This is a genomic window from Bradyrhizobium hereditatis (assembly GCF_020329435.1).
GTDB lineage: Bacteria > Pseudomonadota > Alphaproteobacteria > Rhizobiales > Xanthobacteraceae > Bradyrhizobium > Bradyrhizobium hereditatis.
Map to the genome: position 1 here is coordinate 55,270 of NZ_JAGKJK010000014.1, position 55,612 is coordinate 110,881.

At 63.3% G+C, this 55,612-nt stretch carries 57 protein-coding genes and 1 pseudogene (2 of these 58 running past the window's edge); 24 read left to right on the top strand and 34 right to left on the bottom strand.

What is annotated here, in order from left to right; all coding sequences use genetic code 11:
* Positions 1-867: the 5' portion of an SEL1-like repeat protein gene (locus tag J6524_RS28275; RefSeq protein WP_225676737.1), read on the bottom strand. It extends 243 nt beyond the left edge of the window; only the first 867 of its 1,110 coding nucleotides appear in the window; it begins with the start codon at positions 865-867; the stop codon falls past the left edge of the window.
* 535 nt (positions 868-1,402) lie between these two features.
* Here J6524_RS28275 and J6524_RS28280 point away from each other — a divergent pair.
* Positions 1,403-1,837: a hypothetical protein gene (locus tag J6524_RS28280; protein ID WP_225676739.1), complete on the top strand. Its 435-nt coding sequence runs from the start codon at positions 1,403-1,405 to the stop codon at positions 1,835-1,837.
* A 155-nt stretch (positions 1,838-1,992) separates the two neighbouring features.
* On the opposite strand, the gene J6524_RS28285 is transcribed toward J6524_RS28280, so the two are convergent.
* Positions 1,993-2,967, bottom strand: coding sequence for an NADPH:quinone oxidoreductase family protein (locus tag J6524_RS28285; RefSeq protein ID WP_225676741.1), 975 nt, complete (start codon positions 2,965-2,967; stop codon positions 1,993-1,995).
* Here J6524_RS28285 and J6524_RS37465 point away from each other — a divergent pair.
* The 8 genes from J6524_RS37465 (at position 2,966) to J6524_RS28320 (ending at position 11,008) form a co-directional block, all read left to right on the top strand.
* A complete protein-coding gene (locus tag J6524_RS37465) occupies positions 2,966-3,091 on the top strand; it encodes a hypothetical protein (RefSeq protein WP_283843357.1) in 126 nt (41 codons plus the stop codon). The two genes, J6524_RS28285 and J6524_RS37465, sit on opposite strands and share 2 nt — an antisense overlap.
* Entirely contained in the window at positions 3,084-3,923 is an 840-nt protein-coding gene (locus tag J6524_RS28290; protein ID WP_225676742.1) for an SDR family oxidoreductase, read from the top strand. The genes J6524_RS37465 and J6524_RS28290 overlap by 8 nt, the downstream gene beginning before the upstream one ends.
* Positions 3,924-4,088: 165 nt before the next feature.
* On the top strand, positions 4,089-4,715 hold the full coding sequence (locus J6524_RS28295; protein ID WP_225676744.1) for an invasion associated locus B family protein: 627 nt from the start codon (positions 4,089-4,091) through the stop codon (positions 4,713-4,715).
* Positions 4,716-4,921: 206 nt separating this feature from the next.
* A complete protein-coding gene (gene rlmN / locus J6524_RS28300) occupies positions 4,922-6,121 on the top strand; it encodes a dual-specificity RNA methyltransferase RlmN (protein ID WP_225676746.1) in 1,200 nt (399 codons plus the stop codon).
* 118 nt (positions 6,122-6,239) lie between these two features.
* Positions 6,240-6,731 (top strand): hypothetical protein, encoded by a 492-nt coding sequence (locus tag J6524_RS28305; RefSeq protein WP_225676749.1) that lies wholly within the window; start codon positions 6,240-6,242, stop codon positions 6,729-6,731.
* Between the two features lie 90 nt (positions 6,732-6,821).
* Entirely contained in the window at positions 6,822-7,583 is a 762-nt protein-coding gene (locus J6524_RS28310) for a phosphatase PAP2 family protein (protein WP_225676751.1), read from the top strand.
* Positions 7,584-7,695: 112 nt separating this feature from the next.
* Entirely contained in the window at positions 7,696-9,033 is a 1,338-nt protein-coding gene (gene argG, locus J6524_RS28315) for an argininosuccinate synthase (protein WP_225676753.1), read from the top strand.
* A 220-nt stretch (positions 9,034-9,253) separates the two neighbouring features.
* Positions 9,254-11,008, top strand: a complete 1,755-nt coding sequence (locus tag J6524_RS28320; protein WP_225676754.1) for an alkaline phosphatase — start codon at positions 9,254-9,256, stop codon at positions 11,006-11,008.
* Positions 11,009-11,086: 78 nt separating this feature from the next.
* Here the strand turns inward: J6524_RS28320 and J6524_RS28325 are convergent, their stop codons facing one another.
* The gene (locus tag J6524_RS28325) at positions 11,087-11,695 is read right to left on the bottom strand and encodes a TetR/AcrR family transcriptional regulator (RefSeq protein ID WP_225676995.1); all 609 of its coding nucleotides are present in this window, start codon (positions 11,693-11,695) and stop codon (positions 11,087-11,089) included.
* Positions 11,696-11,919: 224 nt separating this feature from the next.
* Here J6524_RS28325 and J6524_RS28330 point away from each other — a divergent pair, with 224 nt between their 5' ends.
* On the top strand, positions 11,920-12,876 hold the full coding sequence (locus J6524_RS28330; RefSeq protein ID WP_225676756.1) for a homocysteine S-methyltransferase family protein: 957 nt from the start codon (positions 11,920-11,922) through the stop codon (positions 12,874-12,876).
* 147 nt (positions 12,877-13,023) lie between these two features.
* Here J6524_RS28330 and J6524_RS28335 read toward each other — a convergent pair whose 3' ends face one another.
* The 11 genes from J6524_RS28335 to J6524_RS28385 form a co-directional block, all read right to left on the bottom strand.
* Positions 13,024-14,895, bottom strand: a complete 1,872-nt coding sequence (locus tag J6524_RS28335; protein ID WP_225676758.1) for an OmpA family protein — start codon at positions 14,893-14,895, stop codon at positions 13,024-13,026.
* Between the two features lie 175 nt (positions 14,896-15,070).
* A complete protein-coding gene (locus J6524_RS28340) occupies positions 15,071-15,301 on the bottom strand; it encodes a hypothetical protein (protein WP_225676760.1) in 231 nt (76 codons plus the stop codon).
* A gap of 85 nt (positions 15,302-15,386) precedes the next feature.
* On the bottom strand, positions 15,387-15,773 hold the full coding sequence (locus J6524_RS28345; protein ID WP_225676762.1) for a VOC family protein: 387 nt from the start codon (positions 15,771-15,773) through the stop codon (positions 15,387-15,389).
* Positions 15,774-15,813: 40 nt separating this feature from the next.
* Positions 15,814-16,641, bottom strand: coding sequence for an FkbM family methyltransferase (locus tag J6524_RS28350; RefSeq protein ID WP_225676764.1), 828 nt, complete (start codon positions 16,639-16,641; stop codon positions 15,814-15,816).
* 274 nt (positions 16,642-16,915) lie between these two features.
* The gene (locus tag J6524_RS28355; protein ID WP_225676765.1) at positions 16,916-18,916 is read right to left on the bottom strand and encodes an ABC transporter ATP-binding protein/permease; all 2,001 of its coding nucleotides are present in this window, start codon (positions 18,914-18,916) and stop codon (positions 16,916-16,918) included.
* A 67-nt stretch (positions 18,917-18,983) separates the two neighbouring features.
* Complete coding sequence (locus J6524_RS28360; RefSeq protein WP_225676767.1) at positions 18,984-21,116, bottom strand: hybrid sensor histidine kinase/response regulator family protein; 2,133 nt, start codon at positions 21,114-21,116, stop codon at positions 18,984-18,986.
* 220 nt (positions 21,117-21,336) lie between these two features.
* Complete coding sequence (locus J6524_RS28365; RefSeq protein ID WP_225676770.1) at positions 21,337-22,122, bottom strand: succinate dehydrogenase iron-sulfur subunit; 786 nt, start codon at positions 22,120-22,122, stop codon at positions 21,337-21,339.
* Between the two features lie 24 nt (positions 22,123-22,146).
* Positions 22,147-23,988, bottom strand: coding sequence for a succinate dehydrogenase flavoprotein subunit (gene sdhA / locus J6524_RS28370; protein WP_225676771.1), 1,842 nt, complete (start codon positions 23,986-23,988; stop codon positions 22,147-22,149).
* Between the two features lie 3 nt (positions 23,989-23,991).
* A complete protein-coding gene (gene sdhD, locus J6524_RS28375) occupies positions 23,992-24,366 on the bottom strand; it encodes a succinate dehydrogenase, hydrophobic membrane anchor protein (protein WP_225676997.1) in 375 nt (124 codons plus the stop codon).
* Positions 24,367-24,380: 14 nt separating this feature from the next.
* The gene (sdhC, locus tag J6524_RS28380; protein ID WP_213289841.1) at positions 24,381-24,779 is read right to left on the bottom strand and encodes a succinate dehydrogenase, cytochrome b556 subunit; all 399 of its coding nucleotides are present in this window, start codon (positions 24,777-24,779) and stop codon (positions 24,381-24,383) included.
* 208 nt (positions 24,780-24,987) lie between these two features.
* A complete protein-coding gene (locus J6524_RS28385) occupies positions 24,988-25,914 on the bottom strand; it encodes a LysR family transcriptional regulator (RefSeq protein ID WP_225676774.1) in 927 nt (308 codons plus the stop codon).
* Positions 25,915-26,059: 145 nt separating this feature from the next.
* On the opposite strand from J6524_RS28385, the gene J6524_RS28390 reads away from it, so the two are divergent.
* A complete protein-coding gene (locus J6524_RS28390) occupies positions 26,060-26,920 on the top strand; it encodes a sulfite exporter TauE/SafE family protein (protein ID WP_225676999.1) in 861 nt (286 codons plus the stop codon).
* A 10-nt stretch (positions 26,921-26,930) separates the two neighbouring features.
* Here the strand turns inward: J6524_RS28390 and J6524_RS28395 are convergent, their stop codons facing one another.
* Positions 26,931-27,443, bottom strand: a complete 513-nt coding sequence (locus J6524_RS28395) for a DUF3658 domain-containing protein (protein ID WP_225676776.1) — start codon at positions 27,441-27,443, stop codon at positions 26,931-26,933.
* Positions 27,444-27,470: 27 nt separating this feature from the next.
* Positions 27,471-29,000 carry a malonate--CoA ligase gene (locus J6524_RS28400; RefSeq protein WP_225676778.1) on the bottom strand — a complete coding sequence of 510 codons (1,530 nt, stop codon included), beginning with the start codon at positions 28,998-29,000 and terminating at the stop codon, positions 27,471-27,473.
* 89 nt (positions 29,001-29,089) lie between these two features.
* Here J6524_RS28400 and J6524_RS28405 point away from each other — a divergent pair, with 89 nt between their 5' ends.
* The 4 genes from J6524_RS28405 to J6524_RS28420 all read left to right on the top strand — a co-directional run bounded on the left by J6524_RS28405 (position 29,090) and on the right by J6524_RS28420 (position 32,362).
* Positions 29,090-29,851, top strand: a complete 762-nt coding sequence (locus J6524_RS28405) for an SDR family oxidoreductase (RefSeq protein WP_225676780.1) — start codon at positions 29,090-29,092, stop codon at positions 29,849-29,851.
* Between the two features lie 343 nt (positions 29,852-30,194).
* The gene (locus tag J6524_RS28410; protein WP_225676783.1) at positions 30,195-30,749 is read left to right on the top strand and encodes a fasciclin domain-containing protein; all 555 of its coding nucleotides are present in this window, start codon (positions 30,195-30,197) and stop codon (positions 30,747-30,749) included.
* A gap of 182 nt (positions 30,750-30,931) precedes the next feature.
* Positions 30,932-31,561 carry a cytochrome b/b6 domain-containing protein gene (locus J6524_RS28415; RefSeq protein ID WP_225676785.1) on the top strand — a complete coding sequence of 210 codons (630 nt, stop codon included), beginning with the start codon at positions 30,932-30,934 and terminating at the stop codon, positions 31,559-31,561.
* A gap of 15 nt (positions 31,562-31,576) precedes the next feature.
* A complete protein-coding gene (locus tag J6524_RS28420) occupies positions 31,577-32,362 on the top strand; it encodes a molybdopterin-dependent oxidoreductase (protein ID WP_225676787.1) in 786 nt (261 codons plus the stop codon).
* Positions 32,363-32,528: 166 nt separating this feature from the next.
* Here J6524_RS28420 and J6524_RS28425 read toward each other — a convergent pair whose 3' ends face one another.
* From J6524_RS28425 to J6524_RS28435, 3 genes are all read right to left on the bottom strand, one after another.
* Positions 32,529-34,187, bottom strand: coding sequence for a tetratricopeptide repeat protein (locus tag J6524_RS28425; protein WP_225676789.1), 1,659 nt, complete (start codon positions 34,185-34,187; stop codon positions 32,529-32,531).
* Between the two features lie 131 nt (positions 34,188-34,318).
* Positions 34,319-35,509, bottom strand: a complete 1,191-nt coding sequence (locus J6524_RS28430; RefSeq protein ID WP_225676791.1) for a YbfB/YjiJ family MFS transporter — start codon at positions 35,507-35,509, stop codon at positions 34,319-34,321.
* An 87-nt stretch (positions 35,510-35,596) separates the two neighbouring features.
* Positions 35,597-36,460, bottom strand: coding sequence for an EamA family transporter (locus tag J6524_RS28435; RefSeq protein WP_225676793.1), 864 nt, complete (start codon positions 36,458-36,460; stop codon positions 35,597-35,599).
* 241 nt (positions 36,461-36,701) lie between these two features.
* Between J6524_RS28435 and leuB the strand changes: the two genes are divergently transcribed.
* Both leuB and J6524_RS28445 read left to right on the top strand, forming a co-directional pair.
* Positions 36,702-37,814: a 3-isopropylmalate dehydrogenase gene (leuB, locus tag J6524_RS28440; RefSeq protein WP_225676795.1), complete on the top strand. Its 1,113-nt coding sequence runs from the start codon at positions 36,702-36,704 to the stop codon at positions 37,812-37,814.
* Between the two features lie 49 nt (positions 37,815-37,863).
* On the top strand, positions 37,864-38,502 hold the full coding sequence (locus J6524_RS28445; protein ID WP_225676798.1) for a DapH/DapD/GlmU-related protein: 639 nt from the start codon (positions 37,864-37,866) through the stop codon (positions 38,500-38,502).
* A gap of 55 nt (positions 38,503-38,557) precedes the next feature.
* On the opposite strand, the gene J6524_RS28450 is transcribed toward J6524_RS28445, so the two are convergent.
* Together J6524_RS28450 and J6524_RS28455 are read right to left on the bottom strand one after the other, a co-directional pair.
* Complete coding sequence (locus J6524_RS28450; protein WP_225676800.1) at positions 38,558-38,932, bottom strand: hypothetical protein; 375 nt, start codon at positions 38,930-38,932, stop codon at positions 38,558-38,560.
* 223 nt (positions 38,933-39,155) lie between these two features.
* On the bottom strand, positions 39,156-39,956 hold the full coding sequence (locus J6524_RS28455; RefSeq protein ID WP_225676802.1) for a hypothetical protein: 801 nt from the start codon (positions 39,954-39,956) through the stop codon (positions 39,156-39,158).
* A gap of 117 nt (positions 39,957-40,073) precedes the next feature.
* Here J6524_RS28455 and J6524_RS28460 point away from each other — a divergent pair, with 117 nt between their 5' ends.
* Both J6524_RS28460 and J6524_RS28465 read left to right on the top strand, forming a co-directional pair.
* Entirely contained in the window at positions 40,074-41,108 is a 1,035-nt protein-coding gene (locus J6524_RS28460; RefSeq protein ID WP_225676805.1) for an aspartate-semialdehyde dehydrogenase, read from the top strand.
* Between the two features lie 130 nt (positions 41,109-41,238).
* Positions 41,239-41,780, top strand: a pseudogene (locus J6524_RS28465) (TIGR00645 family protein).
* Positions 41,781-41,790: 10 nt separating this feature from the next.
* Here the strand turns inward: J6524_RS28465 and J6524_RS28470 are convergent.
* Positions 41,791-42,447, bottom strand: a complete 657-nt coding sequence (locus tag J6524_RS28470; RefSeq protein ID WP_225676807.1) for a carbonic anhydrase — start codon at positions 42,445-42,447, stop codon at positions 41,791-41,793.
* A gap of 119 nt (positions 42,448-42,566) precedes the next feature.
* On the opposite strand from J6524_RS28470, the gene J6524_RS28475 reads away from it, so the two are divergent.
* A complete protein-coding gene (locus J6524_RS28475) occupies positions 42,567-43,445 on the top strand; it encodes an HpcH/HpaI aldolase/citrate lyase family protein (RefSeq protein WP_225676808.1) in 879 nt (292 codons plus the stop codon).
* 30 nt (positions 43,446-43,475) lie between these two features.
* On the opposite strand, the gene J6524_RS28480 is transcribed toward J6524_RS28475, so the two are convergent.
* From J6524_RS28480 to J6524_RS28490, 3 genes are all read right to left on the bottom strand, one after another.
* Positions 43,476-44,267 carry a capsular polysaccharide synthesis protein gene (locus J6524_RS28480; protein WP_225676810.1) on the bottom strand — a complete coding sequence of 264 codons (792 nt, stop codon included), beginning with the start codon at positions 44,265-44,267 and terminating at the stop codon, positions 43,476-43,478.
* A gap of 58 nt (positions 44,268-44,325) precedes the next feature.
* Positions 44,326-44,931 (bottom strand): 3-isopropylmalate dehydratase small subunit, encoded by a 606-nt coding sequence (gene leuD / locus J6524_RS28485; protein ID WP_225676812.1) that lies wholly within the window; start codon positions 44,929-44,931, stop codon positions 44,326-44,328.
* Positions 44,932-45,065: 134 nt separating this feature from the next.
* Positions 45,066-45,464: a metallopeptidase family protein gene (locus J6524_RS28490; RefSeq protein ID WP_225677001.1), complete on the bottom strand. Its 399-nt coding sequence runs from the start codon at positions 45,462-45,464 to the stop codon at positions 45,066-45,068.
* A gap of 111 nt (positions 45,465-45,575) precedes the next feature.
* Here J6524_RS28490 and J6524_RS28495 point away from each other — a divergent pair, with 111 nt between their 5' ends.
* The 3 genes from J6524_RS28495 to J6524_RS28505 all read left to right on the top strand — a co-directional run bounded on the left by J6524_RS28495 (position 45,576) and on the right by J6524_RS28505 (position 46,801).
* Complete coding sequence (locus J6524_RS28495) at positions 45,576-45,899, top strand: hypothetical protein (RefSeq protein WP_225677003.1); 324 nt, start codon at positions 45,576-45,578, stop codon at positions 45,897-45,899.
* Positions 45,900-46,251: 352 nt separating this feature from the next.
* Entirely contained in the window at positions 46,252-46,503 is a 252-nt protein-coding gene (locus J6524_RS28500) for a hypothetical protein (protein ID WP_312002502.1), read from the top strand.
* 82 nt (positions 46,504-46,585) lie between these two features.
* Positions 46,586-46,801, top strand: a complete 216-nt coding sequence (locus J6524_RS28505; protein ID WP_225676816.1) for a hypothetical protein — start codon at positions 46,586-46,588, stop codon at positions 46,799-46,801.
* 447 nt (positions 46,802-47,248) lie between these two features.
* Here J6524_RS28505 and J6524_RS28510 read toward each other — a convergent pair whose 3' ends face one another.
* The 8 genes from J6524_RS28510 to ffh form a co-directional block, all read right to left on the bottom strand.
* Positions 47,249-47,629 (bottom strand): hypothetical protein, encoded by a 381-nt coding sequence (locus tag J6524_RS28510; RefSeq protein ID WP_225676818.1) that lies wholly within the window; start codon positions 47,627-47,629, stop codon positions 47,249-47,251.
* A 226-nt stretch (positions 47,630-47,855) separates the two neighbouring features.
* Positions 47,856-48,056 (bottom strand): hypothetical protein, encoded by a 201-nt coding sequence (locus J6524_RS28515; RefSeq protein ID WP_225676820.1) that lies wholly within the window; start codon positions 48,054-48,056, stop codon positions 47,856-47,858.
* A gap of 100 nt (positions 48,057-48,156) precedes the next feature.
* Positions 48,157-49,563 carry a 3-isopropylmalate dehydratase large subunit gene (leuC, locus tag J6524_RS28520; RefSeq protein WP_225676822.1) on the bottom strand — a complete coding sequence of 469 codons (1,407 nt, stop codon included), beginning with the start codon at positions 49,561-49,563 and terminating at the stop codon, positions 48,157-48,159.
* A 452-nt stretch (positions 49,564-50,015) separates the two neighbouring features.
* Positions 50,016-50,396, bottom strand: coding sequence for a 50S ribosomal protein L19 (rplS, locus tag J6524_RS28525; protein WP_225676824.1), 381 nt, complete (start codon positions 50,394-50,396; stop codon positions 50,016-50,018).
* A 108-nt stretch (positions 50,397-50,504) separates the two neighbouring features.
* Positions 50,505-51,224, bottom strand: a complete 720-nt coding sequence (trmD, locus tag J6524_RS28530; protein WP_225676825.1) for a tRNA (guanosine(37)-N1)-methyltransferase TrmD — start codon at positions 51,222-51,224, stop codon at positions 50,505-50,507.
* 10 nt (positions 51,225-51,234) lie between these two features.
* On the bottom strand, positions 51,235-51,759 hold the full coding sequence (gene rimM, locus J6524_RS28535; protein WP_225676827.1) for a ribosome maturation factor RimM: 525 nt from the start codon (positions 51,757-51,759) through the stop codon (positions 51,235-51,237).
* A 19-nt stretch (positions 51,760-51,778) separates the two neighbouring features.
* Positions 51,779-52,108, bottom strand: a complete 330-nt coding sequence (gene rpsP, locus J6524_RS28540) for a 30S ribosomal protein S16 (protein ID WP_171713593.1) — start codon at positions 52,106-52,108, stop codon at positions 51,779-51,781.
* A 253-nt stretch (positions 52,109-52,361) separates the two neighbouring features.
* The gene (gene ffh, locus J6524_RS28545; RefSeq protein WP_225676829.1) at positions 52,362-53,912 is read right to left on the bottom strand and encodes a signal recognition particle protein; all 1,551 of its coding nucleotides are present in this window, start codon (positions 53,910-53,912) and stop codon (positions 52,362-52,364) included.
* Positions 53,913-54,405: 493 nt separating this feature from the next.
* Here ffh and J6524_RS28550 point away from each other — a divergent pair, with 493 nt between their 5' ends.
* Positions 54,406-55,470: an MBL fold metallo-hydrolase gene (locus tag J6524_RS28550; RefSeq protein ID WP_225676831.1), complete on the top strand. Its 1,065-nt coding sequence runs from the start codon at positions 54,406-54,408 to the stop codon at positions 55,468-55,470.
* A gap of 90 nt (positions 55,471-55,560) precedes the next feature.
* On the opposite strand, the gene J6524_RS28555 is transcribed toward J6524_RS28550, so the two are convergent.
* Positions 55,561-55,612, bottom strand: partial view of an SIMPL domain-containing protein gene (locus J6524_RS28555; RefSeq protein WP_225676833.1) — the end only. Its footprint extends 650 nt past the window's final position; the window shows 52 of its 702 coding nt (coding positions 651-702); its start codon lies off the right edge, out of view — the gene reads right to left on this strand; the stop codon is at positions 55,561-55,563.

The following is a 55,612-nucleotide window of genomic DNA, read 5'->3' on the forward strand; positions in this document are numbered from 1 at the left end:
CCGCTTGAGTAGCGCCGCCAGTTCGTCTGGATCGATGCGGCGTGCCGGCGCCGCCTCACGCGGGGCCGGAGCGGGCTCACGAACCGCCGGTGCAGCCGCAGCAATCGGGGCCGGCGGCGCAATCGCAGCGACGACTTCGCGGGACGCTTCGCGAGCCACGGGCTCGGGAACCGCGACCTTACCTTTCAGCGCGCTCTGATAGGCGGCGGCAATTTCGTCCCGCGTCGGCGAGGCCGAGGCCAATGCGCTGGTATTGGGCGAGGTACGGCGAGCAGCAGCGAGCTCGGCTCCCGTCGGTTCGGCGGCAACCGGCGGCGCGGCAACGCGCGGCTGCGGCGCAGGCTCCGGCACTGCCGCAGCGAGCTGGGCGGCCGGCGGGGCGCTGCCACCACCGCCGCTACCGCCAAGCGAGGCGTTGAAGATCACGGCGCGTGTCGAATCGATGGAAAACAGAGCGAGAACGCCCGCGATCGCCGATACCACCGCGACGCCGGTGATGATGCGGCCGGCGCGCGCCTTCTTCAGTCCGCCGCTACCGAACCTTCCGCTGCCGAACTGATACTCGGAGAGCTGCTGATGGGATTCCTCTTCGTAGTTGGAGAGGAAAAGCGGCACCTGCTCGTGAGGCGGCAGCTCCTCGGGAAGCACTTCTGTACGCTCGAACGATGCATCCCTTCGATCGAACGACAGGGCAAAGGGCTGGTCGTATTGAGCCTGCTCGTAGCGGGAATGCTCAAGCCGGGGTTGCTCGTAACGGAGCTGCTCGTACCTGGATTGATCGGCCTCATACAACCGAGGATCGCTGATGGCTTCATCAAACCGGTCAAACGGATCTCTTGCCTGAACGGGCCTGGTATTCTCCACCATGGTGATGCTCCCCACTACCTGACGCAACCGACGGGCGTCCCCTGCACTTGCTTCTTGCTCTTGTTGACGTACAGGCGCCCCCTCTACTGGCCCGTAAAATCGCACACGGAATGGGTTCAAAAAACGACGGCGGGGGGCGCGAATTAGGATATTTTTTGGTATGATTAAGGCAGACAAGCGGCATCGGGCGCTCTCAGAACACGCATTGTTACCGGCAAAATATCTTGGTGAGATAAAAACTGGGCCTCGCCGGCCGCGCCGCACGGGCTTTTCACCCCTCAACGGACGAAACTCATCATCCTCGACTGCAGCATGGAATCGTTCGCGACTGCAACGTTCCGCAGGCCCGGTCGTTCATCCCTTCGTCGTCGAGCCGACTTAGTGTTGGTGCGCATCTTACGATCCGGATCAATGCAGATGCGCTTCTCAGACTACGACGACCCACAGGCGAAAGCTCGACCTAGTTCAAGAACGGCGGGGAAGCTAGATCGGGCATCGGCTTGAAACTGCAACCTGAAGATGATATTCGACAGGCATGTTGAAGCTCGGCAAATCGGCGAAATATGGCGCAGCCCTTGCCGCGGTTGCGCTCTATTTCTCGATCGCCCTGTGGCTCGAACGAAGTTACGTCAGTCCCGTGCCAAAAGGGCAGGTCGCGGTTCAGATGCGGCCGCCGTTCGAACCGCTGGGCGGCGCGGCTTTCCGGTACCTTCCGAGCGCACCCAGCGAGGGCAACTCGCTGATGGCCTTTGCCGAGGATCCCGCGAACGCGGGCGACCGCCGCTCGCCGATCATCATCTACGAGGGTCATCATCCGCTCGGGCCGGCGCACAGCACGTTCGAGAACATCAGCAGGATCGGTCGCGGACATTTCGCGCATTGGACCGATCAAGGGTTCGTGTTCTCGACGAGCGACGGCAGCGATCCCAACCGCAACGGCCGACTATACTGGCTCGTGATCAAGGGCTGAGCCGGTCGACCTCTTAAGATGTGCGCCGTCACCAATCAGCCTTTCGGTGCGGCCTTGCTGCGCCCGCCCATCGATGACGGGCGCCTCGCGTTCCCGGCGTCGTTACCGTCGCGGTCGGCGGTCGATAGTTCGGCAGAGCGATCCGGTATCCCCGCCTAGGGGTGCAGGATCACCTTGCCCATCGCCTTGCGGCCGGCGAGCACTTTCAGCGCTTCGGCAGTTTGCGCCAGCGGGAAGGTGCGGTCGACATGCGAGGAGATCTTGCCTTCCGCGGTCCATTTGACGAGCTTTTCCAGGTTGGCACGGTTCTTCTCCGGATTGACCCTGGTCCACGCGCCCCAGAACACGCCGCGGATATCGCAACCCTTAAGAAGTGCGAGATTGAGCGGCATCTTCGGAATGTCGCCTGCCGCAAAGCCGATCACCAGGAAGCGGCCTTCCCAGGCGATCGAGCGCAACGCGGCTTCGGCGTAGGTGCCGCCGACCGGATCGAAGATGATGTCGACGCCCTTGCCGCCCGTGAGCCGGCGCAGACCCTCTTTCAGGTCTTCCTTGCTGTAGTTCAGCGTCAGCTCGGCGCCGTGCGCCTTGGCGAATTCGAGCTTCTCATCCGATGACGCGCAGGCGATCACCTTCAAGCCCATCAGCTTGCCGAGTTCGCACGCCGCAAGTCCGGTGCCGCCGGCCGCGCCCAGCACCGCGAGCGTCTCACCCGGCTTCGGGCTGGCGCGATCTTCCAGCGCATGCAGCGCCGTGCCGTAGATGATGATGATGCCGGCGGCGCGATCGAAATCCAGATTGTCAGGAATTTTCACGATGGAGCTTGCGGGAAGCGCGATCTTTTCCCGCGCGCCGTTATGGCCGCAGGACGCCACCACGCGATCGCCGACCTTGAGATCGGTGACGCCGGCGCCGACGCTTTCGATCACGCCGGCAACCTCGGCGGCCGGCGAGAACGGGAACGGCGGCTTGATCTGGTACTTGCCCTGGATCATCAGGATGTCGAAGAAATTCAGCGCCGCGGCCTTGATCGCGATCACGGCCTGTCCGGGCTCGGCCAACGGATCGGGCACATCCGCGAGCACGAGATCGTCGGGTTGACAATATTGCGAGCAGAGAATGGCTTTCATGACGCACCTGATTTTCGGACCGACACGGATGACTGACAGCTTCATGCCGGATTTGAAGCCGGGCTACAATCCGATTCCGATGCATGACCTCATGGTGGCTCAAGGGGATTCAAACGATGTTTGAAAAGGACTTGCTCGCGGGTAAGCGGATCTTGATCACCGGCGGCGGCTCGGGGCTCGGCGCCGCGATGGGACATCGCTTCGTCGAGCTCGGCGCCGAGCTATTGATCTGCGGCCGCCGGTTAGAGGTGCTGGAGGCGACGGCCGCGCGGCTGCGCGGAGAGCTCGGCGGCAAGGTTAACGTGATCGGTTGCGATATCCGAGATGGCGCCGCGGTCGATGCTATGATGGACGAGATCTGGCGCGAGGCGCCGATCGACGTGCTGGTCAACAATGCTGCCGCGACCTTCATCGCACAGACCGAACGGCTGTCGTTTCGCGCGGCAGATGCGATCCTGGCGCCGACCCTGCACGGGACCATGTATTGCACGCTCGCCGCGGGTGCGCGCTGGATCGACGGCAAGCGCACGGGCGTGGTGTTGAGCATTCTCTCGACCTCGACGATCACCGGCCGCGCCTTCACGGTGCCATCTGCGATGGCGAAGTCCGCGGTGCTAGCGATGACCAAGAGCCTCGCCGTGGAGTGGGGACCCAAGGGCGTGCGTACGGTCGCGATCGCGCCCGGCGCGTTTCCGACGCCTGGCGCATCGGGCCAGCTCCGTCCCGAGGGTCGCGATGAAAGCTGGGCGGAGCGCAATCCGCTCGGCCGCGCCGGCGAACATGGCGAGCTTGCCAACCTGGCAAGCTTTCTGATCTCCGACCAGGCCGGCTACATCAATGGCGAGATGGTAGTGCAGGATGGCGGCGCTCACTTGCGCAGTTCCGGCGCCGAGGATCTCTTGCAATGGACCGATGCGCAGTGGCAGAGACAGCGCGAGCGCCGGTCCAAGGGGTGAAACCCAAGCATGTCTTGATTCGCTGGCGGGGACCTGGGACGAAGCGTCGCCACGACGGTGACATCGCTGTAACTGCCTTCCCAAAAAACGATTTCCCGGCTATCCATCCCCGGCGGCGCGACGCGCCCTCGGGCCATCTTCCAGTCACAATGATGAGGGAACCAGTTGTCCGTGTTGCGAATACTGGCATTTCTGGTTGCGATTTCGGCGTTGTGCGGGACCACAGCCCTCGCGCAAACACAAAGCCCTGCTTCGAAGGGTGCCAAGGACTCAGGCAAGGCGGCACCTGCACCTGCACCTGCGCCGGCGGCAAAGAACCCGGCACCGGCTGCTGCCGCGGGCGCCGAGCCAACCTTGATCGGTCAGTACGGCACCTGGGGTGCCTATACGGCAACACCGAATGGCAAGAAGGTGTGCTTCGCGCTGGCGAAGCCATCGTCATCGAAAACCAATCCGCCGAATCGTCCGCGTGATCCCGCCTACGCGTTCGTCTCGACGCGTCCGGCAGAGAAGGTTTTCAACGAAGTTTCGATCATGATCGGCTACGCGCTGAAGCCCGGCTCCGAATCCTCGCTCGAGGTCGGTGGCGCCTCATACGCCATGTACACCCAGGGCGACGGGCTCTGGATCAAGAACGCGGCGGAGGAAGAGCAGATGGTCAACGCCATGCGCAAATCCGCCGAGGTCGTGGTCAAGGGCGTCTCCGCCAAGGGCACCGAGACCACGGACGTCTTTTCGCTGAAGGGGCTGTCCCAGGCGCTCGACCGGCTGGCACAGGATTGCAAGCGCTAGGGCGCTTTTGAGCGCAGAATGGCGTTGTTTGCGGCCCCTGGAAGACATATTTGAGTGTAACTCGTAGGGTGGGCAAAGGCGCGAAGCGCCGTGCCCACCATTAATGTTTGTGGTGGGCACGGCGGAGTTCATCATCGGGCGCATATTCGCGCGACCCGGTGGCTTTGCCCACCCTACGCTCCGCTTCAACCGTCTCGTGTGAGTTAATGACGCTTTCATCTTCCGTGGCGCCGCTTGAGAAGGTTCCGCTCGAAACCTACGTGCCGCCAGCAAAGCCCTGGCTGATCGGCCTGTCGCGCGCCGAAATCGCCGACCGGCTCGGCGAGATCGGCGTTCCACCGGCGCAGCGCAAGATGCGCACGCAGCAGCTCTGGCACTGGATGTATTTTCGCGGCGCCAAGAGCTTTGCCGAGATGACGAGCGTCTCCAAGGACATGCGCGCCGAGCTGGAGCAGCATTTTACCGTCGATCGCCCCGAAGTGGTGGCCGAGCAGATTTCTAGCGACGGCACCCGCAAATGGCTGCTGCGACTGCCGAGTGGCGACGCGTTCCAGAAGGCGCATGAGGTCGAGTGCGTCTACATTCCCGAAACCGATCGCGGCACGCTCTGTGTTTCCTCGCAGGTCGGCTGCACGCTGAACTGCTCGTTCTGCCACACCGGCACGCAGCGGCTGGTGCGCAATCTCACCGCCGGCGAGATCGTCGGCCAGATCATGGTAGCGCGCGACCGCCTCAACGATTGGGCGGATCGGGAAACGCCGAGCGGCGGCCGGCTCGTCACCAACATCGTCATGATGGGCATGGGCGAGCCGCTCTACAATTTCGATGCGGTGCGCGATGCCTTGCTGATCGTTGCCGACAATGAAGGCATCGGCATTTCCCGACGGCGCATCACGCTGTCGACCTCGGGTGTGGTGCCGAACATCATCCGCACCGGCGAGGAGATCGGCGTCATGCTGGCGATCTCGCTGCATGCGGTGCGCGATGAGCTCCGCAACGAACTGGTGCCGCTGAACCGGAAATATCCGATTGCCGAACTGCTGCAGGCCTGCCGCGACTATCCGGGCTCGTCGAACGCGCGCCGCATCACCTTCGAATACGTGATGCTCAAGGGCGTCAATGATTCCCTTGAGGATGCCAAGTTGCTGGTGAAGCTGCTCAAGGGCATCCCAGCCAAGATCAATCTGATCCCGTTCAATCCGTGGCCGGGCACGGCTTACGAATGCTCGGATTGGGAGCAGATCGAAAAGTTCTCCGAATATATCTTCAACGCCGGCTATTCCTCGCCGGTGCGCACGCCGCGCGGCCGCGACATCCTCGCTGCCTGCGGCCAGTTGAAGTCGGAGACCGAAAAACTGTCCGCGCGTGAGCGCCAGGCGCTCCGCGCCATGGCGATGACGGATTGAGTGAAGGCGCACTGCATGCAGTTCGTCATTGCGAGTGAAGCGAAGCAATCCATGCCTCAACACGGGGATAGATCGATGGCTTCGTCGCTTCGCTCCCCGCAGTGACAGTGTGGCGACCATGGCGCTCATCGGCCGCATGTTCGTCATCCTGTTCGCGTTCCTCGCCGCCTGCTTCGTGGCGGGGATGATCGTGGTCGGCGCGGTGCTGTATCCTGAAATCAGCGACCTCGATAGCGGCATGATCGATCAGAGCGCGATCAACGTCATACTCGGCTTCGGCTTCATCTTCCTCTCCGGCTTTGCGCTGCTGCCGGCTCTGGTCGTGGTCTTGATCACCGAAGCCTTCTATATCCGAAGCGTGCTGGCCTATGCGATCGGCGGCGGGATCGTCGGCGCCGCCTGCTATCTCGGGCTTGTTCCGTTCGATACCGAGACGCTGCAGTTCGACGGCATCATCCGCCGCCATCTCGAAATCATGACCGGGGCCGGCATTGTTGCGGGCCTCGTCTACTGGCTGATCGCCGGACGCACCGCCGGCGCCTGGCGTGAGCCGCCGCCACCTTTGCGGCCGCCACCGCCATTACCGTCGCAGTCCCGCCCACTGTCGTGACCTTTCCTGTTTCTTCCCTTCTTCCACGAGGGAGAAGGTAAGTTTGCGTGAGCCTTTTCATCCTCGACCGCCTCGGCTAAACCCCGCGCCATGAATCGGACCGGACTTGTCATCGCGTTGGGCCTATCGCTCGTCATCGGACTGCTGTTCGGGATCTACCCCGAGCTCGATCTGAAGCTCGCGGCATTGTTCTACGATCCCGCAACTGCCTCGTTTCCATCGAAACAGAACGGGCTTTATGCTTTCGCGCGCGATGCCGCGATGTGGATCGCCTGGGCGCTGGCATTGCCGGCGCTGTTCGCGATTGTCGCAAAGCTGTTGCGGCCGGACAGGCCGATGCTGATGCCCGGACGCGCGGCGGTGTTTCTGCTGGTCACGATCCTGCTCTCTGCGGTTGTGCTGACCAACCTCACCTTCAAGAGCTATTGGGGCCGGCCGCGGCCCGTCGTGGTGACGGAGTTCAAAGGTCCCTGGAAATTCGTGCCGTGGTGGGATCCGCGCGGCGAATGCGGGCGCAACTGCTCGTTTTTCTCGGGCGAGGGCGCCACTGCGTTCTGGACCTATGCCCCCGCAGCCCTGACGCCGCCGGCCTGGCGGCCTCTCGCCTATGTGGCGGCGACCGTGTTCGGGGCCGCCACCAGCGGGCTGCGGATGGCGTTCGGCGGGCATTTCTTTACCGACGTCGCCGCGGCTGGCCTCGTCAGCTTCTTCGTGATCTGGCTGGCCTATGCCTGGATCTACCGCTGGCCGTCGACCCGGCTGACGGATGCGCAGATCGAGGCCGGACTGGCGCGCTGGGGCCGGCCCGGCTACCGCCTGTGGCGGCGCTGGCGTCGACGTGCGGCGGCGTAATTCGATCCCGGCCGCGAGGCGCCATTAAACACGTGCCCACAGCTACGAAATTTGTTATTCGCGCCGTCAAGCCGCAACCGGCATCCGCCCATTTCGACCGATTGGAAGCCCTATGAGTACGATTCTGAAAAGCCTGCCCAAGGGGGAAAAAGTCGGCATCGCTTTCTCGGGCGGTCTCGATACCAGCGCGGCGCTGCTCTGGATGAAGCAGAAGGGCGCGCGCGTCTTTGCCTATACCGCCAATCTCGGCCAGCCCGACGAGACCGACTACGACGAGATCCCACGCAAGGCGATGGAATTCGGCGCCGAGAAAGCCCGCCTGGTGGACTGCCGCACGCAGCTCGTCCACGAAGGCATCGCCGCAATCCAGTCAGGCGCCTTCCACGTCTCGACCGGGGGCATCGCGTATTTCAACACGACACCGCTCGGCCGCGCCGTAACCGGCACGATGCTGGTAGCGGCCATGAAGGAGGATGGCGTCAACATCTGGGGCGATGGCTCCACCTACAAGGGCAACGACATCGAGCGATTCTATCGCTACGGCCTTTTGACCAATCCGAGCCTGCGGATCTACAAGCCCTGGCTCGACCAGCTCTTCATCGACGAGCTCGGTGGTCGCGCAGAGATGTCGGCGTTTATGACCGCCAACGGTTTCGCGTACAAGATGAGCGCCGAAAAGGCGTACTCGACCGACAGCAACATCCTCGGCGCAACGCATGAGGCCAAGGATCTCGAACGCCTCGACAGCGGCATCAAGATCGTCAATCCAATCATGGGCGTGCCGTTCTGGCGCGACGACTGCGCGGTCAAGGCCGAACAGGTCGTGGTGCGTTTCGAGGAAGGCCAGCCTGTTGCGCTGGACGGGCAAACGTTTGCCGATCCGGTTGCGCTGTTCCTCGAAGCCAACGCTATCGGCGGCCGGCATGGCCTTGGCATGAGCGACCAGATCGAGAACCGGATCATCGAGGCGAAGAGCCGCGGCATTTATGAAGCGCCTGGCATGGCGCTGTTGCACATCGCCTATGAGCGCTTGGTCACCGGCATCCACAACGAAGACACCATCGAGCAGTACCGCATCAGCGGCATGCGCCTCGGCCGGCTGCTCTACCAGGGGCGCTGGTTCGATTCCCAGGCGCTAATGCTGCGTGAAACCGCGCAGCGCTGGGTGGCCCGCGCCGTCACCGGCGAGGTGACGCTCGAACTGCGCCGCGGCAACGACTACTCGATCCTGAATACCGAGAGCCCGAACCTGACCTATCAGCCGGAGCGGCTCAGCATGGAGAAGGTCGAGGACGCCGCATTCATGCCGGCCGACCGCATCGGCCAGCTCACCATGCGCAATCTCGACATTGCCGACACCCGCGCCAAGCTGAAGCTCTATTCGGATACGGGCTTGCTGTCCGGCAGCGAAGGCTCGGAGATCTTCAAGCTCGAAAGCGACAAGGGCTGAGAGGCTCCTGTCCCGGACGCGAGGCAGCGCGTAGGGGTAGAGCGCAGCGAAACCCATCAATCCATCCGCGGAGAAATGATGGGTATCGCTTCGCTCCACCCATCCTACGATGCTCCGAGCCCGTTATGGACTCGTCATCCGAGACAGATAGATTTGCTCGCCTGAATTGCGGAGCAGCCGCGGACGCTGCCCGCTCCGTGTGTCCGAACGGAGCCTCATCATGATCAAGCCTGTCAGCATCACCCTCGGCCTCCTGCTTTCGGCGTCAGCAGCCAATGCCCAGACGATCTATCCCATCGACCGCGCCGAAATTCTTTCCGGCGCGCAGTTCGACTTCAAGGTGGAGTTTCCCGACAAGGTCGATCCGGCGAAGCTGAAGGTGACGGTCAACGGTCAGGACTATGCCACCGCCTTCGGCCGGGCCGGAACTTTCGTCGAGCGTGAGGATGGCAAGGATCAGTCGGCGCTGATGCTCCGCGATGTCGCGCTGACCGCGCCCGGCCCTGTCGTCGTCGAAGCTGGTGACGGCACGCGAAGCCGCAAGGTGACATGGTCCGTCTACGACACGCCCCCGCGCAAGGCGAAGAACGTTATCCTGTTCATCGGCGACGGCATGTCGCCCGCCCATCGTGTGGCGGCACGGCTGCTTTCCAAGGGCATCGCCGAAGGCAAGAGCCTAGGCAAGCTTGCGATCGACGACATGCCACATATGGCGCTGGTGGCGACCGCCGGCTCCGATTCGATCATCACCGATTCCGCGAACTCGGCGAGCGCCTATGCCACCGGCCACAAGAGCGCCGTCAATGCGATGGGCGTCTACGCGGATCGCACCAAGGACCCGCTCGACGATCCCAAGGTCGAAACCATTGCGAGCCTCGTCAAGCGCCGGCTCAACATGGCTGTCGGCATCGTCAGCAACACCGAGATCGAGGATGCAACACCCGCGGCGATGCTGGCCCATACCCGCCGCCGCGCCGAGTACGATCCGATCGTCGAGCAATATTTCGCGGCCAAGCCCGAGGTGTTGCTCGGCGGCGGCAGCGCCAATTTCCTGCCAAAGGCTGCGTCCGGAAAGCGCAAGGATGATGTCGATTATATCGCCCGCTTCCGTGAGGCCGGCTATCCCTTCGCGACCACCGCGGGCGAGCTGAACGCGCTCGCGGCAAAGCCGGAGACGCGCCGGTTGCTCGGTCTATTCGCCGCCGGGAACATGGATGGCGCGCTCGACCGCAAATTCCTTAAAGGAGGCGGCGTCAAGAAATTCCCCGAGCAGCCCGACCTGACCGAACAGGTTGAGGCAGCCTTGAATGTGCTTTCAAGGAACGAGGCCGGCTTCTTCCTGATGGTGGAGTCCGGAATGATCGACAAATACGCGCATCTGCTCGACATGGAGCGCGCGGTCTATGACACCATCATGCTGGATAATTCCGTTCGCCTCGCCAAGGACTGGGCGAGCAAGCGCGGCGACGACACCCTGATCCTGGTTGTGGCTGACCACAACCATCCCAACAGCCTTGTCGGCACTATCAATGACGATATGAGCGCGACGCCGAACGTGCCGTTCCGCGAGCGCGTCGGCGTCTACGACAAGGCCGGCTTCCCGAATTATCCGGCGCCCGATGCGGAAGGCTATCCGTCGCGCGTCGACGTCAGCCGGCGGCTCGCCATCTTCTCGGCCAGCCTTCCGGACCACTACGAGACCTTCCGCCCCAAGCTCGACGATCCGAACGCGCCGACCGTAAAGGGCGACGAGGCCGGAACGTTCAAGGCCAATGACAAATACAAGGACGTCCCCGGCGCGGTGCTGCGGCCGGGCAACCTGCCGGCGATGATTGGTGCGAGCGTGCATTCCGGCGAGGACGTTATCCTGACCGCGATGGGCCCCGGCAGCGAACGGGTGCGGGGCTCGATGGACAATACCGAAGTCTTTCGCGTGATGGCGGAGGCGCTCGGTCTTGCCGCGGTAGGACGGTGAGGGCTTGCCGGGAATTCGTGTCCCGGACGCGATGCAGCGCGCCAGCGCTGCGTCCGGGGCACGAGGCCACTACGATGGTTAGGGCGCAAACATCAGCTTGATGCAGCTCCGGAACAGCATGATCTGCCGCTCCAGCTTCTTCGGATCGTTCAACGTCTTGGACATGATGATGGCGCCGTCGACGATGCAGGACAGCATGTCGGCGACATCGTCGAGATCGACTGGCTCTCTCGGAGGATAGATCGCGGCTATGCCGTCGAGAATCGTGCGGAAGCGCGCATTCCAGTCTCGCACCGACTGCGCGGTCAGTTCGCGCACTTCGCGATCGAACAGCCGCTCCTGATAGCAGATGCTGGCGATCAGGCAGCCGGGATGGCCGCTCGGCAGATCGGCCATCGTTTCGGCGAGCAGCTTCAGCGAAATCAGAAAGGCCTGCAGCGGATCGTCGGAAAGCGCGCGGCCGCGGGCGAAGATTTCGTCGAACAGCTGGTCGTTGGTCGCGACGTAGCGGCGGAGCATCTCGCGCGCGAGCGCATTCTTGTCCTTGAAATGGTAGAAGAAGCCGCTCTTGGTGAGGCCGGCCTCGGCGATCACTTCCTCGATCGAGGTGGCGCCAAATCCCTTGGAGAGAACGGCCGCCTCCGCGATTTCGAGAATTCGCTCGCGTGTGGCCTCGCCCTTGCTCAACCGGGGCTCCATAACTGTACTCATGGTACGGTTTCTCCGCCTGCGGCAGCGCGGCGGCACTGCCGCTCAATTCCCAACCATTTGAATTCGTATCGCTTTGCGGCTTCTGGTTCATCCGCACCACGAGCCGCCTAGGCCCCCGCGACACTATGAGGCACCAACATCGCCGGACCCAATCGATGCGGGCGAGACGTATCGAAGTTCCCATTCGCGGAGATCTTGAAATGGCCAAATATCGAGACGCCCTGCCGCAGCACCGCGGCGGCATTTTCCTCACCGATGGCGGCATGGAAACCACGCTGATCTTCCACGAAGGCGTGGATCTGCCGCACTTTGCCGCCTTCGTGCTGCTCGACAGCGCCGACGGACGGCAGAAGCTGAAACAGTATTATGAGTCCTATCTGTCGGTAGCGCGCAACCATGGCACGGGCTTCGTGCTCGACAGCCCGACATGGCGCGCCAATCCGGACTGGGGCGCCAAGCTCGGCTACGACGCAGACGCGCTGAAAGCGATCAACGTCCGTTCGATTGCATTTCTGGAGGAACTGCGCGCCGGCTGGGAGCGGCCGGGCGCTCCTTGCGTGATCAGCGGCGCCATCGGTCCGCGCGGCGACGGCTACAAGGCGGGCAACATGGATGCTGCCGAGGCCGAAGATTATCATCGGGCGCAGATCGCGGCCTTCGCTGAGGGCGGCGCCGATATGGTCACCGCCTATACGCTCAACAACGTTAACGAAGCGATCGGCATCGCGCGCGCAGCGCGGTCGCAAGGGATTCCGGCGGCCATCTCGTTCACTGTGGAAACCAATGGCCGCCTGGTGAAAGGAGAAACGTTGCGTGAGGCGATCGAGACCGTGGATCGCGAGACCGACGGTGCGCCCGAATACTTCCTGATCAACTGCGCGCACCCAACGCATTTCGAAGACGCGTTGAAGGCGGGTGAAGCCTGGACCGAACGTATCCATGGCATCAGGGCCAACGCCTCGACAAAGAGCCATGCCGAACTCGACGAATCCGAAACGCTCGATGCGGGTGATCCGGCCGATCTCGGGCGGCGTTATGTTGCGCTCAGGAGCGCGTTTCCCACGATGCGCATTCTTGGCGGCTGCTGTGGCACCGATCACCGGCACGCCGCAGCGATTTGCGAGGCCTGCGTGCCGCCGCGCGCCCTCAGCGCCTGATGAAAAAAATGGCCGGGATCGCTCCCGGCCATTTCAGTTGATGAGCAATCGCCGAGAGCCCGGTCCTGATTCAATCAGAACCGGACTCTCGATTTCGTTTGACGCGTTTCTTGACGCGAACCGGTGTCCACTTCGCTTGAAAACGCTTCAGCGCGGCGGCGCGGTGCCGGGCGGGGGCGGCGGCAGCGATGCCTGTCCGCCGTTGAGCAGCGGCGTGATGTTGCGGATGGTGACACGCCGATTGATCGCGCTCGGCCCGTCGACCTGCTCCTTCAGATACTGCTCGCCATAACCTTGCGAGGTGAGGTTTTCCGCGGGCACGTTGAACTGCTGCGTCAGCAAGGTGGCCGCGGATTCGGCGCGGCGGTCCGACAGCGACAGATTGTCGACGTCGTTGCCGACCGCGTCGGTGTGGCCCTCGATCAGGAACACCACGCGCGGATTTTGCTGGATAGCGCGGTTGATGCCGTCGGCGATCACCTGCAGCTTCGCCGCCTGATCGGGCGGAATCTCCCACGATCCGGTTGCGAAGTTGATGGTGTTGACGTCGATGCTGGGCATGCGTTGCCGCACCGTCGGGCTGTAGCGGATTTCGTCCAGCGTGTAGCGCCGCTCGATGTGGTCCACCGGCGGGGCCATCAGGGTCTCGTAGATCACCTCCGGCTCCGCTTCCTGCGCGTCGACGATGTAGCGATTGTAGGGGATGCGGACCGTCGGCGGCGGCAGCGCAACGAAGAAGCCGCCTACGGCGCGCGGATCGCGGTAGCTGTTGTCGATGATGATGATCTCGCGACCGCGCTCGTCGCGGCGGATACGGCGCAGCAACTGGCCGTCGCGGCCGGTCACCGTAATCACCTGCGTGCCATCGGGCCTGATCACGACGGTGCGGGTCTCGCCGCCGACGGTCTGGGTCTGGATGTCACGCGCGCCATAGCGGAAGCGGTCGACCTCGCTGTGGCGGACATATTGCTGGCCGCCGGGATCGCGAATGATGATCCGGCCCGGTTCGGTGATGATGGTGCGGCCGCCCTGCTGGGTCTCGCGGCGCTGACCGCGGAAGTCGTCCAGCCGCTGCGGGCCTGCAACGGCAGCGCCGGGTGCGACAGGCCGCAGGCTATCCGCCGCGGGTGGTGGTGGCGGCGGCAGCGGTGCGGTGACCTGAGGCGCTTGGCGGAAGGCCGGTGCGACGGTCGGCGGTGCATTCTGAACCCGGCCAGCCGGCGGCGTGGCGGCCGGCGTGCCCGGCACGGCGGTTGGCGCCGCGGGGGCTGTGCCTGCCGGAGCCGTCGGAGCGCCGGCGCTCGGCGCGGGGCTCGTCGCCGGCGCGGGGGTTGCGGCCGGGGCGGCCGCGCCCGGCGCGGGCGGAGTCGGAGCCCCTGGCCGTCCCGTCGGTGCGGTCGGCGCGGTTGTCGGTGCGCCCGCGCTCGGAGGAGGTGTCGGCGCGCCAGGGCGCGGCGGTGGCGCCGTAGTCGTGCTTCCGCCGGGTGGCGGGGCAGCGGTCGGCGCAGCTTGCGGCGCCGGCGTGGCGGCAGGGGCCGGCGGCTGCTTGGCGCCAGCTGGTGGGGGCGGCGGCGGTACAGGCGATGGCGATGGCGTCGCCTTCTGAGCTGCAGGCGGCGGCGGTGGCGGAGTCGGCGCAGCAGGTTGCTTCGGCGCGGCAGGCGCGGCCGCCGGCGGAGGTGGCGTCGGCGTCGGGCGCGCAGGTGCAGCCGCTGGAGGTGGTGGAGGCGCTGGCGGTGCCTTCGGCGCGGCAGCCGGCGGCGGAGGCGCTGCCGGACGCGGGGGTGCGGCGGCCGGAGGTGGCGGGGCAGGCGGCGCCGGCGCCTTTGGCGCTGCGGCCGGCGGTGGAGCGCCTGGGGCACCCTTCGGCGCCTCCTTCGGTCTGCCGGGCGGGCCTTCGTCCTTGTCCTTGGCTTGCGCCACGACAAGCGGAGCGGTCTGCGCATGCGATGTGGAAGTCGCGAACTGCGTCGCCGTCAACGCGGTCGTGGCGAGCAGCAGGATGCGAAGCTTGGTCATGATATCCTTGGTCCCCGAAGATAGGCTGACAGCAACGGAAGGGCCCTCATTGACATGTCAGTTGGTCGATGAGCGGCTAATCATTAGGCCGGATTGTGGCGGCCTACAAATGGTCGAGTGCTATTTATTTCATTAGCGCAATGGGTTGCATTCATTGCGCGTTCAGGAGAGGCATTCATCCGGCCCCCGGATCGGTGGCGGGATTAGGCGTGCGGGGGCCGCTCGGCCCGCGTGTCGGTAACTCCTGCGGCATCTCGCCCGGCAGCTCTTGCGGTTGTTGCGGCTGGCTTGGTTCACGTAATGGTGGTGGCGCTTCCGGGCGCGGATTGCCCGGAGGACTCTCCGGCGGCGGTTCGGTCGGCTGCCCCGGTGTCGCCGGCGGAATCTCCGGCGGTTGGTTCGGCATCACATCTCCTGAAGCTTTCAACTCCAGGGCCGACAACGCGCGAGGCGGGCGCGAGGTTCCCCCCGCACCCATCAAACGGAACCCGCTACGCCGGCCTATGGCAGACGGCTTCGATGTTGTGGCCGTCGGGATCGAGCACGAAGGCGCCGTAATAGTTCGGGTGGTAATGCGCGCGGATACCCGGCGCGCCATTATCGCGTCCGCCGGCGGCGATGGCGGCCTTGTAGAACGCGTCCACTGTGGCGCGGTCCTTTGCCACGATCGCGACATGCAACGGCTTGTCCAGCCCGCCTTCGCCGCCGATCCAGAAATCGGGCTTGCCATCGGCGCCGAAACCTGCGGCGGGCTCCTCACCGGGGCGATCCTGCTTGACCTCCATGATCAGGGCGTAATCGAGCGGCGCCAGCGCCTTCAGATAAAAGGCCTTGGAGCGTTCGTAGTCGGAAACCGGAAATCCGATATGATCGATCATCAAACTCTCCCGCGGTTGAGACTGGATGAGCCAGGGAAATTCAGCTTCGCGTCAAAAGCGTGTTGCTGCGGGTCCTGCCGGTCTCGACATAGCCGCGCGCGCGCATGTCGGCGATGCAGTCGGCCTGCCACTCGCCCTTCGATAGATGTTCGATCACGACCGCGCGCGGCCACAATGCCTGCGGCGCTTCAGCGAAGAAGCCGGTCAACACGCGATCTTCAAAACCTTCGACGTCGATCTTGAGCGCGTCGACCTGCGAGACACCGGCTTCTTCGAGGATGCGCTGCAGCCGCAGCGACGGCACCTTGATCGCCCGTCCCGAGGCCTCGCCCGATACGATGTGGCTGGCACCGAGATTGTCGCCATCGGTTTCGATCAGTAGTTCGCCGTCAGCGGGACCGGCGGCGGCCGCGACCAGCCGCACCTGGCTGTAGCCGGAGGCTGTGCTATTAAACGCAAGCCGTGCATGAGTGACCGGATGCGGCTCGATCGCAATCACCTTGCCGCCGGCGCCGACGTGGCGCGCCAGCGCTAGCGCATAGGTGCCGACATTGGCGCCGACATCCACGAACACGCCGCCCGTCGCAACATGCGCGCGCAAAAAATCCAGCTCCTCGATGTTATAGGCCGGATTGAACAGCGCGCCGCGCTCGGTGGCGCTGGCCTGATGGTAGAAGCGGAACGAGGCGCCCTGATATTGCACATCGACCGGACCTCCGCGCAGCAGGTTTACCAGCCGCGAGAGCATCGGCCGAAACGCCCCACGCTTCAGCCGCGAGCGGTGGGCCAGCGAGATGATCGCAGCCTGTGCGGCGTTGGGAGCGAACGCGCCGAACGGCGCGGGCGAAGGATCGTTGTCGGGTATCAAACTAGGGTCCTCGGCTAGAAGCGGCGCATGCATACCCGGTTTTGCACGCGACTCCAACGAGGCTCTGAGGGTGGTTTAGGCGGATCGTTCCCGTTGGCTGTCATACCCCGCCACCGGGTCGCGCGAATGCGCGCCCGATGACAGGCTCCTGCGAGGTATCCAGTACGCCGAGGCCTCTCGGTCAATCATTGCCGTCTCTGGGATACTGGATCGTCCGCCCCAGTGCGCAATTGCGCACAAGGCGGACGATGACAGTGAGCATGGCCGAGAAAATCTACGCCGCCCCTCTCGCGACCTTGCGGGGGCGCAGCAAGCGGCCGAGCAGGCGCCGCTTGTCCTTGCGCGGGATCAGGTTAACGTCGCTGACGAGCTTGGCGCCGCCCTTCCGCCGTTCCAGCACGATCTTCCGACTATGGAACGCCTCCAGCTCGGCACGATGGGCGACGCTGATGATTGTGGCGTTGGGCAGTTCGTTGATCACCATTTCCATCATCTTGTCCTGGCTCTCTTCGTCGAGCGCTGAAGTCGCCTCGTCCAGCACGACAATGTCGGGGTTGTGCAGCAGGAGGCGCGCAAAAGCCAGCCGCTGTTTTTCGCCGCCCGATAGAGTCTGGTCCCAAGGTCCCTCTTCTTCGATCTTCTCCTTCAGATGATCGAGCCCTACCTTGTGCAGGGCCTCGCAGATTTGCTCAGTGAGCCAGTCATCGGCAGCACCTGGATAGGTGATGGCACGCCGCAGAGTGCCTGACGGAATGTAGGGCTTTTGCGGCAGCATGAAGAGCCGGCGGTCGGGGTGAAAATTGACGCTACCGCCGCCCCATGGCCACAGCCCCGACAGCGCCCGGACCAGCGTACTCTTGCCGGTGCCGGAATCGCCGGCCACCAGCAATCGCTCGCCTGGTTCGATCACGACTTCGGTCTCGCCGACAACTGCGGTGCCGTCGTCGAGCGTCACCGAAAGATCGTTGAGGCTCAGTATCGCGCCGCCTTTGGTCTCGCCGCGCTTGATGCGGCCGATGCCGTCGCCCCGCTCGGCGCGCTCGAGCCCGTCCAGCGACATCATCAGCGAGGCGATGCGGCGCGCGCAGGCGTTCCAGTCGGCCAGCCGCGGATAATTGTCGACCAGCCAGCCGAACGCGGCTTGCACGATGGTAAAGGCGGAAGCCGCCTGCATCACCTGCCCGAGCGTCATGCTGCCGTCGAGGAATTTTGGCGCGCACAACAAGAGCGGGACGACCGGCGCGATCAGGCCGGATCCCTGCGACACCAGCGTCGTGCGCATATGCTGGCCCGCCATTCGCGCCCATTGCCGCAGCACTTTTGAAAAGGTCCTGTCGATGCCGTCGTGCTCTTCCTGCTCGCCGCCAAGCAGCGCGATGCTCTCGCCGTTCTCGCGCACGCGCGTCAGGACATAGCGATACTCGGCCTCGGCCTGGTTCCTGTCCTCCGATACCTGCACGAAGCTACGTCCGATCATCGTGATCGAGCCCGAGGCGATCGCGGCGTAAATGATCGCGGCGATCACGAGGAAGCCAGGAATGGTGATGGTCGAGCCGCCCAATGTCACTGTCAGCGCGCCGCCGATGGTCCAGAGCACGACAATGAAGGTGGCGGCCGAGAGGAATGCTGAGGTGACGCCTGCGACGAAATCTACCGGCGAGTCGGTCGCGATCCGCAAATCCTCGGCAATGCGATATTCCGGATTTTGATGGTCGCCGCCGACCAGATTGAGCTGATAGTAACGGCCGCTGGCCAGCCAGCGCGAGATCACCGCGTTCGTCAACCACGCGCGCCAGCGGCGTTGAATGCCCATGCGGGCGAACACCTGCGCGACGCCGAGCAGCACGCTGCCGATCGCGAGCGGAAAGAACACGGCGGCGAGGTAATAAACGGTCGGGGCATCGCGCTGCTCAATGGCATCGAAGATCGCGCGATTCCAGACATTGATGCCGTACTGAAAACCGATATGGCCGACGATCAGGACCAACAGCCCGATCGTAAACAGCCACGCCAAGCGATCGCCCTTGCGGCCCCAGTAGCCGCGCGCGCTGATCCAAAAGCGCGTCAGCAGATAATCCTTGCGCGCCTTCTCGGCCTCTTCCGGCGACATTTCTGGATCAGGCTCGATCACCTCCGGCGGCGGCGGCTCGACCTGTTCGTCGTTGTTGGCGACAACCTCGGCAAGCTCGGCTTTCTCCGCAGAAGCAAGCTCGGCTTTCTCCGCGGAATCCGGCTTGGTCGCGCGCGGATCAGATTCGCTGATTGCCCTGGCCATGCCGTCACAACGGGAGGCAAATCAAAAGGTTCCTGTTGTTGCGGTGCCTGAGGCTAGCCACCGCGCGTCAGGATGACGCCGGCGTCGGCGCCTGCTCGAATTTCCGCCGGCTCGCTTGCTGCAGCACGCGGGAAAGCTGCTCGATCGAATAGGGCTTTTGCAGCAGTTCGAAGCCGTAGCTGCCATGTTCCGACAGCACATGGCTGTAGCCGCTGGTCAGCACGACCGGCAGATCGGGATGGATGCGACGAATTTCCTGGGCCAGCTCAAGCCCGCTCATCCCGGGCATCACGACATCGGTGAATACGGCATCGAAGCGGTCGGCGCCGATGGCGAGTTCTTCAAGCGCATGCGTGGCGCTGCCGACGAGGCAGGTAGCATAGCCGAGTTCGGCCAGCGCGTCGGTTGTGAATCGTCCGACCTCGGCATTGTCCTCGACCACGAGCACCGACACTCCGCTGCCGTCGATTGCCGGAGCATCGGCGGTCGGGATCTGTCGCGATTTGCCGCTGCCGGCGGTGCGCGGCAGATACAGCGTGAAAATGCTGCCTTTGCCTACTTCGCTGGTCACTGTCACTTCACCGCCGGATTGCTTGGCGAAACCGAACACCTGCGATAGGCCGAGGCCGGTGCCGTGGCCGGCCGGCTTGGTCGTGAAGAAAGGTTCGAAGATGCGCTCGAGCTGATCCGCCGGAATGCCGCTGCCGGTGTCGGCGACCGACACCGCAACATAACCGTATGGATGTTGCGACAGCGGCGTCGCATTGGGCAGGCTGGCCGCCATTCCCACCGCGATCGTCAGCCGTCCGCGGCCGTCCATGGCGTCGCGCGCGTTCACGGCCATATTGATAATGGCGGTTTCGAACTGGCCGGCGTCGGCATTGACGAAGCACGGCTCTTCCGGCCCGAGGATGACGATCTCGATGCGCGAACCGATCAGGGTGCGGATCATTTCGCTCAGCGTCTGCACACTGCGCCCGACGTCGAATATTTCCGGTTTCAAGGTCTGCCGCCGCGCGAAGGCCAATAGCTGCCCGGTCAGCTTGGCGGCGCGGGTCACGGTATCCGAGATCGCGTCGATGTAACGCAGCCGCCGCGGCTCCGGCAGGTCGGGACGCTGCAGCAGGTCCACGGAAGCGCGAATCACCGTGAGCAGGTTATTAAAGTCATGTGCGACACCGCCGGTGAGCCGGCCGAGCGCCTCCAGCCGCTGGCCGTGCTTCAGCGCTTCCTCGGCCGCCTCCCGCTTCTCGGCCTCGAAATAAAGGTGGCGCGTCCGCCGCAAGGCGAGCCCCAGCAGGGCAAACAGCAGCGCGGTGGCCGGGGCGCCGAAGATCAGGTGCTGGCCCATGGTGGCCAGCCAGCGCCCGCGGATCGTCGAGGTCTCGAGACCGGCGCTGACATAGATCGGATATTCGGCGAGGCGTTGATATCCGAGGCGCCGTTCGATGCCATCGACCGGCGATGTGACGGTGATGAGACCGGCCTTGGGACCGGCGGCAATCGCACCGTTGCGGTCGATGCGAATGTCGCGGTCGATGGCGGGGAAACGCGCCAGCATGGTGCCGTCTGCGCGGCCGACCGCAAAAAAGCTGCCGGGCTCACGACCGATCCGGGCATAGTAGTTTTCAAAATATTCCGGCAGCACCGAGGTCTGGATCACGCCCGTGAAGCCGCCGTCGTCGCTCGGCCGCCGTCTGCTGACACCGAAGAACGGGGCGCCTTGATAGGGCGGCCGCGGCTTCAGCACTTCACCGATATAGGTGCCGATGTCGCCGGTGGCGTGGCTCCTGAAATAGTCCCGGTCGGCAAAATCGATCCCAGGCGCGGGGACGACGATGCTGTTGACGAGCGCACGGCCTTTGACGTCGAAAATCCAGGCCGACTTCACCTGCGGCAGCGAGGCAACCAGCTGCTTGAGCCGCAGATGCAGCGTCTGCTCGCGGGCGACGATGTCGGCATCGGGGACGCCGCGGATGATCTCGGCGATCTCCGACAGGCTGCGGTCGATGGTCTCGAAGACCTTCAGCGCATGCTCGTGCGCCACATCCAGTGCGCGCTCGATCTCGCGGTCGGCGGTGTCGCGGATCGAGACCCAGGAGACAGCGGACGCAAATACGAATAGCGCCAATGGAAGGGCCAGTGAGGCAACCATCATCCATTGCAGCAGTCTCAGCGAATTACGTTGCGCGATCTGCACGCTCGCTCCGGCTCATGCGCGAAGCTTAACGCAATCTTTTGTTGAGAACCAAGTGGGACCGATATGGAACCGAGATCGATGGCAATCGATTCAAATCGGGTTGTTTGCAGCGGCCGGCAGCCCGGACGAGCGCGAGCGATATCCGGCGATCGGCGTCCACAAAGACGTGGGTGCCCGGGACAAGCCCGGGCATGACGGATGGAGGATATTCGCGGCTGGGCTAGATCTGCCGCTCGACCATCTTGAGCTTGAGCTCGGCGATGGCCTCCGAGGGGTTCAGACCCTTCGGGCAGGCCTTGGCGCAGTTCATGATGGTGTGGCAGCGGTAGAGGCGGAACGGATCTTCGAGATTGTCGAGCCGTTCGCCGGTGGCCTCGTCGCGGGAATCCTTCACCCAGCGCGTCGCCTGCAACAGCGCCGCCGGGCCTAGGAAGCGGTCGCTGTTCCACCAGTAGCTCGGGCAGGAGGTCGAGCAGCAGGCACAGAGAATGCATTCGTAGAGGCCGTCGAGCTTCTCGCGGTCCTCGTGGCTCTGCTTCCATTCCTTCTGCGGCGTCGGCGTAGTGGTCTTCAGCCACGGCTCGATCGAGGCATACTGCGCATAGAAGTTGGTGAGGTCAGGAACCAGGTCCTTGACGACTGGCTGGTGCGGCAGCGGGTTGACCTTGACCGCGCCCCCCGCGGCGACGTCATGCATCGACTTGGTACAGGCCAGCGTGTTCTGGCCGTCGATGTTCATGGCGCAGGAGCCGCAGACGCCTTCGCGGCAGGAACGGCGGAAGGTCAACGTCGGGTCGATGTGGTTCTTGATCCAGATCAGGCCGTCCAGCACCATCGGCCCGCAATCGTTGATGTCGACGTAATAGGTATCGATGCTTGGGTTCTTGCCGTCATCCGGATTCCAACGATAGACCCGGAACTCGCGCGTTTCCGTCGCGCCGGCCGGCTTCGGCCAGGTCTTGCCGCCGGTGATCCTCGAGTTCTTGGGAAGTGTAAATTCAGCCATGCTTGCAAGCCTTCGCTGTCGTTCTCAGTAAACCCGCGCCTTCGGCGGGATGTACTGAACGTCATTCGTCATCGTGTAATTGTGCACCGGGCGATAATCGATCGTGGTCTTGCCGCGATCGTCGATCCAGGCCAGCGTGTGCTTCATCCAGTTCTTGTCATCGCGATCAGGGAAATCCTCGCGCGCATGGGCGCCACGGCTTTCGGTGCGGTTGGCGGCCGAATCCATCGTCACCACCGCCTGCGCGATCAAATTGTCGAACTCGAGCGTCTCGACCAGGTCGGAATTCCAGACCAGCGAGCGGTCTGACGTCGCAACGTCGCCGATGCCACCATGCACCTTGTGGATCAGGTTCTTGCCTTCCTGCAAGAGGTCGCCGGTGCGGAAAACTGCGCAATTGCTCTGCATCACGTGCTGCATGCCTTCGCGCAGCTTGGCGGTCGGCGTGCCGCCGGAGGCGTAACGGAAATGATCGAGCCGGCCAAGCGCCATGTCGGCGGAATCCTTCGGCAGCTCCGGCTGCTTGCCGTTCGCCGTCAGCTTTTCGGCGCAGCGCAGCGCGGCCGCGCGGCCGAACACGACGAGGTCGATCAGCGAGTTGGAGCCGAGGCGGTTGGCGCCGTGCACGGAGACGCAGGCCGCTTCGCCGATCGCCATCAGGCCGGGCACCACGAAATTGTCGTCGCCGTCCTTCTTGGTCAGGACTTCGGCGTGATAATTGGTGGCGATGCCGCCCATGTTGTAGTGCACGGTCGGCACGATCGGGATCGGCTCGCGGGTGACGTCGACATTGGCGAAGATCTTCGCCGATTCGGAAATGCCCGGCAGGCGCTCGTTCAGCACCTTGGGATCGAGATGATCGAGGTGCAGGTAGATGTGATCCTTCTTCTTGCCGACGCCGCGGCCCTCGCGGATCTCGATCGTCATCGCGCGTGAGACCACGTCGCGCGAGGCGAGGTCCTTGGCGGAGGGCGCATAGCGCTCCATGAAACGCTCGCCCTCGGAATTGACGAGATAGCCGCCTTCGCCGCGGGCGCCCTCGGTAACGAGGCAGCCGGAGCCGTAGATGCCGGTCGGATGGAATTGAATGAATTCCATGTCCTGCATCGGCAGGCCGGCGCGCAGCACCATGCCGCCGCCATCGCCGGTGCAGGTATGCGCGGAGGTGCAGGAGGCATAGGCGCGGCCATAGCCACCGGTAGCTAGAATGGTGGTCTGGGCGCGGAAGCGATGCAGCGTGCCGTCGTCGAGCTTGAGCGCGATGACGCCGCGGCAGGCGCCCTGGTCGTCCATGATCAGGTCAATGGCGAAGAACTCGATGTAGAATTCGGCGGAGTGGCGCAGCGCCTGGCCGTACATCGTGTGCAGCATGGCGTGACCGGTGCGGTCGGCTGCGGCGCAGGTACGCTGCGCCTGGCTCTTGCCGAATTCCACGGTCATGCCGCCGAACGGACGCTGGTAGATCCTGCCGTCTTCGGTGCGCGAGAACGGCACGCCCCAATGCTCCAGCTCGTAGACGGCTTCCGGCGCGTTGCGCACCATGTACTCGATCGCGTCCTGGTCGCCGAGCCAGTCCGACCCCTTGACGGTGTCGTACATATGCCAGCGCCAGTCGTCCGGATGCATGTTGCCGAGCGAGGCCGAAATGCCGCCTTGCGCCGCGACCGTGTGCGAGCGGGTAGGGAACACTTTGGTGATGCACGCGGTGCGCAGGCCCGCTTCCGAACAGCCGACCACAGCGCGCAGGCCGGCGCCGCCGGCGCCGACGACCACGACGTCGTAGGTATGGTCCTCGATCGGATAGGCTTTTCCGTTCGTGGCCGGGCCACTGCCGTTAGTGGCCTTGCCGTTATCTTCAGCGGCCATGGGCTATACTCCCGATGACAATTTGAGGATCGCGTAGATCGACGACAACGCCACCGCGATGCAGAAGAAGTTATTGGCCATGACGCTGACGAGCTTCACCGTCTCGTTGTGCACATAGTCCTCGATCACGATCTGCATGCCGATCTTCATGTGCCAGGCGCTGGCGATGATGAAGAGGACCAGGATGATCGCGATCGGAAGCGAGCCCAGGATCTGCGCGGCGCCGGCATGATTGCGGCCGATCAGCATCAGCACGATCACGATGACGGGCACGATCAGAAGCGTCATTGCCACTGCCGTGAGACGCTGGCGCCAGAAATCGCTGGTACCGGAGTGCGATGAGCCGAGGTTACGGACGCGGCCGAGCGGGGTGCGCATTGAAGAAGGACGGCTCATCGTCCGCCTCCCACGGTGTAGGCGATAATCCAGACCAGCACGGTCAGCGAAATGCCCGCGATCAGCGCGCCCCAGGTCAGGGCCTCGCGCTCATTGGCCTTGAAGCCGTAGCCGAGGTCCCAGAAGAAGTATCTGATACCGCTGACCAGGTGGTGCAGCAGCGCCCACGTGTAGCCGAATACGATCAGCTTACCGATGATGCTGCCGGTGAAGGCCTGGACATTGGCGTAGGCGCCGGGGCCGGAGGCGGCTGCGATCAGCCACCAGGCCAGCAGCAACGTGCCGAAATAGAGCGCAATACCCGTGGCGCGATGGATGACGGAAAGCGCCATCGTCAGGGTCACGCGATAGGTCTGCAAATGGGGCGATATCGGTCGTTCGATCCTGGCGGTCATTCGGCGGCTTTATGTTGTGTGGGACCGCGGCCGGCCCATCGGGGAACGCGGTAGATGAATTCTATTTACGGAGTCGAATCCGTCCGCGCAACGTCCAAATCGCTCGGAATTGAACTGCTGTTCATTCCTACGAAGCTGCGAAATGAGACGGATCAGCGGCTTGGTATACCACGGCAACTGCTCGCGGCCGAAGAATTGAATTTTGATTCTAGTGAGATATTCCCTCTGGACGTTCACCGAACGGATCGGTCCCGCGCCACCGCTCAACCAGATAATCGACGAAGGCCCTGATCTTCGGGGAAGCCAGCCGCGATGGTTGAAACATCAGGTGCAGCGGCGCCGGCGGTGGTTCGTAATCGGCAAGCAGGCGGACCAGCTGGCCGGCGGCCAGATCGGCTTCGGCCTGCCACGATGGCACGCGCGCGATGCCGACGCCGTCCTTTGCGGCCACGGCGAGCGCATCGAGGCTATTCATCCAGAGCCGGCCGGATATGCGGATTTTGCGGCCTGCTTTGCTGCCGTCAACGAAGCGCCACTCGGCGCTGCCCGGCGCATCGGAGAACACGAGGCAGTCATGATGCGCAAGATCGCCCGGCGTTTGCGGCACGCCGCGGGCGGCGAGGTAGGCGGGCGAGGCGCAGACGATCATCCGCAAGTCCGCCAGCTTGCGCGCGACCAGTTGTGAATCGCGCAGACGGCCGACGCGAATGGCGAGATGGATATCTTCCTCGACCATGTCGACGGCGCGGTCGACCAGCAGCAGATCGACCGATAGCGCCGGATAACGGCGCAGGAATTCCGCGAGCAGGGGCGCGATCACGAGCCGGCCCATCAGGCTTGGCGATGCGACGCGGATCCGGCCCGAAGGCTGGTGACGGTCGCGCGACAGCACCGCCTCGATCTCCTTCACCTCACCGAGGATTGCTTTCGCGCGCTCATACAGGATCCGGCCTTCGTCGGTGACCGCGAGCTGCCGCGTGGTCCGCAAGAGGAGGCGGGTCCCGAAATGCTCTTCCAACGCCGAGATCTGCCGGCTCACCGATGTCAACGAGCTCGGCAGCGATCGCGCCGCTGCCGAGAGGCTCCCGGTATCGACGGTGCGGACAAAGGTCGCCATCGCTGCAAGCAGGTCCATTGATCCTTCCGCATTTCGCAAGGGTGTCTGCAGAAGATAATGGATATTCCCGCATTTCAGAAGCAGCTAAGTCCCGCGGTGGACCGCCATGGGGCGGCGGGCGGTCATGCGGGCCGCAGAACCTGAACGCGGGATGCGAAAGACAATGATCGCCGGCCTCGATCTCAGGGAAATCATCGAACTCGCCTTGGCGCTGATCGCGGTTGGGGCGCTGTCGGGATTTCTGGCCGGCGTGTTCGGCATCGGCGGCGGAGCGATCCTGGTGCCGGTGTTCTACGAATGCTTCCGCCTCGTCGGCGTGCCGCTGGAAGTGCGGATGCCGCTCTGCATCGGCACCTCGCTTGCCATCATCATCCCGACATCGCTCTCGTCGTTTCGCGCCCATTACAGAAGGGGCGCCGTCGACATGGGAATCCTCCGGCGCTGGTGGCTGCCGATCGTGCTCGGCGTTCTCGTCGGCAGCGTTACCGCGCGCTACGCGCCGGAGCGGCTGTTCAAGATCGTGTTCGTGATAGTGGCGTGGTCGGCGGCGGCGCGGCTGTTGCTGTCGCGGGAAACCTGGAAGCTGGCCAACGATTTGCCGAAGGGCTTTCTGATGCGCGTCTACGGCTTCTTCGTAGGCCTGCTGTCGACCCTGATGGGCATTGGCGGCGGCCTCTTTGCGAACCTCTTGATGACGTTCCACGGCCGGCCGATCCATCAGGCGGTCGCCACTTCGTCGGCGATTGCAGTATTGATCTCGATCCCCGGCGCGATCGGTTATGTCTATGCCGGCTGGCCCGCCGCCGCGCGCTTTCCCGACGTCGCCGCGCTGCAGCTGCCATTCTCGATCGGCTATGTCTCGCTGATCGGCGCGCTATTGGTGATGCCGACCACGCTGGTTACAGCGCCACTCGGGGTGAAGGTGGCGCATGCCCTGTCGAAACGCGCGCTGGAAATCGCGTTTGGGGCCTACATGTTCATCGTCGGCGGCAGGTTCGTGATCAGCCTGCTAAAGGGACAGTAGCGGCTACAGGTCAGTTGGGCCGGGCCGCGCCCTCAGACTTCAGTCGCACCTCGCTATGGCGCCATTTGCGTACGTCACCTTGGTTCTCAATGAAGCCGGCCTCGACCAAAACCTCGATGCGAGCAGCGATGATTTGATCGCTGACCGCCAGTCCGATCTCCTTGCTTCGTACGACCGCGTTACCAACTACCATGGCCGTTTTCTGCCATCGCTGCTTCATGCAAGAGATAATGAGCTGGTCGATTGCACCTGCCGTTACCGTAGGCGGAAGCGAGACCTCTTCCCATCGAAGCGTGCTGATAATGTGAGGAGGTTCCTCGCTCGGCGGTTGCAGGTCCGGATACATCCTGTACATCACCGGAAGCAGCTCCCAGTGGAGCGCCTCGCTCACGGCGCCAAGCTGGTTTGCGAACGCAACGCGGTCTTCTCGATCAAGCTCACCTATGGCGAGCTCGGCGCGGCTATAGGCCTCCACGAGGTCCAGCAAGAGCTTGTGAATCTCAATGGCCTTCTCGCGATCCATGCATGCCCCCAAAGCAAGACCGAATGCCTATGCTTTCGTATAAATGCCCTTGTAGGTATCCCGCAAAATATTCTTCTGCACCTTGCCCATCGCGTTGCGCGGCAGTTCGTCGACCACAAACACGCGCTTCGGCATCTTGAACTTGGCGAGCCGGCCCTCGAGCGCCTTCAGCACGCTCGCTTCAGTGACTTCCGCGCCCTTGTTGCAAACCAATACGGCGGTGACGCCTTCGCCGAAATCGGCGTGCGGCACGCCGATCACGGCGGACTCGATCACGCCCGGCATGGCGTCGATCTCGCTCTCGATTTCCTTCGGGTAGACGTTGAAGCCGCCCGAGATCACGAGATCCTTGCCGCGACCGAGGATGTGGACATAGCCCTTGGCATCGATCTTGCCGAGGTCGCCGGTGATGAAGAAGCCGTCGTCGCGGAATTCGGCTTTTGTCTTCTCCGGCATCCGCCAATAGCCCTTGAACACATTGGGGCCCTTCACCTCGATCATGCCGATCTCCTCGCGCGGCAGCTCCTTGCCGGTTTCGGGGTCGGTAACGCGGACGGAGACGCCGGGCAGGGGATGGCCGACCGCCCCGGGCACGCGCTCACCATCATAGGGATTCGACGTGTTCATATTGGTTTCGGTCATGCCGTAGCGTTCCAGCACGGCGTGGCCAGTGCGCGCCAACCATTCGCGATGGGTGTCGGCGAGCAGCGGCGCGGAGCCCGAGATGAACAGCCGCATATGGCCGGTGGTTTCCCTGGAAAGCGCCGGGCTTTGCAAGAGGCGCGTGTAGAAGGTCGGCACGCCCATCAACACCGTCGCGCGGGCCATCAGCTTGATGATCATTTCAGGATCGAATTTCGGCAGGAAGATCATCGAGGCACGGGCGAACAGCGTGACGTTGCTCGCCACGAACAGGCCGTGGGTGTGATAGATCGGCAGCGCGTGGATCAGCACGTCCTTGTCAGTGAAGCGCCAGTAGTCGACCAGGCTATAGGAGTTCGACGCGAGATTGTCGTGCGTCAGCATCGCCCCCTTGGAGCGGCCGGTAGTGCCTGATGTGTAGAGAATGGCGGCGAGGTCGTCATTGGCGCGGGCAACCGTCGCGAAGGCAGCATCGGCCTTGGCGGCAGCCTCGGTCAGTGATCCCTTGCCGTCGGCGCCGAGCGTCTCGACTTTCGCCTTCACCTTCGCGGCGATGGCGCCGATGCCCTCGGCTTTCGAAGGGTCGCAGACCACAAGCGCCGGCTCGGCGTCGGAGATGAAGTAGTCGAGCTCATTGAGCGTATAGGCGGTGTTTAGCGGCAGATAGACGCCGCCCGCGCGCACCGTCGCGAGATAGAGGATCAGTGCCGGCACCGATTTTTCGGTCTGCGCTGCGACGCGGTCGCCGGGCTTGACGCCGCGCAATACCAGCACGTTTGCCATCTGGCCGGCGCGGGCGATCAGGTCACCATAGCTGATGCGCGAGCCGTCGAGCATTTCGATCGCGAGCCGGTTCGGATCGTCAAGCGTGTCGAACAGGCGGGAAAACAGGTTGGCGTTGGCGGTCGTGTTCATGCAACATTCCTTCAGGGCGCGCTGGCCAGCGGAATTTCGCCGGCTGGAATAGCAAGAACGCCCTTCAAAAAGCAACGGAGACAGTTTGCATGACAAATAGCGGGAAACGCGTAGCCTGGGTGACCGGCGGCGGCAGCGGGATTGGCGAGGCCGGGGCTGAGGCGCTGGCGGCCGATGGTTGGATCGTGGTGGTTTCGGGACGGCGCAAAGATGCGCTGGACACGGTCGTGGCCAATATCACCAAAAAGGGCGGCAAGGCCGAGGCGATCGCGCTCGACGTCAGCAACAAGGAAGATGTCGATAAAGCGGCGGCGCAGATCTTGGAAAAGCACGGCCGGATCGACCTTCTCGTCAACAGCGCCGGCATCAACGTGCCGAAGCGAAGCTGGGCCGACATGGAACTGGAGGGCTGGGACAAGGTCGTCGATATCAACCTGAACGGCGTGCTCTACTGCATGCGGGCGGTGCTGCCGGCGATGCGGAAGCAAAAGGACGGCTGCATCATCAACGTCGCATCCTGGGCCGGTCGCCACGTCTCGAAGATGCCGGGCCCGGCCTATACCACGACCAAGCACGCGGTGCTGGCGCTGACCCATTCCTTCAATATGGACGAATGCGTCAACGGCCTGCGCGCCTGCTGCCTGTCGCCCGGCGAGGTCGCAACGCCAATCCTGAAGTTGCGCCCGGTCGTGCCATCAGAAGAGGAGCAGGCAAAAATGCTGCAGCCGGAAGATTGCGGCCGCACCATCGCCTTCGTCGCCAGCCTGCCGCCGCGGGTCTGCGTCAACGAGATTCTGATCAGCCCGACGCATAACCGCGGATTTATTCAGACGCCGGCAAGCAGGGACTAAGGCGAACTCTCTCCAATCGTCGTCCCCGCGAACGCGGGGACCCATAGCTACCAGCGTTTGTTGTTACGCCACGCGGTAGCCACAGCGTTCGCGACGACGCAGGCCTGTGGTTATGGGCCCCTGCTTTCGCAGGGCGACGAAGGAGCGGTTGCACGCCATCACCGCACGGATTGCCCTCTCAAAAGTTTCAAGCATCACGATAAATTATTCTCCGAAACCGGCCCGAAAAACCTCCCGTAGCTCGGGCCAACGACGACGCAATCAACCGGTCCATCGACCCGCGCCGTTGTTTTCATCCCGGCGGATAACCCGCCGGCCATCGCAATCCTCGGGAGAAGATTCCATGTCCAAACGTATTGCACTGCTGTCGGCCGCCGTGTTCAGCGCGCTCGCCTTCACCGCCACCATCGCCGCGCCTGCGAGTGCGGAAGAGAAGACCGTGATGGTCGGCGGCGCCGCGATGTTCCCCTCCAAGAACATCATCCAGAACGCCGTCAACTCGAAGGACCACACCACGCTGGTCGCCGCCGTGAAGGCTGCTGGCCTCGTCGAGACGCTGCAAGGCAAGGGCCCGTTCACGGTGTTCGCGCCGACCAACACCGCCTTCGGGAAGCTGCCGGCCGGCACGGTCGAGACGCTGGTGAAGCCTGAGAACAAGGCGACCCTGACCAAGATCCTCACCTACCATGTCGTGCCCGGCAAGCTCGCGGCGGCCGATCTGAAGGACGGCATGAAGCTGAAGACGGCCGAGGGTGAACAACTGTCGGTCAAGCTTCAGGACGGCAAGGTCTGGATCGTCGACGCCAAGGGCGGAACCTCGATGGTCACGATCTCGAACGTCAATCAGTCGAACGGCGTGATCCATGTGGTCGACACCGTGCTGATGCCGGCGTCCTGAGCTCCCCGCGCGCCCCTGATCTGGTCCCAACAGGGGCGCGTGGATTGGCGAGCCGGGGCAACCCGGCTCGCCTTTTTGTGAAAGCCGATACGCGCCAGGCATCGATCTGATAGCGTGTTGGCAGTAACAGAAATCCGGTTCCAGGCGTATAAATACTAGCGAATTAGGAACGGGGAACAGCCATGTCGGCCGTCACAGTCAGCGACGAGCAAGCGACCTCAACCAAGGCGAAAGTTATTCAGCCGGCCTGGGTGCGGGCGCTGCACTGGACCAACGCATTCGCGATGGTTCTGATGATCATGTCGGGATGGCAGATCTATAACGCCTCGCCACTGTTCGACTTCACCTTCTCCCGCTCGATCACGCTGGGCGGGTGGCTCGGCGGCGCCCTGCTCTGGCACTTCGCCGCGATGTGGCTGTTGATGATCAACGGCCTGATCTATCTGGTGATGGGCCTTGTCACCGGCCGCTTCCGCAAGAAGCTGCTGCCGATTACGCCGGAGGGCGTGATCCAGGACACCAAGGCGGCGCTGACCGGTAAGCTGTCGCACGACGATCTCTCCAAGTACAATTATGTGCAGAAGCTGCTGTACGCCGGCGTCATCGTCATCGGCATTTTGGTGGTGCTGTCGGGCCTCGCGATTTGGAAGCCGGTCCAGTTTCAATATTTGACTGCGCTGTTCGGCGGCTACGAGGCCGCCCGTTACGTCCATTTCTTCTGCATGGCCGGTATTGTCGCATTCATGGTGATCCACGTCGCGCTCGCACTTCTGGTGCCGAAGAGCCTGCGCGCGATGATCATCGGCCGCTAGTCAAGGGAGCCAAACATGGGTCGCATGCGCAAACTCCTGATCCCCGGCGTCGACAAGACGCTTCTCGTCCGCGACGCCATCAAAACCATGCCGGATCTGACGCGCCGGCGCTTCATCTCCGGCGGCGCCAGCCTGGGTGCGCTGACGCTGCTGACCGGCTGCGACGTTACAGACAGTTTCTCGGCCGAGGAGATGCTGAGGCAGGTCTCGAAATTCAATGACAGCGTGCAGTCGTGGATATTCAATCCCAATGCGATGGCGCCGACATTCCCGGAAAGCGCGATCACCAAGCCCTTCCCGTTCAACGCCTACTATAGCCTCGACGAGGCCCCTGAAATCGATGGCAAGGACTGGAAGCTCGAAGTGCGTGGCCTCGTCGAGAACAGGAAGTCCTGGACGCTGGAGGAGCTCTATCAATTGCCGCAGGTCAAACAGATCACGCGCCATATCTGCGTCGAGGGCTGGAGCGCAATCGGAAGCTGGACCGGCACCCCCTTGCGCGATTTCCTGAAGCTGATCGGTGCCGATACCCGCGCGAAATACGTCTGGTTCCAGTGCGCCGACAAGGATGGCTACAACTCACCGCTCGACATGCAGAGCGCGCTGCATGCGCAGACCCAGATGACCTTCAAGTTCGGCGACGAGATCCTGCCGCGCGCCTATGGCTTCCCGATGAAGATCCGCGTGCCGACAAAGCTCGGCTTCAAGAATCCGAAATACGTGATCTCGATGGAAGTCACCAACGACTACAAGGGCGGCTTCTGGGAAGACCAGGGGTACAATTCATTCAGCGGCAGCTAGCCTCTCCACCGTCATTGCGAGTGCGGCGAAGCAATCGATCTGGCGGCATAAAGAAAGATGGATTGCTTCGTCGCTTCGCTTCTCGCAATGACGAGCAACTGAGACCGATGGGCCATGCGATGCATGCCCACCGCTCGGGCCGCATTCAACCTAGTGCACGAAACGACTACGCGGCTGCCATGTCCATCCGTCGGCAGAAGCAGGATGCCTTGATCGGAATCTCCGCCCGCGCCTGCGCCAGTTCGAGCCGCTGCCTGATCAAGGCCGCCTCGACCTTTTCTCCGCGGCGGACCAGGCATTCGTGCAGCCCGTGCAGCGACCAGAGATTATCGGGATGCTGGCAGGCGCGGCTCAGCTTGCCGTCGAGGCCGAGATCGGAGCGGTATACCGCCTCGGCTTCCTCGATCCGTCCCTGCTCGAGGAGAAGCGCGCCGAGCGCGTGCCGGGTCGGCTGCATCCATCCCCATGGCTCGTCATAGGGAAGGCCGTCGCTGAGTTCGACCGAGTTGCGCAGGTGCGCGAAGGCTGTGTCATAGTTGCCCTTGCGATACTCCAGTTCGCCATTCAGCATCGCTTCGGCGACGCGCAGGAGTTCGACGATCTTGTTGTTGTGGACGCGACGGCTCTCGGGCACGCGGGCCTTCGCCGCCATGAACGACGCCTTCTCCGCTTCGGCCTCGGCGACATTGCCGAGCGCTGAATGGGCGACCGCCTTGGCGTAGTGGATCATGGCGACGTTCGAGCAATAGAGGTCGCGATCTCCAGGCAACTCCTGCGCGATGATCTCGCGCCATTTGCCGAAGCGCACCAGCACGTGCTGCTTCATCGTCAGGTAGCCTTCGAGAAAATCCGCCATCGGCGGCGATTGAATACGCAACACCGCCTCGGGGATCGTCGCGATCAGTTCCTCCGCGGCCGCGATGGCGGGCGTGTACTGGCCCAGAAACATTGCGCCGTAGATTGCGAAGTGGAAGTTGTGAATGACGTAGACCAGGTAGACGCCCGGATCGTCCGAATAGGCGAGGAATCTGCGGTCGGTCGCCAGCGCCTTCTGATTGTAGACAAGGACGTCCCGATAGTGCCCGCACAGCACATCGAGATGCGTCGGCATGTGGATGAGGTGGCCTGAGTCCGGGACGATCTCGCGCAGCCGATCGCCGGCCCGCAATGCTCGCTGCGGAAACGGCGACATCTCCATCAGGTGGACATAGAGATGCAGCAGGCCCGGGTGATCCCATGCGGCGGGAATCCGGTCGAGCGCATATTCAAGCACCGCCCTGCATTCCTCAGTGCCCGCGCCCTCGGCAGGCTTACCGGAAGGCAGGTCCCACATCTGCCAGGGCGTTTCGTTCATGAGCGACTCGGCAAACACCGCCCGAACTTCGAGATCGTCGGGAAACGCGGCGAAGATCTTGCGCATTTCGACGGTGTAGGCCTTGTCCCAGGGCGACATGTCCTCGATCGCTTCGCGTTGGGGATAGCGCGCAGTGAGGGCCTGGATCATTGCCTGCTCGACCGGGCTTGCCTTTCCGGCATGCGCAAGGGCTGCCTGCATGGCGTCGTAAGATGCCGAGAGTGCCATCTGCCGTCCCAGCGCATCGTAGCGAACCCAGGGCAGATTGTAGTTGGGGCCCGAGGCATAGCTGATGCCCCAATGCGCCATGGCGCATTCCGGATCGTGGCTCAGCGCCTTCTGAAAGCATTTGATGGCTTCGCTATGGTTGAAACCGAACAGCCAGTTGAGGCCGCGGTCGAACCAAAGCTGCGTATCCTGCGACGACGTGGTGATTTTGCGGCTGTACGGCCCGAGATCGAAATAGCTCATGCCCCTCATCTCCATTATCGTTTTTCGTTTCTGGACTACGTGCGTGCGGCGCCGGGCAGGTACCTTATCACAAGGCTGCGGCACTTGAGGCCGCAAACTGCCGCAGGCGATTGTCATGGCCGCAATGGAATCTACGGCTTCTGCGCTATTTTCCGCTGAAATGCTGATAGCACTGCGCCCAGCGCCAGCATTGCGGCCGAGACGTTGAGTGCGAACGACAGGCTATCCACCGCGTCCGTGATCGCGCCGACCACGATCGGTCCCAGCGTCTGACCGATGCCGAATGATATTGTCATCGCTGCAATCGCGGCTGGCCAAGCCTGCGGCGGATAATTGAAACGCACGAAGGCGGTGGTAGAGCCGACCACGGCGAAGAAGGCGACGCCGAACACCAGGGCAGATATCGCGAGCAGCCACACGGACTGCCCGAAGATCGGCAGCGCAGCGCCGATCGCGTTGACGCCGAGAATGATCATGGTGGCGAGGCCGCCACGGTCGAGCGCGAGCACGCGCCGCCAGACCCACGCTGTTGCAAAAGCGCTGATGCCGATCAGGCTCCAGAACGCGCTTTGCGCCGCGGCGCCGCCGCCGGCATCGCGGACATAGGCGATCATGAAGGTCATGTAGGCGATGTAGCCGGCACCGAACAGGAAATAGCCGGCGAGATAGATCACGACCGGCGCGATGGCGAACTTCGCTGATGTCGCCGCTGCGGTCGCCACGCCGTCATGGAGCGGCGCGAGCAACACCGGAATCGTCATGACAACCGCGAGCCCCGTCATCGCCCACCAGACGATCCACCACGATCCTGGTCCAAAACCCTGCAGCACGAACGGCGCCACCAATCCTGATGCGAGGATACCGATGCCGGGACCGGCATAGAACAGGCTGAGCAGGAAGTTCGCGCGTTCAGGCCGCGACTGCGCAATGGTTGCAGCCAGCGTTCCACCGCCGATGAAACCGGCTGCGGCTCCGACGCCGGCCAGAAGTCGCGCGAAGCTCAGAATGTAGAAATTGCCTGACACGGCACACAGTGCCAGCGAGAGCACGCAGGCTAGCGTGCCCCACCGTACCGATGCCACCATGCCGAATCTCCGGATCATGCGCGAGGCAAGGAGAGCACCCGCGAGATAACCGGCCGCGTTGACCGTGTTCATGAAACCGGCCGCGGAATAGGACCACAGAAGCGTGTCGCGCATATCCGGCAGCACCAGCGCATAGGCGAAGCGGCCGATGCCGAGGCCGACGGTCGGCGCCAGCGACAGGATGAGGATCAGTCGCGCAGGATGGACGTATGTCTGGTGAATGTCTGGGGATCGCACTTAAAGCTCCGGCGGGCCGCTATCTTGACAGGCACACCTGCGCTTGCACAGGTGCGGCCGCTGCAACGGTGTCTTGCCAATCCTGCATCAGCCGATCAGCACCAGCACGACGCCGAGCACGGTCAGCGCGGTGCCCGCCACAATGCGGGCGGTGATTGCGATGTGCCTGAGCATGACAGCGCTCAGCGCCACCGTGACCAGCGGATAGATCGCAGCCAGCGGTGCCACTAGCGTGATCGGACCGTTGCGGACCGCGGCGAACAGCGTGAGCGCGCTCAAGCCGTTGCTGATCCCGGTCATGGCGAACCAGAACAGGCCGGCGCGCGGCGCTTGCACGATGAAACTGCCTTTGCGGAAGCGCTGTACCGTCAGCAGCACCAGCGACGACGTGACGTAGCCGATCAGGCACGCCCAGAGCGGGCTGGGCCAGACCGCAAGCCCGAGCTTGACGACAGGGGGCACCACGCCGCGGATCAGCGCGCTGCAGAGCGGCAGTAACAGCGCCCAACTCCGCCAGTGGCCGAGGTCGCGCGGACGGGTCACCGTGATGATCGCAGCACCGGCGACGGCGACAACGACGCCGAGAAGTTGCGGCGGATGCAGTGGCTCGTGCAGCAGGATCACCGCCGTGGCCACCGCAAATAGCGGTGCGAGGTTGCCGAGCGTGGAGGTGATGACAGGCCCGAGCGCCCGGTTCGAGGCAAAGGTGAGCAGCGTCAGGGAGGCCGGAAAGAACAGGCCGATGGTGATAAAAATCGGAAGGCCGGACCAAACCACGGGCTCGCCCTGCAGGATCAGCGGCGATAGCAGCAGGAACAGGAGCGTGAAGGAGGGGACGCTGATCGCGGCCCCCGAGAGCGGTTCGACGGTCCGCAGGCCCAGTTGCGCCAGAACCACCCCGGCACCCAGGAATCCTGCTGAAGCAAAGGCGTAGATGATGGCTAATGTCATGAGGTCCGTCTTGGTGCCTTCTTGAGGGGGCTGCGGGTTGCTCGTTCCCTGCCTTTTTGGCTTGTCTGCGATGCCTTGCCAATCCGCTTCGGGGGCTTTAGCACTCCGGCCGAATTTCTTCGTTTGTCATGCCCGGGCTTGACCCGGGCATCCATCCAACTTCAGAAGGTTTTGCGAAGCGGGATGGATTGCCGGGTCAAGCCCGGCAATGACGACAGTGGCAATCCAGAGGTAAACGACCATGGCGATCCATAAACTGCTGCTTCTCCCCGGCGACGGTATCGGCCCCGAAGTGATGACCGAGGTGCAGCGCCTGATCGACTGGCTGAACAAGCAGGGGATTGCGTCATTCGAGACCGAGCAGGGGCTGGTCGGTGGCGCCGCCTATGATGCGCACAAGGTCTCGATCTCGGAAGCCGACATGGACAAGGCCAAGGCGGCCGATGCCGTGATCTTCGGCGCCGTCGGCGGGCCCAAGTGGGACAGCGTACCCTATGAGGTGCGTCCCGAGGCGGGCCTCTTGCGGCTGCGCAAGGATCTCGGCCTGTTCGCCAATCTGCGGCCTGCCGTGTGCTATCCGGCGCTGGCGGATGCGTCGAGCCTGAAGCGCGAGGCAGTCGAAGGCCTCGACATCATGATCGTGCGCGAATTGACCGGCGGCGTCTATTTCGGCGAGCCGAAAACGATCACCGATCTCGGCAATGGCCAGAAGCGCGCCATCGACACGCAGGTTTACGACACCTACGAGATCGAGCGCATCGGCCGTGTCGCCTTCGATCTGGCGCGCAAGCGCCGCAACAAGGTGACCTCGATGGAAAAGCGCAACGTCATGAAGTCGGGCGTGCTCTGGAACGAGGTGATGACCCAAGTCCATGCGCGCGAATACAAGGACGTGACGCTTGAGCATCAGCTCGCAGATTCCGGCGGCATGATGCTGGTGAAGGCGCCGAAGCAATTCGACGTCATCGTCACCGATAACCTGTTCGGCGACATGCTGTCCGATATCGCCGCGATGCTGACCGGCTCGCTCGGCATGCTGCCCTCGGCTTCGCTCGGCGAGATCGACGCCAAGACCAAAAAGCGCCGCTCGCTGTTCGAACCGGTGCACGGCTCGGCGCCCGACATCGCCGGCAAGGGCCTCGCCAATCCGATCGCGATGATCTCCTCGTTCGGAATGGCGCTGCGCTATTCCTTCGACATGGGCGATCTCGCCGACAAGGTCGATGCGGCAATCGCAGCGGTGCTCGCCAGCGGTCTTCGTACCGCCGACATCAAGTCCGAGGGCACGACATCGGCCAGCACCACGCAGATGGGCGAGGCGATCATCAAGGAGCTGCAGAAGCTGCACGCCTGACGGGAGGCGGCGATAGCCGCGTCTCTCACAGCAGCATCGGAACCCTTTCATGGACGCATCGCATCGGCCGAAGATCGCGGAAACCGTCATCCACGAAACGGTGCGGCTGCGTGAGGCGAAGATCGGCCGGCGTTGCGAGGTGTTGTGCAACACCCGCATCGAATATGCTTCGCTCGGCGACTATTCCTATCTCGGGGAGAATTGCGACGTCGCCGATGCCGCGATCGGGAAGTTCACGGCGATCGCCAATTCGGTCCGGATCGGCGCGCCGAACCATCCCATGGGCCGCCCGTCCCAGCACCGCTTCACCTATTGCCCGGAATATTATGAGGCGACGGCAACGCGCGACCGCGATTTCTTTGCGGAGCGTCGAAGCGACCGGGTAACGATCGGCAACGATTGCTGGATCGGCCATGCCGCTATCATCCTCCCGGGCGTGACCGTCGGCGATGGTGCCGTCATTGCCGCAGGCGCAGTCGTCAGCCGCAACGCGCCACCCTACACGATCCTTGGCGGCGTCCCTGCGCGCCCCATTAGAAAGCGTTTTCCCGATGCGATCGCCGAAAGCCTGCGCCGCATCGCCTGGTGGGATTGGCCGGATGAAATCATCTTCGAGCGCCTGAGCGATTTTCGCTCCGAAGCGATCGAACAGTTTTGCCAGCGCTACGATCCGGCGTTCGCTGGCTGACGTCATAAAAAATGCCCGGTCTCGACCGGGCATTTTCGTCAGATGGCTGCCACTCTCAATACAGCGGAAACCGCGTCGGATAGCCACCCATGTCGGACGGCGGGTTGAGCGGCTGACGGTCGATCGGACGGTTCAAGTTCTCACGTCCAAACGACGGGTAGCCAAGTTCCGGCGGGAACGCGTAGTCCTGGAACTTGCGGTCGCCCGGCAGCACTTCGGTGCCCGCATCGAGCCATGAGCGCGTGGTGACGTAGACGCGGGTGCGCGGACCCTGCTGGTACACCCGGTTCGGACCGCTCGGCCCGTAATAAGGGCGGCCATCGCGGTCATATTGCTGCCTGGTCTGGGCACTGGCGGCGGTCGCGCTGACGAGGGTGGCGGCGGCAAGCAATATCGCGAGCTTGCTCGCAGCAGGGAATTTTGGGGTCATTGCATCCTCGTCATTAGCTACCCCCGGAGGGGCCTGGCGGATCGCCAAATCTGTCTGCCGGCATTGTAGTCACGGTGGGAGCGTCGTCGCTAGGTCAATTGCGCCACACCGCGCCGGAATAATGCGGTGCGAAGCGAGAAAGTTTCATGAAAACCAGTGTCTTGGCCGCTTATTGCCACAATCGTGAGTGGGCAGCCGAAAACCAGTGGTCGCGAGCGACGGATTAAAGAGCGCCGCGCAGCCGCGGGTTATCGGCGCGCGTCACCCAATCGGCCGATAGCGGCGGCGCGCCTGATACGCAATCGCTGCGCCGAAGCTCGGTGCGGGCGAACAGTTCGGCGAGTTTGGTATCATTGCCGGCCGTGAGCAGCATCAGCCGGTTCAGCATGCATCCGATCTCGGCGCGGCGGGCCGGCACGTCCTCGCCCAGGCAGGACCAGCCGGAGAGACGGAATTTCGGCTCGTCAACGTGCTTGAAAAACCGAAGGCAGGCGTGGGCCGCCTCCGAGCCGCCGATCCGGCGAAACAGGGTCACGGCGCCGAACTTGCTGTCGATGACTCCGGCCGCCTCCAGTTCGCGAACCCCAGCCGGGTCCAGCCTGGCGGCAAGGTAGCCAGCGGCCGAGCCGACCTGATCGAATTCATCGCCGGGGCGGTAGATTTCGAGCTCGGCGACCGGCGCGCCGCCGGTGCCGCTCCAGCGGAACACGTCCTTGCGGCCGCCCTCCGGGTGCCGAAGAGCTTCGTAAGTCTCTGTCTTGTCTGGGAAAATAAACTGGCTTACGGCGAACGCCGGCGCCGTGCGCCCGGCCGGGCTCCAGGCTTTGGGCGGCGGCTCCATCGCCGTGATGTCAGGCAAATGCTGCCATAGCGCGATACCGCAAATGGCCATCAGCGCCAGCGCCATCAGGTAAGCGCAGAGCCGGGCCAGCGTGGCGCAGACCTCGTCGACGAAGCTTACAAGCGCCGGGTGAATTCTCGCCCTATATTGGAAATTGGCCGTTCTGGCCGGAAACGAATGCATCAAACGCCCAAACGCAACCGTCACACGTTGTCATATCGGCGTTTCTCGCATAGAAGCGCTGCCTTCTCCCTTTCCGCTTGAAGCGGCAGGGCGGCATTTTTCCTCGGAGAGTGAACGATGGGTTACAAAGTCGCTGTCGTCGGTGCGACCGGCAATGTCGGGCGCGAAATGCTCAACATTCTCGACGAGCGCAAATTCCCCGCCGACGAGGTTGTGGTATTGGCCTCGCGCCGCAGCGTCGGCGTCGAGGTGTCCTATGGCGATCGTACCCTTAAGATCAAAGCGCTTGAGCACTACGATTTCTCCGACATCGACATCTGCCTGATGTCGGCTGGCGGCGCGGTGTCGAAGGAATGGTCGCCGAAGATCGGCGCCGCGGGCGCGGTCGTGATCGACAATTCGTCAGCCTGGCGCATGGATCCGGACGTGCCGCTGATCGTTCCGGAGGTGAATGCGGACGCGGCGAAGGATTTCTCGAAGAAGAACATCATCGCCAATCCGAACTGCTCGACCGCGCAGCTCGTGGTGGCGCTGAAGCCGCTGCACGACAAGGCCACCATCAAGCGCGTCGTGGTCGCGACCTACCAGTCGGTGTCGGGCGCCGGCAAGGACGCGATGGACGAACTGTTCTCGCAGACCAAGGCCGTCTACACCAATGACGAGCTGGTCAACAAGAAATTCCCCAAGCGCATTGCTTTCAACGTGATCCCCCACATCGACGTCTTCATGGAGGACGGCTACACCAAGGAAGAATGGAAGATGATGGCGGAAACCAAGAAGATTCTTGATCCCAAGATCAAGCTCTCCGCCACCTGCGTGCGCGTGCCGGTGTTCGTCGGCCATTCGGAGGCCGTCAACATCGAATTCGAGAATCCGATCACCGCCGATGAAGCCCGCAACATCCTGCGCAACGCGCCGGGCTGCCTCGTCATCGACAAGCAGGAGCCGGGCGGCTACGTCACGCCCTATGAATCGGCCGGCGAAGACGCGACTTATATCAGCCGCATCCGCGAGGACGCCACCGTGGAGAACGGGCTCGCGCTGTGGTGCGTCTCCGACAATTTGCGCAAGGGCGCTGCGCTGAACGCGGTGCAGATCGCCGAATGCCTGATCAACCGCAAGCTGATCAGCGCGAAGAAGAAGGCGGCATAGGGCGAATTCGTAGGGTGGGCAAAGGCGCATTTGCGCCGTGCCCACCAATCCTGTCACATCATCGGGATAAGGTGGGCACGCGTCGCTTTGCCCACCCTGCACGACCGGAGATCTAAGGAGCCGGATTGCAATGACCGAACAGTCGGCTCCCGATCGCTCAGCTTCGAAGGTGAAACGCGCTGAGCGAGGCTTCGAAGGCCTCATCTTCAACAGCCGCTGGCTGATGGCGCCGTTCTATTTCGGCCTGGTCGTCAGCCTTGCCGTGCTGCTCTACAAGTTCGTCGTGCTGCTGGCCGAGTTCGTCCTGCATGTGCCCTACGCCAAAGAGGCTGACATCATCCTCGGCGTGCTCAGCCTGATCGACGTCTGCCTCACCGGCAATCTGATCCTGATCGTGGTGTTTTCGGGCTACGAGAACTTCGTCTCGCGGATCGATCCCGCCGGTCATCCGGACTGGCCGGAATGGATGACCAAAGTCGATTTCGGCGGCCTCAAGCAGAAGCTGCTGTCCTCGATCGTCGCGATTTCGGCGATCCAGGTGCTAAGGCTTTCATGAACATCGACGTCGCGTTTGACGCCCAGAAGATGGGCTGGCTGGTCGGCATTCACCTGGTATTCGTACTCTCGACCCTGCTGCTCGCGCTGTCGGATCGCTGGAGCGGCGGCCACTAAGCCTGCCTCGTCACGCTGAGGGCGGTACGTTCCTGACGCTGTGAAACTCCTTTGCCGCCTGGTCGAGCACGAACAATGACCCCTCGGCGACGCCGAAATAGGCGCCGTGCAACTCCATCTCGCCGCGTTCGACGCGGGCACGCACGAACGGGAACGTCATCAGGTTTTCGAGTGAGCGAAAGATCGCGGCCTTCTCGATCCTGATGGTGAAATCCTGCATCGTCTCGTGCTCGCGCTGTTCCACGACTTCGCCCGGCTTGATGAACATCGCCATCCAGCGACCGATGAAATCGCCAGGCGACAGCGGATCGATCTTGTCGATGAAGGCGCGGATGCCGCCGCACTGGGCGTGGCCGAGCACGACGATATGCTTGATGCGGAGCACGTTGACGGCATATTCCAGCGCTGCGGAGACGCCGTGGGCGCCGCCGTCGGGCTCATAGACCGGCACCAGATTGGCGACGTTGCGCACCACGAACAGTTCGCCCGGGCCGGCGTCAAAAATCACTTCCGGCGAGACGCGGGAATCGCAGCAGCCGATCACCATCACGGCCGGCGACTGGCCGCGCTCGGAAAGTTCCCGGTAGCGCGACTGTTCGGTCGGCAGCCGTTGCGAGGTGAAGGCGCGGTAGCCGTCGAGCAGATGTTGCGGAAACGAAGATGCCATGATTTCGGTGCCTGTCTTTGGCCATGCCTAACCATAAGCCGATGACCGGAACAAGGCTTTCGGACCTTGGCTTGAAATGTTAGGGCGTGGGGCTCAAACGCCCCAGAGGAACCCGTTCCATGACCCGTCCGCGCCGCAGCCTGTTGTTCATGCCGGGATCGAACGCGCGGGCGCTGGAAAAAGCGCGCAACCTGCCTGCCGACGGCATCATTCTCGACCTCGAGGATTCAGTGGCGCCCGATGCCAAGGCGATGGCCCGCGACCAGATCGCGGGCGCCGTCACGGCCGGCGGGTTTGGCAAGCGCGAGGTGCTGATCCGGGTTAACAGCCTCGATACGCCCTGGTGGGTCGACGACGTCACCATGGCCGGCAAGGTCAAGCCCGACGGTATTCTGGTTCCCAAGATTTCCACGGTGGATGACCTGAACGCGATCGCCAACCGCCTGAGCGACATCAACGCCGATATGTCGATCCGGGTCTGGGCGATGATCGAAACCGCGCGTGCCGTGCTCGATGCCGACAAGCTGGCGGCCGCGTCCAGGGATTCCGAAACCCGCCTTGCCGGTTTCGTGTTCGGGCCTAACGATATCTCGCGGGAGACGCGGATCCGCATGCAGCCGGGTCGCGCGGCGATGATCCCGATGATCACCCACTGCATCCTGGCGACGCGTGCACACGGGCTCGAAATTCTCGATGGCCCTTACAGCGACATCAGCAATATCGACGGCTTTGCGACCGAATGCGCGCAGGGCCGCGACCTCGGCTTCGACGGCAAGACGCTGATCCATCCCAGCCACATCGAGGCCTGTAATGCGATCTTCACGCCACCGGCCGAGGAAGTCGAGCAGGCGCGCAAGATCATCGCGGCATTCGAGAAGCCGGAAAACGCCTCCCGCGGCGCGATTCAGCTTGAGGGGCGGATGGTAGAGCGGCTGCATGCCGACATGGCGCGGCGGACGATCGCGATCGCAGACGCGATCGCGGCGATGGGGCATTGACGTTGAGCAACCGATGTTGTCGGTTGCTCACTATCGCGATCCAAACCGCTCCGCCGCCCACTCATAAAGGCTGCCCGGAATCGGCTTCTCCCCGCCGCGGCCTTTTGGCGAGATGTGGAGACCGATGACTTGAGGATCGGCGAGCAGGCCTGAAAAGTCCGTCGGCTCGAAGAACAGTTTTGGCTCGGCATGCACGGCATAGAAGGATTGCTTCGGCAGCGCGTGCTGCAATTCGTTCGAGCGGCGCGCGAGCGCGGTGAGCGCGGCAGGGCCGTAGATGGCGACGCGAATGTCGGAGAGGCGGCTCGAGCGGCGGCGCAACTGGCGCAGCATGAAGGTGAGGCGATGGCGCAGCGCCAGCCAGTCCGGCACCAGATCTTCCTGCTCCATCAGGTCCTCGAACGCGCGCACGATCGGGTCGTGAGCAGGCAGGTACAAGACGGAGTTGCCGAGCTGGCGCCGCCGCTCCCAGGCGAAGTAGGGTTTTGCCGGATCGATCTCGATCGGTTTCAAGAGCAGCACGTCAGCATCGAGCCATAAGCCGGCGTTTTCCGCCATCAGCCGCATGCGGAAGAAATCGCTGAACTGCAAAATGGTCCAGTCGCGCCAGCTGCCATCCGGCTCGGGCGGACGCAGCCGCTCGGAAAAGGAGTGCGGCAGGATCGCTTCCGCCTCGGCATTGCCGACGCCGTCGGGCAGGCCCGGCAACGGATCGAAACTGTAGACGGTGACCTTGTGGCCGGCGGCGACCTGCGAGCGCAGGCAGGTCAGCCGCAGCCCGTCGAGGGGACCATGCCAGAAGGTGACGACGTCAGGCCGCATCCGCGTCACCTCCTCTTAACGAAAGAGCCCCGATTGGGTCGGGGCTCTCGTAGCACGATCAGGCCCAGGCGCGCTCTTTCTTCAGCTTCGCCTCGTAATCGTCGATTGACGACTTCTTTTCCATGGTGAGGCCGATGTCGTCGAGACCGTTCATCAGGCAATGCTTGCGGAACGGATCGATATCGAACTTCACCTTGCCGCCGTCGGGGCCGCGGATCTCCTGGTTGGCGAGATCGATGGTCAGCGTGGCGTTGGCGCCGCGCTCGGCGTCGTCGAACAGCTTGTCGAGGTCTTCCTGGCTGACGCGGATCGGCAGAATGCCGTTCTTGAAGCAGTTATTGTAGAAGATGTCGCCGAACGAGGTCGAGATCACGCAGCGGATGCCGAAATCGAGCAGCGCCCAGGGCGCGTGCTCGCGGCTCGAGCCGCAGCCGAAATTGTCGCCGGCGACCAGCACCTTGGCGTTACGATAGGCCGGCTGGTTGAGCACGAAGTCCGGGTTCTCGCTGCCGTCATCCTTGTAGCGCTGTTCCGAGAAGAGGCCCTTGCCGAGGCCGGTGCGCTTGATGGTCTTCAGGTACTGCTTCGGAATGATCATGTCGGTGTCGACATTGACGATCTTCAAGGGCGCCGCAACGCCTTCCAGTGTGGTGAACTTTTCCATCGATCGCACTTCCCGGTTGAAAAGGTGGGACGGGCCGGTGATTTATCGCGAATACGGGCCCGGCAAAAGGCCAATTTGCGCATAGGCCGCCTGTTCTGGCGCGTTTTGGGCGAACAGGCTGCCGGAGGACCGGCTCAGCCTGCGGCCGCCTCGATCGCCTCCATATCGGCATCCGACAGGCCGAAATGGTGGCCGATCTCATGGATCAGGACGTGGCGGACGATATGGCCGAGCGTTTCATCGTGCTCGGCCCAGTAGTCCAGGATCGGCCGCCGGTAGAGCCAGATCATGTTGGGCAAGCGGGCGACGTCACCGTGGCTCTGGTGCGGCAGGCCGATGCCCTGGAACAGGCCGAGCAGGTCGAATTCGCTTTGCGCCTGCATCTCGTCCAGGACCTCGTCGGTCGGGAAATCGTCGACGCGAATGATCACGCCCTCGCACAGGGTACGAAAAGTCTTGGGCAGGCGCTCGAACACTTCATGCGCCATGGCTTCCATTTCGGCGAGCGAGGGGGCTTTTGCTTCGGTCCACATCACGACGTATTTAGCGTGTCTTATGCCCCTGCGCATAATGGTTTTGCGGAGTTGACCTTGACGCGCCAATCGGAGACCGTGCGGGCGTTATCAGGCTTGGGTGGACTTAAGATGAAATGGATCGTGACGGTTGCAACTTGGGCTGCTTTTACCGGGCTCCTGCTTCCCGCTGCGGTAGCGCAGGCCCAGACGGCAGCGCCAGAACTTCGGATCGCGCCGGCGCCGAAGGCGACCGTCACCGATGTATCCGCCCAGCGCCGGCGTCCACTGCGACGCGTGCCGATCTATAGCCAGGAGTGGGCACCCAGCGTCTACCCGCGCTACAACCCGGGCCCCAACGCCGTGCGGGATTGCACCGCGCACTATGTGCAGGAGTATCGGCCGAGCGGCACGGTGATCACCCCGCGCATGAACTGCTGGTGGCGGCCCGGCTAGGTTTCTTTCCGCTCCCTTCCTATCGCGCAATTCTTCATATCGCGTAATTCGTTGGCGCGAGCAGTGTTCGTGCGCTGCGGCTGATGCTGCGCAGAACCCATGGCGCTGTTCTGCGTCGACTGGCGTGCGCGAGGATTGCTGCGAACCGTAGCCATCATCCGTTCATGTTCGTGGCGCGTTCATTCAGGGCTCATTCAAGTCGCAAGCGGCAGATTGCACGCAACGTTGCGGCGAGCCATTCGGCGCAGACGTGACATCCGACCAAGGAGAGATTTCATGCAGTTCACGAAAGTTCTGGGATTGGCTGCCATAGGCGCGTTGCTCGCGCTCGCTGCGCCAGCCGAGCGCGCCAATGCGTTCTCACTCAGCAATCCCGGCGCCGCCGCGGCCGTTCAGGAAGACGCCAGGCTGGCGACAACGGAAGTTCACTGGCGTCACCATCATCATCACCATCATCGGTGGCATCGTGGGCACCATCACCATTGGCATCGTTGGCATCATCACGGTCATCACCACCACCATCATCATCACCGCCACTGGCACCGCTGGTGAGTGCGACAGCTTGGCGCAGATGCCAAACAGGCCCGCTTCATCGCGGGCCTGATTCGATTTCGGTGGTCGCCTTGAAACCGGCGAGATTGCCGCCCGATATCTCTGACATCAGCATCCACAAGAGGAGTCTCATCATGAGGAGCTTGATTTCCGCAGTCCTTGTCGCTGGCGCGTTCGCGATCGCCGGGCCGGGAGCTATCGATAGCGCCGCGGCGGCGCCGCAGGCGAAGGCGCAACGCGCCGGCGCATCCGACGCCACCGATTTCAGCGCGCACCGGCGCTACTATCGGCACTACGGCTACTATCGTCCATACTACCGTCCATATTATGGTTCGTACTACCGTCCGTAATATCGCCCCTACTACTACCGGCCCTATTATTACGCTCGGCCTGTCTATTATCGGCCATATCCCTACTACGCGCCCGCGCCGTTCACCTTCGGCATCGGCTTTGGCCCGTTCTGGTAGTGAGCGTGCACAACTTCAGTCAGCCGCAAAAAATCTCTTCAGTGCTCATTCGTGCGCATTCATCGTTGAGGCCGTGCATTCATGGCGCGTTCACGTGCCTGTCTCTAACGTAACGTTTGGGAGCGACCGCAAAGAAGCGACGGGGGCCAACCGTTGAGCGGTTGGGGCGCGCCGTCGCCGGTTAGGGAGGATTCACCCATGTCGATATCGGATCCCGGACGCGGCCTGGCTCGCTGTCTGGGCGTTACGGCTGCGGCGGTATTCGCGCTCGCAGCGTCATCACATCACCGCGCCGAGGCACTCTCGCTAGCGAGTCCCGCTACGGCGCCGTCATCGAAATATGTAGCCGACGGAATGACGACCCAGGTTCAACACCGCCCCGGGGTAGGCGGCGGTGGAATGGCCGGCGGCGGTTTTCGCGGCGGCGGTGGCGGCGGTTTCCATGGCGGCGGTTTCCGCGGCGGCGGAGCGGCATTTCATGGCGGCGGCTTCCGCGGTGGCGGCGCAGCCTTTCACGGCGGTGGCTTCCGCGGTGGCGGCGCAGCTTTTCACGGCGGTGGCTTCAGGGGTGGTGGAATGGCGATCCACCGTGGCGGTTTTCGTCCAGCGCCCGCCTTCCATGGTGGCGGACACCGCTTCGTACATCGTCATGCGTTCCACCGGCCTCATGTCTTCCATCGGCCCCACTTCGGCCACCGTCGCTTCTTCCATCGTCGATTCTACTACGCGCCGGCCTTCTACGCGCCGGCCTATTATACGTATCCGGCCTACTATTATCCGCGCCGTTGCCGCGTGATCTGGACCTATTACGGGCCGCGCAGGATCTGCAGACCCTGGTATCGGCCCTACTGGCACGCTCGCTACTACGGCTATTGGTGAGAGCCGAAAACGAAACAGGCGCCCAAGGGCGCCTGTTTTTTTCGAGTGGGAAGATCACTCAAATCCTTTCCCAGGGCTTGATCTTCCACGGCGTCAGCTTCTCCATCCGCCACTGCTGCCAGTGTTCCGGCGGCCAGTGACTGAGACGCGAGACTTCCTTGGTGGCAGTAGTCTGAAGGTCGACGATACGCGGCGTGCGGCGGCGCATCTGCTTCGTCGCCTCGCTGATCATATCGACATATTCAGGCTTGTCGGTCACGGCCAAGTCCCTCGCGAAACGTCTTCGCAAGGGACCAGTTTGCGCTTTGCCGCTTAACGGGACGTTGCGGGAACGCCTCGTAATCTAGACAAAGAAACCGTTAACGCCATTCCCGGACGTCGACGAAGTGCCCGGCGATCGCGGCGGCCGCCGCCATGGCCGGCGATACCAGATGAGTGCGGCCCTTAAAACCCTGGCGACCCTCGAAGTTGCGGTTCGAGGTCGAGGCGCAGCGCTCTTCCGGCTTCAGCTTGTCCGGGTTCATGGCAAGGCACATCGAGCAGCCCGGCTCGCGCCATTCGAAACCGGCCTTGATGAAGATCTTGTCGAGGCCTTCGGCTTCCGCCTGCTCCTTCACGATTCCCGAGCCCGGCACGATCATCGCATTGACATTGGCGTTGACCGTCTTGCCCTCGGCGATCTTCGCCGCAGCCCGCAGGTCTTCGATGCGACCGTTGGTGCAGGAGCCGATGAAGACGCGGTCGAGCTTGATGTCGGTGATCTTCGTGCCCGCGGTGAGGCCCATATATTTCAGCGCGCGGTGCTTCGACAGCCGCTTGGCCTCGTCCTCAATCTTGTCAGGATCGGGCACGAAGCCGGTGATCGACACCACGTCCTCGGGCGAGGTGCCCCAGGTCACGATCGGCGGCAGCTTTGCCGCGTCGAGCCGGATCTCGTGGTCGAAATGCGCGCCGTCATCCGAGCGCAGCTTTTCCCAATAGCGCATCGCGGCGTCCCAGTCGGCGCCCTTCGGCGATTTCGGGCGGCCCTTGAGGAACTCGAAAGCCTTTTCATCGGGCGCGACCAGGCCGGCGCGGGCACCGCCTTCGATCGACATGTTGCAGACCGTCATGCGGCCTTCCATGGTCAGCGAACGGATTGCCTCGCCGGCATATTCCAAGACATAACCGGTGCCGCCGGCGGTGCCGATCTCGCCGATGATGGCGAGGATGATGTCCTTGCCGGTGACGCCGTCCGGCAATTTGCCGTCGACCACCGCGCGCATGTTCTTCGCCTTCTTCTGGATCAGCGTCTGCGTCGCGAGCACGTGCTCGACCTCTGATGTGCCGATGCCGTGCGCCAGCGCGCCGAACGCGCCGTGTGTGGAGGTGTGGCTGTCACCGCAGACGATAGTGGTGCCGGGCAGCGTGAAGCCTTGCTCGGGGCCGATCACGTGCACGATGCCCTGGCGCTTGTCGAACTCGTTGTAATACTCGATGCCGAATTCCCTGGCGTTCTCCGCCAGAGCCTTGATCTGCTCGGCGCTCTCAGGGTCGGGATTAGGTTTGGTGCGGTCGGTGGTCGGCACGTTGTGGTCGACGACGGCCAGCGTCTTTTCCGGCGCGCGCACCTTGCGGCCCGAGGCGCGCAGGCCTTCGAACGCCTGCGGCGAAGTCACCTCGTGCACCAGGTGACGGTCGATGTAGAGCAGGCAGGTGCCGTCCTCGGCTTCGTGCACCAGATGGTCGTTCCAGATCTTGTCGTACAGCGTAGTCGGTTTGGACATGAGCATAAGCTCCAAAGGAAATTCTGTGTGAGCGGTAAGGCGCGATGTGCGCGCCGGCAACGGACGTCAGCGCAGCATCAGGCTGCGCGCGTAAGCTCTGACGTTGCCGACGTCGCGAACCGTCCGAAGAACCGGCCGGGCAGCCGCGAGCGGTCGTCCATGACGATCCGCTGGGCAGCGCTGGTGCGATCTAGAACCATTCTGAATTTCTAACACAGGCTCCCCAGCCGCCACAATCAATCGATGCGGTGGGCTGAACTGTCATTGCCGGGCTTGACCCGGCAACCCATCCTTCTTGAGCAAGAGCGTTTCTTTTCCTGATGGATGCGCGGGTCAGGCCCGCGCATAACGACCCAGGAGCGAACCGCCAGCCATACATACATAGGCATAGCGCAACAAAAAAGCGCGGGGCAAAACCCCCGCGCCTTTCGTCACATCCCGTTCTGGGAAAATTACTCGCCGACGGCGGCGGCGCGGTCCTGTTTCTCGACGATGCGGGCCGACTTGCCGCGCAGGTTGCGCAGGTAATACAGCTTGGCGCGACGCACTTTGCCGCGGCGCACCACCTTGATCGAGTCGATCATCGGCGACAGCACGGGGAACACGCGTTCGACGCCTTCGCCGTAGGAAATCTTGCGGACGGTGAAGCTCTCGTTGAGCCCGCCGCCGGAACGGCCGATGCAGACCCCTTCATAGGCCTGCACGCGGGTGCGCTCGCCTTCGACCACTTTGACGTTGACGATCACGGTGTCGCCGGGGGCGAAATCGGGAATCGACTTGGTCGCCGACAGTTTATCGAATTGCTCTTTTTCGAGCTGTTGAATGAGGTTCATTGAAATCTCCATCGGCGGCGCGCCCAGCCTTTCGGGGGCTGCGCAAACGTCCATCTATCCTGCGCGTGTGCGGATTTGGCGCCCGTATAAGGCATCAAGCCGCGCTTGTCACCCTTCTGTCGTGCTTTTTGTGCCTTTTTGGCCGCCGCGTGCCGCCCACAAATCCGGCCGCCGCGCCCGGGTCAGGGCCTCGGCCTCAGCCCTCCGCCAGGCCGCCACCCCGGCATGATCGCCGGAGATCAGGATTTCCGGGATAGGCCGGCCCTCGAACTCCTGCGGGCGGGTGTATTGGGGGTATTCCAGTAGTCCCTCGGAAAAGCTTTCGTCCACGCCGGAAGCCTGTTTGCCCATCACCCCCGGCAATAGCCGCACGCAGGCGTCGATCAGCGCCATCGCGGCGATTTCACCGCCCGACAGCACATAATCCCCGATCGAGACCTCCTGCAGGTTCCGCGCCTCGATCACCCGCTGGTCAACCCCTTCGAACCGGCCGCAGACGATCAGGGGCCCAGGGCCGGCGGCAAGCTCGGCCACCAGTGACTGGGTCAATGGCCGACCCCGCGGGCTCATTAGGAGACGCGGCCGATCCTGGCCGACATCAGCTGCATCGATCGCAGCGGCCAGAATATCGGCCCGTAGCACCATGCCGGGACCGCCGCCGGCAGGGGTGTCGTCGACACTGCGGTGCTTGTCGGTGGCGGACGACCTGATATCGCGCGCCTCCAACTCCCACAGACCGCACGTCAGCGCCTTGCCCGCCAGGCTGACGCCGAGCGGCCCGGGAAATATCTTGGGAAATAGCGTGAGGACGGTGGCGCGCCAGGTCATGTCAAACCCATCACGTGAGCGTCGGGGCTTCGTCGCCTTCGATTTCCTGCGGCAGCTCGATCACAACGCGGCCGCCTGCGAGATCGACTATCGGCACTACGGCATTGGTGAACGGCAATAGCATCGTGGCGCCTGTGGCCGGCGCGATCTCGATGATATCGCCGGCGCCGAAATTATGGATCGCGACCACACGGCCGAGCGGCTCGTCGGCGGCGTTGACCGCGGCGAGCCCGATCAGATCGGCGTGGTAATATTCATCCTCGTCGGTCTCGGGCAGCCTGTCGCGCGGGACATAGAGTTCGAGGCCGTTGAGCCGTTCGGCATCATCGCGGGTGGTGATGCCCTTCAGCGTCACCACCAGATGATCCTTGGCCTCGCGGACATGCGTCACCTCGAACTGGCGCGCGCCGTCTTTGGTCATCAGCGGGCCGTAATCTCGTACGGCCAGCGGATCTTCGGTGAAGGTCCACAGCTTCACCGCGCCGCGCACGCCATGCGCGGCGCCGATGCGAGCGACGCAAACTGGTGCTGCCACCGTCGTGCGCCGCTAGGACTTACGCCTTCGCGGCGGCTTCGGCGGCCTTGCGCTCCTTGCGCGGCACAGCCTTTTCCGGGTTGTTGCGCGGCGTGCGCTTGACGATTCCGGCGGCATCCAGGAAGCGGGTCACGCGATCGGACGGCTGCGCGCCCTTGGCGAGCCAGGACTTCACCTTGTCCATGTCGAGCTTCAGCCGCGCCTCATTGTCCTTCGGCAACAGCGGATTGAAATACCCGAGACGCTCGATGAAGCGGCCGTCGCGGGGAAAGCGCGAGTCGGCGACGACGACGTGATAGACCGGGCGCTTCTTGGTGCCTGCGCGAGCGAGGCGGATAACGACTGACATCTAGTTCTCCTGTTGAATGTAAAAGTCGATAATCTGAACGGTGTGAATTGGCGTCATTGCCAAGAGCGCTTGCCTCGTCCGTCATGCCCCGCCACCGGGTCGCGCGAATGCGCGCCCGATGACAGGCTCCGGCGGGGCATCCAGTAATCGCAAGCATTCGCGATTGAACCGAGGAAGCGCGGCGTACTGGATCGTCCGCCCCAGTGCGCAATTGCGCACAAGGCGGACAATGACGGCGCGTGTTGGCGCGAGGTCATTTCTTCTTCCCCGGAAAGCCGCCCAGGCCCGGCAGCGTCGGCTTGCCGCTGAGGCCGGTGAGGCCCGGCACGTTCGGCAGGCCCTGGCGCAGGCCGACGGGAAGATCCTTCGGCAGATTCGGCAGGCCGCCCGGCCCGGTGCCGCCCTGCATCTTGTCGGCCAGCGCCTTCATCTCTTCCGGCGAGGGCGGCTTCATGCCGCCGCCAAAGCCCATCGCCTGCGCGATGCCAGCGAGCGGGCCGCGCTTGCCCGAACCCATCGCCTTCATCATGTCGGCCATGTTCCGGTGCATCTTCAGGAGCTTGTTGACTTGCTCGACGTTCTGGCCCGCGCCCGCGGCGATGCGCTTCTTGCGGCTGGCCTTGAGAATGTCGGGGTTCTTGCGCTCGGCCCGCGTCATCGAATCGATGATCGCGACCTGCCGCTTCAGGATCTTGTCGTCGATCCCGGCGGCGGCGATCTGGTTCTTCATCTTCGCGATGCCGGGCATCATGCCCATCAGGCCGCTGATGCCGCCCATATTCGCCATCTGCAGCAACTGCTCGCGCATGTCGTTGAGGTCGAACTGACCCTTGCGCATGCGCTCAGCGGTGCGCGCGGCCTTTTCGGCATCGATATTCGCCGCTGCGCGTTCGACCAGCGAAACCACGTCGCCCATGCCGAGGATGCGGCCGGCGATACGGGAGGGGTGAAAATCTTCCAGCGCGTCGGTCTTTTCGCCGGTGCCGATCAGCTTGATCGGCTTGCCGGTGACCGCGCGCATCGATAGCGCCGCGCCGCCGCGGCCGTCGCCGTCAACGCGCGTCAGCACAATGCCGGTGAGGCCGACGCGCTGGTCGAACGAGCGCGCGAGATTGACCGCGTCCTGGCCGGTCAGGGAATCCGCAACCAGCAGCACTTCATGCGGGTTGGCGGCGGCTTTGATCTCGGCCGCCTCGCTCATCATCTCTTCGTCGAGCGTGGTGCGGCCGGCAGTGTCGAGCAGGACGACATCGTAGCCGCCGAGCTTGCCGGCTTCGAGGGCACGTTTTGCAATTTGTGCCGGCTTCTGGCCGGCGACGATCGGCAGCGTCGGGATGTCGAGATCGCGACCGAGCACGGCGAGTTGCTCCATCGCCGCCGGGCGGTAAATGTCGAGCGAGGCCATCAGCACCTTGCGCTTGTCGCGCTGGGTCATGCGGCGAGCGAGTTTTGCGGTGGTGGTGGTTTTGCCGGAGCCCTGCAGGCCTACCATCATGATCGCGACCGGAGGCACCGCATTGACGTCGATGGTCTGGCCGTCGGAGCCGAGGGTAGCGACCAGTTCGTCATGAACGATCTTGACCACCATCTGGCCGGGCGTGACCGACTTGACCACGGTGGCGCCAACCGCCTGCTCGCGGACGCGCTCGGTAAAAGTTCTGACGACCTCGAGCGCAACGTCGGCTTCAAGCAGGGCGCGGCGCACCTCGCGCATCGCGGCATCGACGTCCTTTTCGGTCAGCGCACCGCGCCCCGTCAGACGATCGAAAATCCCACCAAGCCGTTCCGACAGATTGTCGAACAATGCCGTTGTCCTTTTGCCTTCGCAGGCGCTGCCTTAGCTCACCACCGTCATACCCCGCGAAAGCGGGGTATCCAGTACGCCGCAGCCTCTCGGTTCAAGCGAGCTGCTCTGGGATACTGGATCACCCGCATTCGCGGGTGATGACGACCTAAATATGCTCTGGCGCGGAACGCCAAAACGATATTCCAAACACTTTCGCGCCCGAGGGCGCATCGCGCTGTCGGGCGTTGGCCTCCGGTCTCAAGGGCCGGGCGGCGGGTCGAAAAGACAAGCCTTTCCGAGAAAGTGCGTGCGTTAAACGCCCGGAAAGGGCGAAAGTCAAGGAGAAACTGGGCCGAACTGAAGCCGGTCGCAGAGTAACCTATTGGAAATATTGTGCTTCTAGACCGACGCCCAAGGGCGGGTAGTAATCTTGCCGCAGGTTCCAAGTTGAGGCCGCAAACGCCATATAACGCCCGTGTCATCCGTTTTCTCTGGCCTGTTGTGATTTCCCGTGCCCATAACCCGTCGCCGTGTTCTTGGAGTGCTTGCCGGAGCGGCCGCCGCCGTCGGCATTCCCTCGATCTGGATCAGCAATATGAAGACCTATGACGGCCCCGTTTCCGATCATTTCGACGGGACGCGCTTCTTTGATCCCGACGGGGCGCCACCGAAATCGCTGGCCGAGGTGCTGCGCTGGCAATTCGGCGGCGACCGCAAGCGCGCGAGCTGGCCGGACTGGGTGCCGAATGCGCATAGCGATACGCCGCCGCCGCGGGTTTCCGGCGACAAGGTGCGGCTGTCCTTCGTCGGCCATGTCTCCTGGCTGATCCAGACGCGCGATCTGAACGTTCTCGTCGATCCCGTATGGTCGACGCGGGCCTCGCCGTTTTCATTCGTCGGCCCGAAGCGGCACAACGATCCCGGCATTGCCTTCGATGCGCTGCCGAAGATTGACGTCGTGCTGGTGTCGCACGGCCATTACGATCATCTCGACATTGCGACGCTGTCGAAGCTTACGGAAAAGTTCTCGCCGCGCGTGATCACGCCGCTCGGCAACGACATCACCATGCGCGATGCGGACTCCGCGATCAAAGCCGAAGGCTTCGATTGGCAGGACCGCGTTGAGCTCGGCAATGGTATTGCAGTCACGCTGGTGCCGACCCGGCACTGGTCGGCGCGCGGGCTGTTCGACCGCAACAAGGCGCTATGGGCGAGCTTTGTATTGGAGACCCCGGCGGGAAAACTCTACATCGTCTGCGATTCCGGCTACGGCGAGGGCACGCATTTTCGCCGCGTCGCCGAGAAGCATGGCCCGCTGCGGCTGGCGATCCTGCCGATCGGCGCGTACGAGCCGCGCTGGTTCATGAGGGATCAGCATATGAACCCGTCGGATGCAGTGAAGGCCTTTGCTGACTGCGGTGCGCAGGAGGCACTCGCGCATCATCACGGTACGTTCCAATTGACCGATGAAGCGATCGACGCGCCGGTCAATGCGCTGGCCGACGCGCTGAAAGAGGCGAAGATTCCGCCGGAGCGGTTCGCGGCGCTGAAGCCGGGGCAGGTGGTGGAGATTTAGGACATCATTGCGAGGAGCGAAGCGACAAAGCAATCCATCTCTCCGCTTGTGGCGCTATGGATTGCTTCGCTTCGCTCGCAATGACGGATGCTACTGTGCTGCCTTGATCGCCCAGGACACGCTCACTGTCACCGATAGTATC

What these genes read in the sequence shown, in the direction of transcription:
- J6524_RS28280 (WP_225676739.1), top strand. Translation starts at nt 1,403, where the DNA reads ATGTTGAAGCTCGGCAAATCGGCGAAATATGGCGCAGCCCTTGCCGCG.
- J6524_RS37465 (WP_283843357.1), top strand. Translation starts at nt 2,966, where the DNA reads ATGACGCACCTGATTTTCGGACCGACACGGATGACTGACAGCTTCATG.
- J6524_RS28285 (WP_225676741.1), bottom strand. Translation starts at nt 2,967, where the DNA reads ATGAAAGCCATTCTCTGCTCGCAATATTGTCAACCCGACGATCTCGTG.
- J6524_RS28290 (WP_225676742.1), top strand. Translation starts at nt 3,084, where the DNA reads ATGTTTGAAAAGGACTTGCTCGCGGGTAAGCGGATCTTGATCACCGGC.
- rlmN (WP_225676746.1), top strand. Translation starts at nt 4,922, where the DNA reads ATGACGCTTTCATCTTCCGTGGCGCCGCTTGAGAAGGTTCCGCTCGAA.
- J6524_RS28305 (WP_225676749.1), top strand. Translation starts at nt 6,240, where the DNA reads ATGGCGCTCATCGGCCGCATGTTCGTCATCCTGTTCGCGTTCCTCGCC.
- J6524_RS28310 (WP_225676751.1), top strand. Translation starts at nt 6,822, where the DNA reads ATGAATCGGACCGGACTTGTCATCGCGTTGGGCCTATCGCTCGTCATC.
- argG (WP_225676753.1), top strand. Translation starts at nt 7,696, where the DNA reads ATGAGTACGATTCTGAAAAGCCTGCCCAAGGGGGAAAAAGTCGGCATC.
- J6524_RS28320 (WP_225676754.1), top strand. Translation starts at nt 9,254, where the DNA reads ATGATCAAGCCTGTCAGCATCACCCTCGGCCTCCTGCTTTCGGCGTCA.
- J6524_RS28330 (WP_225676756.1), top strand. Translation starts at nt 11,920, where the DNA reads ATGGCCAAATATCGAGACGCCCTGCCGCAGCACCGCGGCGGCATTTTC.
- J6524_RS28335 (WP_225676758.1), bottom strand. Translation starts at nt 14,895, where the DNA reads ATGACCAAGCTTCGCATCCTGCTGCTCGCCACGACCGCGTTGACGGCG.
- J6524_RS28340 (WP_225676760.1), bottom strand. Translation starts at nt 15,301, where the DNA reads ATGCCGAACCAACCGCCGGAGATTCCGCCGGCGACACCGGGGCAGCCG.
- J6524_RS28345 (WP_225676762.1), bottom strand. Translation starts at nt 15,773, where the DNA reads ATGATCGATCATATCGGATTTCCGGTTTCCGACTACGAACGCTCCAAG.
- J6524_RS28355 (WP_225676765.1), bottom strand. Translation starts at nt 18,916, where the DNA reads ATGGCCAGGGCAATCAGCGAATCTGATCCGCGCGCGACCAAGCCGGAT.
- J6524_RS28365 (WP_225676770.1), bottom strand. Translation starts at nt 22,122, where the DNA reads ATGGCTGAATTTACACTTCCCAAGAACTCGAGGATCACCGGCGGCAAG.
- sdhA (WP_225676771.1), bottom strand. Translation starts at nt 23,988, where the DNA reads ATGGCCGCTGAAGATAACGGCAAGGCCACTAACGGCAGTGGCCCGGCC.
- sdhD (WP_225676997.1), bottom strand. Translation starts at nt 24,366, where the DNA reads ATGCGCACCCCGCTCGGCCGCGTCCGTAACCTCGGCTCATCGCACTCC.
- sdhC (WP_213289841.1), bottom strand. Translation starts at nt 24,779, where the DNA reads ATGACCGCCAGGATCGAACGACCGATATCGCCCCATTTGCAGACCTAT.
- J6524_RS28385 (WP_225676774.1), bottom strand. Translation starts at nt 25,914, where the DNA reads ATGGACCTGCTTGCAGCGATGGCGACCTTTGTCCGCACCGTCGATACC.
- J6524_RS28390 (WP_225676999.1), top strand. Translation starts at nt 26,060, where the DNA reads ATGATCGCCGGCCTCGATCTCAGGGAAATCATCGAACTCGCCTTGGCG.
- J6524_RS28395 (WP_225676776.1), bottom strand. Translation starts at nt 27,443, where the DNA reads ATGGATCGCGAGAAGGCCATTGAGATTCACAAGCTCTTGCTGGACCTC.
- J6524_RS28400 (WP_225676778.1), bottom strand. Translation starts at nt 29,000, where the DNA reads ATGAACACGACCGCCAACGCCAACCTGTTTTCCCGCCTGTTCGACACG.
- J6524_RS28405 (WP_225676780.1), top strand. Translation starts at nt 29,090, where the DNA reads ATGACAAATAGCGGGAAACGCGTAGCCTGGGTGACCGGCGGCGGCAGC.
- J6524_RS28410 (WP_225676783.1), top strand. Translation starts at nt 30,195, where the DNA reads ATGTCCAAACGTATTGCACTGCTGTCGGCCGCCGTGTTCAGCGCGCTC.
- J6524_RS28415 (WP_225676785.1), top strand. Translation starts at nt 30,932, where the DNA reads ATGTCGGCCGTCACAGTCAGCGACGAGCAAGCGACCTCAACCAAGGCG.
- J6524_RS28420 (WP_225676787.1), top strand. Translation starts at nt 31,577, where the DNA reads ATGGGTCGCATGCGCAAACTCCTGATCCCCGGCGTCGACAAGACGCTT.
- J6524_RS28425 (WP_225676789.1), bottom strand. Translation starts at nt 34,187, where the DNA reads ATGAGCTATTTCGATCTCGGGCCGTACAGCCGCAAAATCACCACGTCG.
- J6524_RS28435 (WP_225676793.1), bottom strand. Translation starts at nt 36,460, where the DNA reads ATGACATTAGCCATCATCTACGCCTTTGCTTCAGCAGGATTCCTGGGT.
- leuB (WP_225676795.1), top strand. Translation starts at nt 36,702, where the DNA reads ATGGCGATCCATAAACTGCTGCTTCTCCCCGGCGACGGTATCGGCCCC.
- J6524_RS28445 (WP_225676798.1), top strand. Translation starts at nt 37,864, where the DNA reads ATGGACGCATCGCATCGGCCGAAGATCGCGGAAACCGTCATCCACGAA.
- J6524_RS28450 (WP_225676800.1), bottom strand. Translation starts at nt 38,932, where the DNA reads ATGACCCCAAAATTCCCTGCTGCGAGCAAGCTCGCGATATTGCTTGCC.
- J6524_RS28455 (WP_225676802.1), bottom strand. Translation starts at nt 39,956, where the DNA reads ATGCATTCGTTTCCGGCCAGAACGGCCAATTTCCAATATAGGGCGAGA.
- J6524_RS28460 (WP_225676805.1), top strand. Translation starts at nt 40,074, where the DNA reads ATGGGTTACAAAGTCGCTGTCGTCGGTGCGACCGGCAATGTCGGGCGC.
- J6524_RS28470 (WP_225676807.1), bottom strand. Translation starts at nt 42,447, where the DNA reads ATGGCATCTTCGTTTCCGCAACATCTGCTCGACGGCTACCGCGCCTTC.
- J6524_RS28475 (WP_225676808.1), top strand. Translation starts at nt 42,567, where the DNA reads ATGACCCGTCCGCGCCGCAGCCTGTTGTTCATGCCGGGATCGAACGCG.
- J6524_RS28480 (WP_225676810.1), bottom strand. Translation starts at nt 44,267, where the DNA reads ATGCGGCCTGACGTCGTCACCTTCTGGCATGGTCCCCTCGACGGGCTG.
- leuD (WP_225676812.1), bottom strand. Translation starts at nt 44,931, where the DNA reads ATGGAAAAGTTCACCACACTGGAAGGCGTTGCGGCGCCCTTGAAGATC.
- J6524_RS28490 (WP_225677001.1), bottom strand. Translation starts at nt 45,464, where the DNA reads ATGTGGACCGAAGCAAAAGCCCCCTCGCTCGCCGAAATGGAAGCCATG.
- J6524_RS28495 (WP_225677003.1), top strand. Translation starts at nt 45,576, where the DNA reads ATGAAATGGATCGTGACGGTTGCAACTTGGGCTGCTTTTACCGGGCTC.
- J6524_RS28500 (WP_312002502.1), top strand. Translation starts at nt 46,252, where the DNA reads ATGCGTTCTCACTCAGCAATCCCGGCGCCGCCGCGGCCGTTCAGGAAG.
- J6524_RS28505 (WP_225676816.1), top strand. Translation starts at nt 46,586, where the DNA reads ATGAGGAGCTTGATTTCCGCAGTCCTTGTCGCTGGCGCGTTCGCGATC.
- J6524_RS28510 (WP_225676818.1), bottom strand. Translation starts at nt 47,629, where the DNA reads ATGGAAGAAGCGACGGTGGCCGAAGTGGGGCCGATGGAAGACATGAGG.
- leuC (WP_225676822.1), bottom strand. Translation starts at nt 49,563, where the DNA reads ATGTCCAAACCGACTACGCTGTACGACAAGATCTGGAACGACCATCTG.
- rplS (WP_225676824.1), bottom strand. Translation starts at nt 50,396, where the DNA reads ATGAACCTCATTCAACAGCTCGAAAAAGAGCAATTCGATAAACTGTCG.
- trmD (WP_225676825.1), bottom strand. Translation starts at nt 51,224, where the DNA reads ATGACCTGGCGCGCCACCGTCCTCACGCTATTTCCCAAGATATTTCCC.
- rpsP (WP_171713593.1), bottom strand. Translation starts at nt 52,108, where the DNA reads ATGTCAGTCGTTATCCGCCTCGCTCGCGCAGGCACCAAGAAGCGCCCG.